This is a genomic window from Sphingomonas phyllosphaerae 5.2, from assembly GCF_000419605.1.
In the GTDB taxonomy this organism is placed as follows: domain Bacteria; phylum Pseudomonadota; class Alphaproteobacteria; order Sphingomonadales; family Sphingomonadaceae; genus Sphingomonas; species Sphingomonas phyllosphaerae_B.
Genome location: NZ_ATTI01000001.1, coordinates 1,113,465 through 1,169,823 on the forward strand (window position 1 = coordinate 1,113,465; position 56,359 = coordinate 1,169,823).

The 56,359-nt window shown below is 67.9% G+C and carries 48 protein-coding genes, 1 pseudogene and 1 riboswitch (1 of these 50 running past the window's edge); of the genes and pseudogenes, 22 read left to right on the forward strand and 27 right to left on the reverse strand.

The window, feature by feature from the left end:
* Positions 1 to 2,413 carry the 3' portion of a type II toxin-antitoxin system ParD family antitoxin gene (locus tag SPHPHY_RS0105135; protein ID WP_022685631.1) on the forward strand. The gene continues 683 nt to the left of window position 1, outside the view, so the window shows 2,413 of its 3,096 coding nt (coding positions 684-3,096); its start codon lies beyond the left edge, outside the window; the stop codon is at positions 2,411 to 2,413.
* A gap of 5 nt (positions 2,414 to 2,418) precedes the next feature.
* On the opposite strand, the gene SPHPHY_RS0105140 is transcribed toward SPHPHY_RS0105135, so the two are convergent.
* From SPHPHY_RS0105140 to SPHPHY_RS0105160, 5 genes are all read right to left on the reverse strand, one after another.
* Complete coding sequence (locus SPHPHY_RS0105140; protein ID WP_022685632.1) at positions 2,419 to 3,570, reverse strand: saccharopine dehydrogenase family protein; 1,152 nt, start codon at positions 3,568 to 3,570, stop codon at positions 2,419 to 2,421.
* Between the two features lie 7 nt (positions 3,571 to 3,577).
* Positions 3,578 to 3,913 carry a hypothetical protein gene (locus SPHPHY_RS0105145; protein WP_022685633.1) on the reverse strand — a complete coding sequence of 112 codons (336 nt, stop codon included), beginning with the start codon at positions 3,911 to 3,913 and terminating at the stop codon, positions 3,578 to 3,580.
* Between the two features lie 65 nt (positions 3,914 to 3,978).
* Positions 3,979 to 4,173 (reverse strand): hypothetical protein, encoded by a 195-nt coding sequence (locus tag SPHPHY_RS21845; RefSeq protein ID WP_156025023.1) that lies wholly within the window; start codon positions 4,171 to 4,173, stop codon positions 3,979 to 3,981.
* A gap of 90 nt (positions 4,174 to 4,263) precedes the next feature.
* Positions 4,264 to 4,995, reverse strand: a complete 732-nt coding sequence (locus SPHPHY_RS0105155; protein WP_022685635.1) for an NTP transferase domain-containing protein — start codon at positions 4,993 to 4,995, stop codon at positions 4,264 to 4,266.
* A 12-nt stretch (positions 4,996 to 5,007) separates the two neighbouring features.
* Positions 5,008 to 6,114, reverse strand: coding sequence for an inositol-3-phosphate synthase (locus SPHPHY_RS0105160; protein WP_022685636.1), 1,107 nt, complete (start codon positions 6,112 to 6,114; stop codon positions 5,008 to 5,010).
* Positions 6,115 to 6,373: 259 nt separating this feature from the next.
* On the opposite strand from SPHPHY_RS0105160, the gene SPHPHY_RS19390 reads away from it, so the two are divergent.
* Complete coding sequence (locus tag SPHPHY_RS19390; protein ID WP_269213771.1) at positions 6,374 to 7,114, forward strand: CDP-alcohol phosphatidyltransferase family protein; 741 nt, start codon at positions 6,374 to 6,376, stop codon at positions 7,112 to 7,114.
* Between the two features lie 67 nt (positions 7,115 to 7,181).
* Positions 7,182 to 7,724, forward strand: a complete 543-nt coding sequence (locus SPHPHY_RS0105170; protein ID WP_156025024.1) for a superoxide dismutase family protein — start codon at positions 7,182 to 7,184, stop codon at positions 7,722 to 7,724.
* Positions 7,725 to 7,739: 15 nt separating this feature from the next.
* On the opposite strand, the gene SPHPHY_RS0105175 is transcribed toward SPHPHY_RS0105170, so the two are convergent.
* Complete coding sequence (locus tag SPHPHY_RS0105175; RefSeq protein WP_022685639.1) at positions 7,740 to 9,290, reverse strand: spinster family MFS transporter; 1,551 nt, start codon at positions 9,288 to 9,290, stop codon at positions 7,740 to 7,742.
* A 412-nt stretch (positions 9,291 to 9,702) separates the two neighbouring features.
* Here SPHPHY_RS0105175 and SPHPHY_RS0105180 point away from each other — a divergent pair, with 412 nt between their 5' ends.
* From SPHPHY_RS0105180 to SPHPHY_RS0105190, 3 genes are all read left to right on the forward strand, one after another.
* On the forward strand, positions 9,703 to 9,939 hold the full coding sequence (locus SPHPHY_RS0105180; protein ID WP_022685640.1) for a hypothetical protein: 237 nt from the start codon (positions 9,703 to 9,705) through the stop codon (positions 9,937 to 9,939).
* Positions 9,940 to 9,950: 11 nt separating this feature from the next.
* Complete coding sequence (locus tag SPHPHY_RS0105185; RefSeq protein ID WP_196802127.1) at positions 9,951 to 11,837, forward strand: M61 family metallopeptidase; 1,887 nt, start codon at positions 9,951 to 9,953, stop codon at positions 11,835 to 11,837.
* 91 nt (positions 11,838 to 11,928) lie between these two features.
* Positions 11,929 to 12,669 carry a Crp/Fnr family transcriptional regulator gene (locus SPHPHY_RS0105190; protein WP_022685642.1) on the forward strand — a complete coding sequence of 247 codons (741 nt, stop codon included), beginning with the start codon at positions 11,929 to 11,931 and terminating at the stop codon, positions 12,667 to 12,669.
* 138 nt (positions 12,670 to 12,807) lie between these two features.
* On the opposite strand, the gene SPHPHY_RS0105195 is transcribed toward SPHPHY_RS0105190, so the two are convergent.
* Positions 12,808 to 14,403, reverse strand: coding sequence for a sodium:solute symporter family transporter (locus tag SPHPHY_RS0105195; RefSeq protein ID WP_022685643.1), 1,596 nt, complete (start codon positions 14,401 to 14,403; stop codon positions 12,808 to 12,810).
* Between the two features lie 137 nt (positions 14,404 to 14,540).
* On the opposite strand from SPHPHY_RS0105195, the gene SPHPHY_RS0105200 reads away from it, so the two are divergent.
* Both SPHPHY_RS0105200 and SPHPHY_RS0105205 read left to right on the forward strand, forming a co-directional pair.
* Positions 14,541 to 15,176: a TspO/MBR family protein gene (locus SPHPHY_RS0105200; RefSeq protein WP_022685644.1), complete on the forward strand. Its 636-nt coding sequence runs from the start codon at positions 14,541 to 14,543 to the stop codon at positions 15,174 to 15,176.
* 65 nt (positions 15,177 to 15,241) lie between these two features.
* A riboswitch (SAM-I-IV-variant riboswitch) is annotated at positions 15,242 to 15,350 on the forward strand.
* Between the two features lie 54 nt (positions 15,351 to 15,404).
* Positions 15,405 to 16,472 carry a threonine aldolase family protein gene (locus SPHPHY_RS0105205; RefSeq protein ID WP_022685645.1) on the forward strand — a complete coding sequence of 356 codons (1,068 nt, stop codon included), beginning with the start codon at positions 15,405 to 15,407 and terminating at the stop codon, positions 16,470 to 16,472.
* 20 nt (positions 16,473 to 16,492) lie between these two features.
* On the opposite strand, the gene lldD is transcribed toward SPHPHY_RS0105205, so the two are convergent.
* The gene (gene lldD / locus SPHPHY_RS0105210; protein WP_022685646.1) at positions 16,493 to 17,629 is read right to left on the reverse strand and encodes an FMN-dependent L-lactate dehydrogenase LldD; all 1,137 of its coding nucleotides are present in this window, start codon (positions 17,627 to 17,629) and stop codon (positions 16,493 to 16,495) included.
* Positions 17,630 to 17,661: 32 nt separating this feature from the next.
* Here lldD and SPHPHY_RS19395 point away from each other — a divergent pair, with 32 nt between their 5' ends.
* Genes SPHPHY_RS19395 through SPHPHY_RS0105225 form a run of 3 tightly spaced genes read left to right on the forward strand, consistent with a single transcriptional unit; the run spans position 17,662 to position 19,738 of the window.
* Positions 17,662 to 18,210 (forward strand): DUF3833 family protein, encoded by a 549-nt coding sequence (locus SPHPHY_RS19395; protein ID WP_156025025.1) that lies wholly within the window; start codon positions 17,662 to 17,664, stop codon positions 18,208 to 18,210.
* 54 nt (positions 18,211 to 18,264) lie between these two features.
* A complete protein-coding gene (locus SPHPHY_RS0105220; protein WP_022685648.1) occupies positions 18,265 to 18,498 on the forward strand; it encodes a hypothetical protein in 234 nt (77 codons plus the stop codon).
* 13 nt (positions 18,499 to 18,511) lie between these two features.
* The gene (locus SPHPHY_RS0105225; protein ID WP_022685649.1) at positions 18,512 to 19,738 is read left to right on the forward strand and encodes an MFS transporter; all 1,227 of its coding nucleotides are present in this window, start codon (positions 18,512 to 18,514) and stop codon (positions 19,736 to 19,738) included.
* A 21-nt stretch (positions 19,739 to 19,759) separates the two neighbouring features.
* On the opposite strand, the gene SPHPHY_RS0105230 is transcribed toward SPHPHY_RS0105225, so the two are convergent.
* The 4 genes from SPHPHY_RS0105230 to cysD all read right to left on the reverse strand — a co-directional run bounded on the left by SPHPHY_RS0105230 (position 19,760) and on the right by cysD (position 26,502).
* Complete coding sequence (locus tag SPHPHY_RS0105230; protein ID WP_022685650.1) at positions 19,760 to 22,657, reverse strand: TonB-dependent receptor domain-containing protein; 2,898 nt, start codon at positions 22,655 to 22,657, stop codon at positions 19,760 to 19,762.
* Positions 22,658 to 22,829: 172 nt separating this feature from the next.
* Positions 22,830 to 23,570: a 3'(2'),5'-bisphosphate nucleotidase CysQ gene (locus SPHPHY_RS0105235; protein WP_022685651.1), complete on the reverse strand. Its 741-nt coding sequence runs from the start codon at positions 23,568 to 23,570 to the stop codon at positions 22,830 to 22,832.
* Entirely contained in the window at positions 23,567 to 25,582 is a 2,016-nt protein-coding gene (gene cysN / locus SPHPHY_RS0105240; protein ID WP_081645251.1) for a sulfate adenylyltransferase subunit CysN, read from the reverse strand. The genes SPHPHY_RS0105235 and cysN overlap by 4 nt, the downstream gene beginning before the upstream one ends.
* Complete coding sequence (gene cysD / locus SPHPHY_RS0105245; protein WP_022685653.1) at positions 25,582 to 26,502, reverse strand: sulfate adenylyltransferase subunit CysD; 921 nt, start codon at positions 26,500 to 26,502, stop codon at positions 25,582 to 25,584. Before cysD ends, cysN begins: the two co-directional genes overlap by 1 nt.
* Before the next feature lie 264 nt (positions 26,503 to 26,766).
* Here cysD and SPHPHY_RS0105250 point away from each other — a divergent pair, with 264 nt between their 5' ends.
* Positions 26,767 to 27,618: an endonuclease/exonuclease/phosphatase family protein gene (locus SPHPHY_RS0105250; protein ID WP_043130609.1), complete on the forward strand. Its 852-nt coding sequence runs from the start codon at positions 26,767 to 26,769 to the stop codon at positions 27,616 to 27,618.
* Between the two features lie 66 nt (positions 27,619 to 27,684).
* Here SPHPHY_RS0105250 and SPHPHY_RS0105255 read toward each other — a convergent pair whose 3' ends face one another.
* A complete protein-coding gene (locus SPHPHY_RS0105255) occupies positions 27,685 to 27,975 on the reverse strand; it encodes an I78 family peptidase inhibitor (protein WP_022685655.1) in 291 nt (96 codons plus the stop codon).
* Positions 27,972 to 29,147 carry a ribonuclease D gene (gene rnd, locus SPHPHY_RS0105260; protein WP_022685656.1) on the reverse strand — a complete coding sequence of 392 codons (1,176 nt, stop codon included), beginning with the start codon at positions 29,145 to 29,147 and terminating at the stop codon, positions 27,972 to 27,974. The genes SPHPHY_RS0105255 and rnd overlap by 4 nt, the downstream gene beginning before the upstream one ends.
* A gap of 120 nt (positions 29,148 to 29,267) precedes the next feature.
* Here rnd and aspS point away from each other — a divergent pair, with 120 nt between their 5' ends.
* Positions 29,268 to 31,088: an aspartate--tRNA ligase gene (aspS, locus tag SPHPHY_RS0105265; RefSeq protein ID WP_022685657.1), complete on the forward strand. Its 1,821-nt coding sequence runs from the start codon at positions 29,268 to 29,270 to the stop codon at positions 31,086 to 31,088.
* Between the two features lie 258 nt (positions 31,089 to 31,346).
* Here the strand turns inward: aspS and SPHPHY_RS0105270 are convergent, their stop codons facing one another.
* A complete protein-coding gene (locus tag SPHPHY_RS0105270) occupies positions 31,347 to 31,976 on the reverse strand; it encodes a carbonic anhydrase (protein ID WP_022685658.1) in 630 nt (209 codons plus the stop codon).
* A gap of 53 nt (positions 31,977 to 32,029) precedes the next feature.
* On the opposite strand from SPHPHY_RS0105270, the gene lipA reads away from it, so the two are divergent.
* Both lipA and SPHPHY_RS0105280 read left to right on the forward strand, forming a co-directional pair.
* Complete coding sequence (gene lipA / locus SPHPHY_RS0105275; protein WP_022685659.1) at positions 32,030 to 32,959, forward strand: lipoyl synthase; 930 nt, start codon at positions 32,030 to 32,032, stop codon at positions 32,957 to 32,959.
* A 4-nt stretch (positions 32,960 to 32,963) separates the two neighbouring features.
* Positions 32,964 to 33,434 carry a type II toxin-antitoxin system RatA family toxin gene (locus SPHPHY_RS0105280; RefSeq protein ID WP_022685660.1) on the forward strand — a complete coding sequence of 157 codons (471 nt, stop codon included), beginning with the start codon at positions 32,964 to 32,966 and terminating at the stop codon, positions 33,432 to 33,434.
* Here the strand turns inward: SPHPHY_RS0105280 and SPHPHY_RS0105285 are convergent.
* From SPHPHY_RS0105285 to SPHPHY_RS0105295, 3 genes are read right to left on the reverse strand one after another with little or no spacing between them, the layout of a single operon-like run.
* Entirely contained in the window at positions 33,386 to 33,898 is a 513-nt protein-coding gene (locus SPHPHY_RS0105285; RefSeq protein ID WP_022685661.1) for a CinA family protein, read from the reverse strand. The two genes, SPHPHY_RS0105280 and SPHPHY_RS0105285, sit on opposite strands and share 49 nt — an antisense overlap.
* Positions 33,895 to 34,425, reverse strand: coding sequence for a hypothetical protein (locus SPHPHY_RS0105290; RefSeq protein WP_028056511.1), 531 nt, complete (start codon positions 34,423 to 34,425; stop codon positions 33,895 to 33,897). Before SPHPHY_RS0105290 ends, SPHPHY_RS0105285 begins: the two co-directional genes overlap by 4 nt.
* Complete coding sequence (locus SPHPHY_RS0105295) at positions 34,422 to 35,549, reverse strand: bifunctional 2-C-methyl-D-erythritol 4-phosphate cytidylyltransferase/2-C-methyl-D-erythritol 2,4-cyclodiphosphate synthase (RefSeq protein WP_022685663.1); 1,128 nt, start codon at positions 35,547 to 35,549, stop codon at positions 34,422 to 34,424. Before SPHPHY_RS0105295 ends, SPHPHY_RS0105290 begins: the two co-directional genes overlap by 4 nt.
* A gap of 148 nt (positions 35,550 to 35,697) precedes the next feature.
* Here SPHPHY_RS0105295 and dusB point away from each other — a divergent pair, with 148 nt between their 5' ends.
* The 7 genes and pseudogenes from dusB to hflX all read left to right on the forward strand — a co-directional run bounded on the left by dusB (position 35,698) and on the right by hflX (position 45,098).
* The gene (gene dusB, locus SPHPHY_RS0105305; protein ID WP_022685665.1) at positions 35,698 to 36,690 is read left to right on the forward strand and encodes a tRNA dihydrouridine synthase DusB; all 993 of its coding nucleotides are present in this window, start codon (positions 35,698 to 35,700) and stop codon (positions 36,688 to 36,690) included.
* A complete protein-coding gene (locus tag SPHPHY_RS0105310; protein WP_022685666.1) occupies positions 36,690 to 37,763 on the forward strand; it encodes a two-component system sensor histidine kinase NtrB in 1,074 nt (357 codons plus the stop codon). The genes dusB and SPHPHY_RS0105310 overlap by 1 nt, the downstream gene beginning before the upstream one ends.
* Positions 37,760 to 39,193 (forward strand): nitrogen regulation protein NR(I), encoded by a 1,434-nt coding sequence (ntrC, locus tag SPHPHY_RS0105315; RefSeq protein ID WP_022685667.1) that lies wholly within the window; start codon positions 37,760 to 37,762, stop codon positions 39,191 to 39,193. Before SPHPHY_RS0105310 ends, ntrC begins: the two co-directional genes overlap by 4 nt.
* Positions 39,194 to 39,295: 102 nt before the next feature.
* Positions 39,296 to 41,533 carry an ATP-binding protein gene (locus SPHPHY_RS0105320; protein WP_028056513.1) on the forward strand — a complete coding sequence of 746 codons (2,238 nt, stop codon included), beginning with the start codon at positions 39,296 to 39,298 and terminating at the stop codon, positions 41,531 to 41,533.
* A gap of 4 nt (positions 41,534 to 41,537) precedes the next feature.
* Positions 41,538 to 42,908, forward strand: coding sequence for a sigma-54-dependent transcriptional regulator (locus SPHPHY_RS0105325; RefSeq protein ID WP_022685669.1), 1,371 nt, complete (start codon positions 41,538 to 41,540; stop codon positions 42,906 to 42,908).
* 365 nt (positions 42,909 to 43,273) lie between these two features.
* A pseudogene (hfq, locus tag SPHPHY_RS0105335) lies at positions 43,274 to 43,795 on the forward strand (RNA chaperone Hfq); the annotation flags it as partial.
* 70 nt (positions 43,796 to 43,865) lie between these two features.
* Positions 43,866 to 45,098, forward strand: a complete 1,233-nt coding sequence (gene hflX, locus SPHPHY_RS0105340) for a GTPase HflX (protein WP_022685672.1) — start codon at positions 43,866 to 43,868, stop codon at positions 45,096 to 45,098.
* Positions 45,099 to 45,216: 118 nt separating this feature from the next.
* On the opposite strand, the gene mazG is transcribed toward hflX, so the two are convergent.
* The 9 genes from mazG to SPHPHY_RS0105385 form a co-directional block, all read right to left on the reverse strand.
* Positions 45,217 to 45,972, reverse strand: coding sequence for a nucleoside triphosphate pyrophosphohydrolase (gene mazG / locus SPHPHY_RS0105345; RefSeq protein ID WP_022685673.1), 756 nt, complete (start codon positions 45,970 to 45,972; stop codon positions 45,217 to 45,219).
* Positions 45,969 to 48,464: a T6SS phospholipase effector Tle1-like catalytic domain-containing protein gene (locus tag SPHPHY_RS20880; RefSeq protein ID WP_196802128.1), complete on the reverse strand. Its 2,496-nt coding sequence runs from the start codon at positions 48,462 to 48,464 to the stop codon at positions 45,969 to 45,971. Before SPHPHY_RS20880 ends, mazG begins: the two co-directional genes overlap by 4 nt.
* Positions 48,465 to 48,533: 69 nt before the next feature.
* Positions 48,534 to 48,830 carry a hypothetical protein gene (locus SPHPHY_RS0105355; RefSeq protein ID WP_022685675.1) on the reverse strand — a complete coding sequence of 99 codons (297 nt, stop codon included), beginning with the start codon at positions 48,828 to 48,830 and terminating at the stop codon, positions 48,534 to 48,536.
* Positions 48,827 to 48,970, reverse strand: coding sequence for a hypothetical protein (locus tag SPHPHY_RS19405; RefSeq protein WP_231370360.1), 144 nt, complete (start codon positions 48,968 to 48,970; stop codon positions 48,827 to 48,829). Before SPHPHY_RS19405 ends, SPHPHY_RS0105355 begins: the two co-directional genes overlap by 4 nt.
* A gap of 156 nt (positions 48,971 to 49,126) precedes the next feature.
* Entirely contained in the window at positions 49,127 to 50,527 is a 1,401-nt protein-coding gene (lpdA, locus tag SPHPHY_RS0105365; RefSeq protein WP_022685676.1) for a dihydrolipoyl dehydrogenase, read from the reverse strand.
* A gap of 128 nt (positions 50,528 to 50,655) precedes the next feature.
* Entirely contained in the window at positions 50,656 to 51,867 is a 1,212-nt protein-coding gene (gene odhB / locus SPHPHY_RS0105370; RefSeq protein ID WP_022685677.1) for a 2-oxoglutarate dehydrogenase complex dihydrolipoyllysine-residue succinyltransferase, read from the reverse strand.
* Positions 51,868 to 51,937: 70 nt separating this feature from the next.
* Positions 51,938 to 54,907 (reverse strand): 2-oxoglutarate dehydrogenase E1 component, encoded by a 2,970-nt coding sequence (locus tag SPHPHY_RS0105375; RefSeq protein ID WP_022685678.1) that lies wholly within the window; start codon positions 54,905 to 54,907, stop codon positions 51,938 to 51,940.
* Positions 54,908 to 55,073: 166 nt separating this feature from the next.
* A complete protein-coding gene (gene sucD, locus SPHPHY_RS0105380) occupies positions 55,074 to 55,964 on the reverse strand; it encodes a succinate--CoA ligase subunit alpha (RefSeq protein ID WP_022685679.1) in 891 nt (296 codons plus the stop codon).
* 54 nt (positions 55,965 to 56,018) lie between these two features.
* Positions 56,019 to 56,315: a GIY-YIG nuclease family protein gene (locus SPHPHY_RS0105385; protein ID WP_022685680.1), complete on the reverse strand. Its 297-nt coding sequence runs from the start codon at positions 56,313 to 56,315 to the stop codon at positions 56,019 to 56,021.
* Positions 56,316 to 56,359 lie beyond the last annotated feature (44 nt).

Sequence of the window (56,359 nt, forward strand, 5' to 3'; positions counted from 1 at the left end):
GGCATTCGTCGACCGCGACTTCGTCTATCGCTATGCCAACCAGCATTATTTCGAGTGGTTCGGCATCGCCGCCAACGACGTCGTCGGGCGCCATGCGCGCGATGTGATCGGGGCGGACAATTTCGCGCGACGTGGTGCGTTGATGGCGCGGGCGCTGGCGGGCGAAACGATCGTCGAGGACACGATCATCCGCCATGGCGACGGATCGTGGCGCCGTGCCGACGTTCGCTACCTGCCGCGCCGCGACGGGGCGGGCGCAGTGACCGGTTTCCAGGTGATCGTCCTCGACGTCGAGGATCGCGTCTTGCGTGAGGAAGCGCTGAACGCGAGCAACGCGCGCTTCCGCGCCGCTATGGAGGCGATGCATGGCGTGCTGTGGACCAACGACGCCAACGGCAGAATGCTCGGCGAGCAACTCGGCTGGGCGATGCTGACCGGGCAGACTCCGGAGCAATATGAAGGCTATGGCTGGGCGGACGCGGTCCATCCCGACGATGCGCAGCCGACGGTGGCGGCGTGGCAGCGCGCCGTCGCGACCCGATCAACCTTCGTGTTCGAACACCGTGTACGGCGACATTGCGGGACATGGCGAACGTTCGCGGTGCGCGCGGTGCCGCGGATTGATGCGCGCGGCGAGATCGCCGAATGGGTCGGGGTCCACACCGACATCACGCATCAGCGCGCGGCCGAGGCGGCGTTACGTGAACATGCCGAGCAGCTGGAGCGGCAGGTGCGGCATCGCGAGCGCGCTGAGGAGCAGTTGCGCCATCTGAACGAGACGCTGGAGACGCGCGTCATCGCCGAGATCGCGTCGCGTCACGACGCCGAGCGCAAGCTGGCGCAGGCGCAGAAGATGGAGACCGTCGGCAAGCTGACCGGCGGAGTCGCACACGATTTCAACAACCTGCTTCAGGTCGTGTCTGGCAACCTCCAGCTGTTGCAAAAGGATATCGCGGGCAACGAGCGTGCGGAGATGCGCGTCGCCAACGCACTGGCAGGCGTGTCGCGCGGGTCGCGGCTGGCATCGCAGCTGCTGGCGTTCGGGCGACGGCAGGCGCTGGAGCCGAAGGTCGTGAACGTCACGCGCTTCGTGCGCGGCATGGACGACATGCTGCGGCGCGCGATCGGCGAGGGGATCGCGGTCGAGACCGTCTTCGGTGGCGGGCTTTGGAACACCTTCATCGATCCGGGGCAGATCGAGAATGCGCTGCTGAACCTGGCGATCAACGCGCGCGACGCGATGGAGGGGCAGGGGCGGCTGACGATCGAACTGGCCAATGCGCATCTCGACGACGATTACGCGCGACGCCACGATGAGGTAATCGCCGGGCAATATGTGATGCTTGCGGTCAGCGACACCGGTTGCGGCATGTCCGAAGACGTCGTCGCCAAGGTGTTCGAGCCGTTCTTCTCGACCAAGGCGGAGGGCAAGGGTTCCGGGCTGGGGCTGTCGATGGTCTACGGCTTCGTCAAGCAATCCGGCGGGCACGTGAACATCTATTCCGAACCGGGGCACGGCACGACGATCCGCCTCTACCTGCCGCGCGCGATGGAAAGCGAGGACGTGGAGGTGGTGCACGACAGCGGACCGATCACCGGCGGGACCGAGACGGTGCTGGTCGTCGAGGACGATGACGAGGTGCGCGCGACGGTGGTCGAGATGCTGGGCGACCTGGGATATCGCGTGCTGAAGGCGGTGGATGCGCAAAGCGCGTTGCACGTGGTGGAGAGCGGTATCGCGATCGACATGATTTTTACCGACGTGGTGATGCCCGGTGCACTGAAAAGCCCGGAATTGGCACGCAAGGCGCGCGAACGACTGCCGAACGTCGCGGTGCTGTTCACCAGCGGCTATACCGAGAATTCGATCGTGCACGGCGGGCGGCTGGATGCCGGGGTGGAGCTGCTGTCCAAGCCGTACACACGCGAGGCGCTGGCGCGGAAGGTGCGGCATGTGCTGGCGAACCAGGGGCAGCGGCAGGCGGCGGCGGCGCCGCGTGCCGTCGAACCGCTGCCGCTGCCGGCGGAGGAGCCGGCAGCGCTGCGTCGCACCGTCCTGCTGGTCGAGGACGACATGCTGATCCGCAGCGCGACCGCGGAGGTCCTGCAGGAAGCCGGGCATGTGGTGGTCGAGGCGGCGAGCGCGGAAGAGGCGATGGCGGCGCTCCAGACCGCGCCGATCGACGTGCTGGTCACCGACGTGCACCTGCCGGGATCGTCCGGGATCGAGCTGGCGACGCGCGCCACCGAATTACGCCCCGGCGTCCGGATCGTGGTCGCCAGCGGGGACATCGCGGCGGTGCAGGGCGCGCTTCCGGGCGCGCACCTGCTATCCAAGCCATATGGCGCACGGGACGTGCTCACGGCGCTCCACGAGGCCCCGGCGCGGGTACGCGAGGGCGAGCGGGGGTGACGGCGCTATGCGGCGGTGAAGGTCATGCCGGCGTGGGCGCGTAGCCGCTCGCGTAGCGCCGCCCCCATCAGCGCGCCGGGCGTCCAGATCCCGCCGGCCCCGGCGACATCGTGGATCAGGCACAGCGCGCTTTCGGCCAGCATCTTCGACGTGCAGCCGTAACCCGGATCGGTGTCGCCGGTGACGACCGCATCGATCCGCGTGCCGTCCGGCATCAACCCGGCGAACAGGATGTCGAAATGTCCGGCATCGCGCTCTTCCTTCGACGGGCCTTCGCCGGGCTTCGGACCCTTGTCGCCGGCGAACGGGTTGAGCTTCGCCAGCGCCTCGGCTGCGGTCTTGCCGAGATCACCGAGGCCGGTGACGACCATCTCGTCATAAACCAGATCGCCCCACGGCTGGCCGAGCAGGAAATTGCTGCGGTGGACGTTCTTGGTGTTGATCGGCGCCATGATGAACGGCGCGACCCACGCTGCGAGAGTGGTATCATATTCGGGGATCAGCCCGGTCGGCTGGTGCGGGCCGGCATGGCCCGGGCAGAGCGCGAAGGGATCGGTGAGCAGCCCGAGCAATGACGGCTGACGCGCGGCCGCGGCAAGCGTCGCCTTCAGGCTGGCGGCGGTGCCGCCCGAAAAGCCGCCGTGCATCCGCCGAACCCGCGCCTTGACGCGCGGCACCGGCGTGCCGAAGCGCGCCTGCGCGGCCTCCTGCACGGTGAGGACGCCGAGGTCGAAGGGGATCGAATCGAACCCGCACGAGAAGACGATCCGCGCACCGCTGCGCCGCGCCTCGTCATGATGGGCATCGATCATCCGGCGCATCCACGCCGGTTCACCGCACAGATCGACATAGCTGGTGCCGGTCGCGGCGCAGGCAGCGATCAAGGCACTGCCATGAAGCTGGTAGGGGCCGACGGTGCTGATGACGACGCGAGTACGCCCGCACATCGCGCGGAGCGCTGCCTCGTCCGTGCCGTCGACGACCAGCGCCGGTACGTCGACGCCGAGCGCTGTGCCAACGGCGGCGAGTTTCGCCGCGGAGCGTCCGGCGATCGCCCAGCGGGCGCCATGGTCGGGCCGGCGCGCGAGATATTCGGCGACCAGCCCGCCAGTAAAGCCGGTGGCGCCGAACAGAACGATGTCGAAGTCGGTCGCCATGTTCGGCTCAGTCGGGCTTGGGCGCGGCGATGCCGGTCAGCTGCGGGCCGTCGCCGCTGGCGCTGTCTTCATCCGGGTCCTCGCCGGTGTGGCCACCGCCGGCGCTTGCGCCACTGCCATGTACCGCGCCGGTGACGGGGTCGAACGAGGCACGGCGGCCGTTGTCCGGCGGCAGCGCGGTGTCGCCGTCATCGACCCGGGACGGGCGCGGCGACACCGATCCGGCCGGCATTTGCTCGGCCAGGCGCCGCTCGTCGTCAAGCGTATAGCCCTGGCCGAAGGTGCCGGTGTCCTTGTCGAAGGCGGGCCGGCGGCGATGCTGGGGGTCGACGGGGTCTGTCATCCATCATCAACGCCGCGACCGGCCGTAGCGATCCCGACCGCCCGCCTGAACCACTCCGTCGGGCGTCAGCGCTGCGCGGGGTGCGGCTCGGCAGCGAGCGCCATCGCACGCGCAGTCCCGGTGGCGGGCTTGACGCGCGCGGCCGGTTCGCGACGCCCCAGCGTGAGGTACAGGACGCCGACGATCAATGCACAGATCGCCAGCAGCGCGGGCCAGCCGGCCATGCTGTGCTGCGTGACGGGACGGGGTTCGTGGCTCATGGGACTTTTCTCCGGCACCAGTGTTCGTGCCGGTCCCAATAACCTGGATTGTGCACGTGTTCCGCGCTGGGCCGTTAGGTTTTGTTGCTGTCAGGCCGCGCGCGAATGTGCGTCCTGCGCGGAGACGGCCGCCTCGGCCTGCGTCAGGGCACGCGGATCGTCGACGTCGAGCCACCAGGCGGTGCCGATATCCACCACGCGCGCAGCGCCTTGCGCCGCCAGCGCTTCCACGCCGGCGGAGATCGACCCGGCGCCACCGGCGGCGATCGAAGCGCGCAATGCGTCGTGGAACCGCGCATCGACCGCAAAGACGCCCGTATCGTAGCAGTCATAATCCGGCAGGTGCTTGCCGATCGCGACGATCCGGTCGCCGTCGGTGCGCACGCGGGTGACGTCGTCGAGGTCGACGAGCGGGTTGTCGAGCCGGCGGTCGATGCCCAGCGTCAGCGCGGCGTCAGGCGCGGCGGCGACGCGCGCCACCAGCGCCGGATCGATCAGATGATCCGCCATCATCAGCAGATGACGGTGCGCGCCGATCGCGTCGGCACCGGTCAGCACCGAATGGCCGTTGGGCAACGACCAGTCGCCGGTGCGGATGCAGCGGATCGGCACGCCGAGCGTCGCGGCCGCGAGCGCCAGGTGCCGTTCGAGCCGATCGGCCTCATGCCCGGTGACCACCGTCACCCCGCTCACGCCGCCCGCGATCGCGGCGCGCAGCACGCGCTCGATCAACGGAATGCCGTTGACGAGCGTCAGCGGCTTCGACGGGGAGACCTCGCGCAGCCGGCTACCATAGCCGGCTGCGACGATCAGCGCGTGCAAGGTCGATAGACCTTATTCGGCAGCGAGGCGCGTGTCGGCGTGGATGAACTCGTTCGTCATCGCGGCTGCCACGTCGTCGGTCACCTGCTGCGGCGGGTGCTTGCAGAAGAACGCCGACGGACCTTCCAGGGCGCCGCCGATGCCGCGCTCCAGGCCGAGCTTCACGCAACGGATCGCGTCGACCACGACCGCGGCCGAGTTCGGCGAATCCTCGACGGACAGGCGCAGTTCCAGGTTCATCGGAACGCCACCGAAGAGGTCGCCCTCAAGGCGGAGAAAGCAGAGCTTGTTGTCGCCGAGCCACGGGATGTAGTCCGACGGGCCGACGTGGATGTTCTCGTCCGCCAGACGCTCGGCGATCACCGCCTGCACCGCCTCGGTCTTCGATTCCTTCTTGCTCGCCAGACGATTGCGGTCGAGCATGTTCATGAAGTCGGTGTTGCCGCCGGTGTTCAGCTGATAGGTGTGATCGATCGTCACGCCGCGCTGGCCGAACAGGTTGCTGAGCACGCGGTGGACGATCGTCGCACCGACCTGTGCCTTCACGTCGTCGCCGATGATCGGCAGGCCGGCGTCGGCGAACCGCTTCTCCCACTCCGGACGCGACGCGATGAACACGGGCATGCAGTTGACGACGCCGAGACCGGCCTCGAGCGCGCATTCCATGTAAAATTCGGTCGCGGCCTGGCTGCCGACCGGCAGGAAGTTCACGAGGACCTGTGCGCCCGAACTCTTCAGCTCGGCGATGATCTCCGCCTTTTCGGCATCACGGGTGTCGTTGATCTCGAACCCGCGATCGTTGGCCGCCGTCAGCATGTGCGGCGCGACGCCGTCCAGCTTGGCGCCCATCTTCACGATCGTGCCGGTCTTCGGCACGTCCGCGTGGAACACCTTCGTGCAGTTCGGCTTGGCGAAGATCGCCTCGCCCAGGTCGAGCCCGACCTTGCGCGAATCGACGTCGAACGCCGCCACGAACTCCATGTCGCCGACCTTGTAGCCGCCGATGTCCTCATGGATGAGACCAGCGGCGGTGTTGCTGCCGGCATAGTGATACTTACCCTGCACGAGACTGCTCGCGCAGTTGCCCACGCCGATAACCGCAACCTTGATCGTCGCCATTCTACCCCACTTGCCGACGCTTAGTCGGACGAAAGCCATATAACGTTGCCGCTTCGTGACAGATACGTGGCATCTGTCAAGCGAGCCGATGCCCTGTATAGGCGCACCGGGGCAATCTCGCGAGGGACGCGTGAACGAATCTGAATCGGCTGTGGCGGGAAAGCCGCGAGAGTTGCAAGGCTTTTTGAATCGCACCGTTTATCATCCGCTCGCGCACGTATTGGCGCGGGCCCTGGTACCCACGCCGGTGACGCCGAACATGGTGTCGATCGCCGGAGCGATAATGGTGATGATCACTGCGGTGCTCTACGCCTGGGTCGCGACTCCGGCGGCGATCGCGCTCGGTTTCTTCCTGCATTGCGGCTGGCACGTCGTGGACGGGGCCGACGGCGCGCTGGCGCGAATGTCCGGACGCGCATCGCCGTCGGGCGAGATCGTCGACGGGCTGTGCGACTATGCCGGGCACGGCGTGCTCTACCTGATGCTGGCGGGCGCGCTGGACGACCGGATCGGCTGGATCGCGTGGCCGATCGCGGTCCTGGCGGGGGTGAGTCGCGCGGTGCAGTCGGTGTTCGCGGAGAGCCAGCGCCGCACCTATCAATGGTGGGCCTATAATACGCCGTGGCTGCAGAACGCGCGTTCGGACGGGCGCGGCATCGGGGTCGCGCTGTCGAACCTTTACCTCAGCGTGTGGCATGCGCTGTCGCGGCCGACGCAGGTCGTCAACGCGCTGGTCGCCAGCGCCGAGGCCGACCCGCCCGAACGGCGGCGGATCGCGGAGATCGCCCGGCAGGTGGGTGCGCGCGCGCTGCCGATGCTGGCCGCGCTGGGTGCGAATCCGCGGACGATCCTGCTGGGGCTGAGCATGATCGCGGGGACGCCGTTGTGGTTCTTCCTCATCGAGATCGTGGTGCTGAACGTGCTGCTGGTGCTGGCGATCATGCAGGCGGCGTATCTGGGGCGGCGGATCGCGCGGCTGATCGCGAGCGGTCACCGCTGACACCGCCGGAACCCGCGCCCGCCGCGGCGGGTTGCGGGACGGATCGATAACGGGAGGAGCAGAGAATATGCGACGGATGACGATGATGGCGGGGATCGGCCTGGCGAGCCTGGCGCTGGCGGCGTGCAACGACGAGGGCAAGATGGCGACCGGGACGCCGGTGGCGGGTGGCGCGAGCGCGACCGCGATGCTGATGACGGCGACCGGCGCGCCGGTGGGCCGCGCCACCGCGACCGAGGTGGGCGGCGGCGTGCGCTTCACGATCGACGCCAGCGGGATGCCGGCCGGAACGCACGGCGCGCATGTGCACATGGTCGGGCGCTGCGATGCGCCGGACTTCGCCAGCGCCGGCGGCCACTGGAACCCGACGCAGATGAAGCATGGAACGATGAACCCGCAGGGGCCGCATCAGGGCGACCTGCCGAACCTCGTGATCGGCACGGACGGGCGCGGCAACATCGGCGCGACCATTCCGGCGGCGACGCTGGCCGGGATGATGGACGCCGACGGTGCGGCGATGGTGATCCACGCGCAAGCGGACGACCTGAAGACCGACCCGAGCGGCAATTCCGGCGGGCGAATCGCGTGCGGGGTGTTCCAGCCCGCCTGAGCCGGCCGGCTGGCGCTAGATCGGCTCCCCCGCCGCACGGGCGCGCTCCTCGCGGGAGCGTTCGGCGGCGGGAAAGCGGCGGTAGGCGACCAGCCCGGCCGCCACCGTGAGCGGGACGCTGAGCAGCAGCGACAGCATCCCGGTCGACAGGCTGCCGGTCAGCGTCGAGATCCGCCCGGCCAGATACGGCCCGAGTGCGAGCCCGATCAGCGTGGTGCCGATGAAGAAGGTCGCGGTCGCCGTGCCGCGCATCCGCGGCAGGACCAGATCCTGGGTCGCCGCCGCGGCTGCGCCGAGCCCCCAGGCCGCAAAGACCTGCGCGCAGAAGACGCAGACGTAGAGGATCGCGGGAGCCGCGGTCGTATAGCCGGCGATCATGAACGGGACCGGCAGCACCGCGCTGGCGATCACCGGGACCAGCCGTCCGGCGGGGTTGGTGCGGCGCATCCGGTCCGCGATCAGCCCGCCGGTGGTGACGCCGATGAACCCCGCCGCCGCGCCCGCGCCGCCGATGAACAGCCCCGCCTGCGCCGGTGCGACGCCCAGCACGCGGATCGCATAGGGCGCCGCCCAGAAGCTCGACGCATAGGCCATGAAGGCGTTTAGCCCGTAGGCCACGACGGTGCAGAGGAACGCCGGCGTGCCGACGATCAGCGCGAAGGTCGGCGGATCGCGGCGGCGCAGCGCGCAACTCCACGAGAAGACGGCGTAGGCCCCGACCCCGACCGCGATCCATTGCGGCAACGGCTCGCCGGCGGCGTGCAGCAGCGCCACGAGCGCGATCGTGACGGCGAGCCCGGCGAGATTGACCAGCAGCGCGCGGCGACCGAGTCGTGCGGCGCCGATCAGCGTCAGCGGTGGGAGGATCGTGACGAGTTCGTCGCGAAAGGCGCGGAACGGCGCCGGATGCGGCGGTGGCGTCGGCAAGCCCTCCACAGCGCCGCGCAGCGGTTCGCGCAGCGTCGCGACCACTGCCGCCAGCGCCAGCCCGGGCAATCCGACCGCGAGGAACGCCGCCTGCCAGCCGGCGAGCCCGAGCGGCCCGCCACCGGGATAGGCGTGGTTCCACTTCTGGACGACCAGCCCGCCGACGAACAGCGAACAGCCGCCACCGACGTAGAGTCCGGCGGAGTAGATCGACAGCGCGGTGGCGCGCAGCTTCTTCGGAAAATAGTCCGAGATCAGCGAGTAAGCCGACGGCGAGGCAGTCGCCTCCCCGACGCCGACCCCGACGCGCGCCGCCGCCAGTTGCGCTCCGGTCGCCGACAGCCCCGACAGCGCCGTCATCGCCGACCATAGCGACAGGCCGGCGGTCATCAGCCGGACGCGGTGCCAATTGTCCGCCAATCGCCCGAGCGGAATGCCGAACAGCGCATAGAACACCCCGAACGCGGTGCCGTAGAGGAAGCCGAGATCCTCGTCGCGCAGGTTCAGGTCGCGCTTGATGTCTTCGGCGAGGATCGAGATCACCTGCCGGTCGACGAAGTTGAGGACGTAGACCAGGAACAGCAGCCCCAGCACGTACCACGCATAGCCGCTTGCGCGGGCGTCGTCTTCTCCGGCCATGCATCCTCCCGATTTCCGCGCGAGCGTAACAGAGCCGGGCGCGAAGGGAAGGGCGCGGGGCCGGTGTGCAGGTGCGGTGTCACGTGCGAGCGATGGAAACGGCGGCGCGCACGGGTGGGGTGCCCTGATGAACTGGCAGCCGCTACATTCAATTGAAATCAGGTAGTACTGAGCCTGAATTGCAAATATTGTTGCATTTATCTTCGTCTGTTGCGGAGAATGGGCTTGGTATTTTGTTGAAAGGAACGGGCAGCACCACAGTCGCCCTGGATTGCAGAGTTGGATGGCCGGCGAATTTATTTTTTTGATGAAGATTGTGAATTTACATCCCCGCCCGCACAGGTGTTATCGAAATCGTCTTAAAGCCGTTTAAGGTGGGGAACGGCCCAGATTACCCCGTGTTGATTGCTGCATGGCGAAGTTCTCCCTCCTGTTCATGGACAAGTCGAGTCAGCTGGTTGCCGATCAGCGACTTCAGGCACGCGATACGCAACACGCATTGGCGCAGGCCAACCGCCGCCTCTATCGAACGTTCGTCGGCGGCAATCAGCCGGCGCTGGACCCGCGGGGGCGGGTCGACGTGCTGGATCCGACCGGTGTCGTCGTCGCGCGCATCTATTGCGCGGAAGCGATTGCGGCGATGTTTTGATGGCGGTGCCGATGCACGAAGCCGCGCGCGACGCCGCGCATGATCCGGACACGTTTGTCATCCCTGCGCCATCGGACTGCCCGTATGTCGCGCCGCTTACCCTTCACGTCGACGCAAGCGACCGCTGGCGCGGTATCCTGCGGGTTCGCGAGACCATCCCGGTCGAGGTCACAGGCACGGGCGCGGTCGGGGGCGGGGGCGAGGTCGTTCTTCTCTATCCCAAGTGGCTGCCCGGCTTCCATGCGCCGGTCGCGCCGATCGAGTTGCTGTCCGGGCTGTCGTTCACCGCGGACGGGCGACAACTCGGATGGCGCCGCCACCCGACCATGGTGCACGCGTTTGCCGTAGCGGCGCCGCCGGGCGTGGAGACGATCGAGGCTGAATTCCAGTTCCTCTCGCCAACCGATGCAGCGCAGGGAAGGGTGATCAGTTCGCCCGAGCTGCTCTGCCTGCCGTGGAACGCAGCGGTCCTCTATCCGGCGGGCCATGGCGCGGACCAAATCCGGCTCGATGCGCACCTGACGCTGCCCGAGGATTGGTCGGCGGCTTGCGCGATCCCGTCGCGTCGGACGGAGCGCAACCGGCTGACGTTCGAACGAAGCTCGCTGGACACGCTGATCGATTCGCCGGTGCTCGCCGCCCGGCACCTGCGCACCTATGCGCTGGACGAGTACGTCAATCTGCGGGTCGCGGCGGCGGAACCGCACCTGCTGGAAGCGAACGCGGCGCAGATCGCGGCGCACGCCGCCGTCACGGCGGAGGCGGCGCTGCTGTTCGGCTCGCGTCCATTCGACCGGTTCGAGATGCTGCTGGCGCTCAGCGACACGTTGAGCACCGCCGGGGTGGAGCACCACCGATCGTTCGAGGCGGTCAGCGTACCCGGTTACTTCGCCGAGTGGGACGATCACGTAACCCGCCGCGACACGATCCCGCACGAGTTCATCCATAGCTGGAACGGCAAGCATCGGCGCGGCGCGGATTCCTGCACGGCCTCCTTCGACCGCCCGATCCAGAACAGCCTGCTGTGGGTGTACGAGGGACAGACGCAATATTGGACCAACGTGCTGTGCGCGCGCGCCGGCCTGTGGACCACCGAGCAAACCCTCGGCGCGCTGGCGATCAACGCCGCCCGTTACGATGCGCGCCCCGGCAGCCGCTGGCGGCCGTTGCTCGACACGACGCGCGATCCGATCATCGCCGCGCGAAGCCCATTGCCGTGGCCGAGCTGGCAGCGCAGCGAGGATTATTATGCGGAGGGCGCGCTGCTGTGGCTCGAGGTCGACACGCGCCTGCGCGAGCTGTCGGGCGACACCTGCTCGCTCGACGATTTCGCGCGCCGCTTCTTCGGTGGCGTCGATGGCGACTGGTCGACCCGCCCTTATGACATCGACGAGGTCATCGACGCGCTGGAAGCGCTCGCCGCCTTCGACTGGCGCGATTTCCTGCTGCACGCGCTCCGGGATACGCGCGACGGAACGCTGCTCGGCGGCGTGGAGCGCGGTGGATACCGGCTGCATTACGGGGATACACCCAATGCGTTCCAGCAATGCCAGGAAGCCGAAACCGGTATCGCCGACTTCACGCACACGATCGGTCTTACCGTTTCGGGCGACGGTCGCGTCGGTGATGTGCTGTGGCATGGCGCCGCGTTCGACGCCGGTCTGACGATCGGCGCGACGATCGTGGCGGTCGAGGGGCGCTCTTTCTCGGTGGAGCGACTCCGCGCGGCGCTGATCGGACCGGAGAACGCGGAGCGGGAATTGCTGGTGCAGCGCGGCTCGACGGTGCGCCCGGTGATGCTGCGCATCCCCGGACACCTTCGCTACCCCTGTCTCGTTCGCCTTCCCGACACGCCGGACCGGCTGGGCGCAATCCTGCGATCGCGGCGCGGATCGTAGCCGGGCGACGGAACGTTTGCCGTTCCGCTACTTTCGCTCTCTCGACGGGTGAATCGGCAGTGTGGCCGTTTCAGCCGGCGGGAGAAACGGCTTGATCGAACGTCATTTTGCAAAGCTCCGCGCACGCGGCCTGCTGTCCGAAGACGAAGAGCATGCGATCCGCAACGCCGTCGCCGAGATCCGCACCGTTCCCGCCGATGCCGTCGTCGTGCCCGCCTATGAGGTTCAGGATCACAGTACCCTGCTGCTCGACGGAATTTTGTGCCGGTACAAGGATCTGCGCAACGGACAGCGCCAGATCACCGAGCTGCACGTCGCGGGCGACTTCGCCGACCTGCACAGCTTCACGCTCAAGTATCTCGATCACGACGTTATGTCGTTGACCCCGGCGCGGCTCGCCATCGTCCCGCATACGGCGCTGCGCAACCTGACCGAGCGTTTCCCGTCGCTGGCGCGCAGTTATTGGTTCAGCACCAATCTCGACGCCGCGATCCATCGCGAGTGGGAGTTGTCGCTGGGACGTCGCAGCGCCTCGGCGCGCGTCGCGATGCTGTTGAGCGAACTGCATCAGCGGCTGTTCCTCGTCGGTCTCGCCGATGCTGCAGGCTATGAGCTGCGGCTGACGCAGACCGACATCGCCGAATGCACCGGGCTCACCAACGTGTCCGTCAACCGCGTGTTGCGGGATTTGCGCGAGCGCGGCGCCGTGCTGTTCGCCGCCGGGCGGGTGAAGATCCTCGACCGCGCGGCATTGTGGCGGGCGGCGGAGTTCGACCCCCGCTATCTCTACCTCGACGGCGCGGCGGGGAAGCGGATCGAGCAGTTTACCTAGACTTCCAGTCTCCTCATCGGGCGGATCGGCTGCGGCTGGAGGGCATGCGATCCGCGCACGCGGCGCAGCCGCCGGGGATCACGTCAGGCTGCGTGGCGACAACACCCCCGCCGCACGCCCCCCCCCCGCACGCCCTTGTCACCACCAGGTGGCGTAGAGCGCGATCAGGATCAGCACGATCCCCAGGCACGCGGCGTTGAAGCCGGTGGTGGTGCGGAACTCGACGCCCTCCAGCGTGACGCGATTGGCATCGGCGCGCGACCGCACCAGCAGCGACAGCGTGACCGCAAGCGCGAGGCTCGCGAAGAACACCAGGCTCATGCGGTTGAGGAACGGCAGGTCGGGAAGCGCCTCGCGCAGCACGTAGGACAGCACCACCGACGCGACGGCCGCGGCGATCGCGCCAGCCTCGTTCGCGCGCTTCCAGAACAAGCCGAGCAGGAAGATGACGGTGATGCCTGGCGTGAAGAAGCCGGAGAACTCCTGGATGAACTGGAACGCCTGATCGGACTGGCCGATCAGGGGGCGCGCCGTCAGCATCGCGATCACGATCGACACGCAGGCGGCGATCCGGCCGACCAGCACCAGCTTGCGCTCGCCGGCCGGATCGGCCGTGCCGTCCTGCGCCGCGGTCTGTCGGTGGAGGCGCTTGGCATAGAGATCGAGCGTAAAGATCGTCGCGATCGCGTTGATCTTGGATGCGGTGGACGCGATGATCGCCGCGATCAGCGCCGCGAAAACGAGCCCCAGCAGGCCCGGCGGCAACAGCCGCAGCATCGCCGGATAGGCCTGGTCTGGCTTGGCGAGATCGGGCGCCAGCACCACGGCGGCGATGCCCGGCAGCACGATCACCAGCGGCATCAACAGCTTCAGGAAAGCGGCGAAGACGATGCCCTTCTGTGCCTCCTGCTGGCTCTTCGCCGCCAGCGCGCGCTGGATGATATATTGGTTGAACCCCCAATAGCTCAGGTTGGCGATCCACATGCCGCCGACGAGCACCGCCAGCCCCGGCAATTCCTTGTAGTGCGGATTGTCGGGCGACAGGATCATGTCGAAATGTCCGGGCACGCGCCGCGTCAGCTCCGCGAAGCCCCCGATGATCCCGGCATCGCCGCCGATCGTCTTCAGCGTGAGCGCGGACACCATCAGCCCGCCGAACACCAGCAATGTCACCTGCACGATGTCGGTCAGCGCCACCGCCTTCAACCCGCCGCGCAGCTGGTAGAGCACCGCGAACGCCCCGAGACCAACGAGCGCGACGTTCTGGTCGACGCCCGCCACCTGGTTCACCGCGATCGAGCCGAGCCAGATGATCGAGGTGAGGTTCACGAAGATGTACAGCGCCAGCCAGAACACCGCCATGATCGTGCGGATCGAGCTGCCATAGCGCTGCTCCAGGAACTGCGGCATCGTGTAGATGCGGTTGTGGAGAAAGATCGGCAGGAAGAACTTGCCGACGATCAGCAACGTCGCGCCCGCCATCCATTCGTAGGAGGCGATCGCGAGCCCGATCGCATAGCCCGACCCGGCCATGCCGACGATCTGTTCGGCAGATATATTGGCGGCGATCAACGACGCGCCGACCGCCCACCACGGCAGCGACTTGGACGCCAGGAAATAGTCGGACGTGTCCTTGGTCTCGCCGGCCTTGTCGCGGCTGACCCATTGCGCCAGCGCGAAAATGCCGATCGCATAGCCGATCACTACGACCAGATCGATCGTCTGCAACGTCATCGCACGTCCTCCCCGGCGACCGTCGCGCGGCTCGCTCCCGCGCCCTGTTTAGAACATGCCCGCGGCGTGTCCACGGCGGATGCGGCGGGCGACCGAATGCGCCGCCGATCGTTGGCGATGCGAAGGAGAGCATTGCCATGACCCGCCGTATCCCGATCACCGGTGCCAGCGTCGCCGGGAATACCGCGGCGCGGGGGTTGGTCGAAGGAGGGACGAAGGAGGTGGATCGTTCCCGTGCCCCGGACCGCTCCCGTACCGAAGAGCAGCGCGCGGCCGGCCTGTCGCCGTTGGCGGCGCTGGGCATCGTCGGCGCGGTGCTGGGCGTCAGCGCCGTGGTCGGGCGGCGCAACGCGCCCGATCCGTCGCATCCCGGCATCCGCCGCTGGTACCGCAAGCTCGACAAGCCGGGCTATACGCCGCCGGACGCGGCGTTCGGCGCGGTGTGGCCGGTGCTGGAAGCCGGGCTGGCGGTCGGCGGCTATCGGTTGTTGCGGCGGCCGCGCTCGGCGGCGCGCAATACGGCGACCGGACTGTGGCTCCTGAACACCGCGATGATCGGGGGCTGGACCGCCTTGTTCTTCCGCGAGAAGAAGCTGGGGGCGAGTGCGGTGGCGTCGGGCGTGATGATCGCCTCGAGCGCCGCCTATGTCGCTGCCGCGGCGAAAGAAGACCGTGTGGCGGCGGCGGTAGGGGTGCCGTTCGTGGCGTGGCTCGGCTTTGCGACGGTCCTGGCGGAGCGGATCTGGCGCGACAATCCGCGGGAGGGAGGATGATCGCCCCCCGGCGGCGTGCCGGTGCTGCCGCATCTTGCGTTTTCGCCTCTGCCTCGTCATAGCGCGCCCAGCATCAAGAGTCGGGCCGGCGTCCGACACCAACCTGCTCCCGAGCAAGGTGGTGCCTCCCAGATCGGGAGGGATGTGGCCGGACCGGCAACAAACGGGACTCCAGCCGCACGAACGTCGACCCGCTTGCCCGGTGCAGGACAAGGAAGGGTATCGGACGTGACGACGACGCAGCCTCAGCAATTCGCGAGCGACAATTACGCGGGCATCTGCCCGGAGGCGTTTGCGGCCATGGCGGAGGCGAATGCCGGTTCGGCGACCGCCTATGGCGCCGATGGCTGGACGCAGCGCGCGACCGACGCGTTCCGTGACCTGTTCGACACCGCCTGCGACGTGTTCTTCGTCTTCAACGGCACCGCCGCGAATTCGCTGGCACTCGCCGCGCTGTGCCAATCCTATCACAGCGTCATCTGCTCGTCGTCCGCACACGTCGAGACCGACGAATGCGGCGCACCGGAATTCTTCTCGAACGGATCGAAGCTGCTCGTCGCGCCATCGTCGGACGGCAAGCTGACCCCCGATGCGGTACGGCGGCTGGCGACCAGCCGCTCCGACATCCACTTCCCGAAATCGCGCGTCGTTACGATCACGCAGCCGACCGAGACCGGGCTGGTCTACACGGTCGCCGAGATCGAGGCGATCGCGGCGACATGCCGGTCGCTGGACCTGAAGCTGCACATGGACGGCGCGCGGTTCGCGCATGCGTGCGCCGCGCTGGGCTGCGCGCCCGCCGACATCACGTGGCGCGCGGGCGTCGACGTCCTGTGCTTCGGCGGTACCAAGAACGGGATGGGGGTCGGCGAGGCGATCGTCTTCTTCGACCCCGCCTTGTCGGTCGACTTCGACTATCGCTGCAAGCAGGCCGGACAGCTTGCGTCCAAGATGCGCTTCCTCGCGGCGCCGTGGGTGGGATTGCTGGAGAGCGGCGCGTGGCTGCGCAACGCCGCGCACGGCAATGCCTGCGCCGCCCGGCTCGCCGCCGCGCTGGCGAATCTGCCCGACGTTCGGCTGATGGTGCCGGTCGAGGCGAACGCCGTCTTCCTCGACGCGCCGGCAGCGGTGCTCGACGGGCTGCGCGCGCGCGGCTGGCAGTTCTACACCTTCATCGGTGGCGGCGCGCGGTTCATGTTCGCGTGGGATGCCGCGATCGAGCGTGTCGATGCGTTGGCCGCCGATCTGCGTGCGGTCTGCCAGCGGGCGGATCGCGAGGTCATGGCCGCCGCCTGACCTCACGCCGCGATCGACCGCTAGTCCATCAGGATCGAGCGGTCGATCTCGGCGATGCGCCGCACGCCGGTGAGCGCCATCGCGACGCGCATCTCCTTCTCGATCAGCGCCAGCAGCGCGGCGATCCCCGCTTCGCCGCCGGCCGCCAGCGCATAGAGCCACGCGCGGCCGAGCAAGACGCCGTCCGCGCCGAGCGCGAGCATCCGCACCACGTCGAGCCCGGAGCGTACGCCCGAGTCGGCCAGCACCGCGACACGCCCCTTCACGGCTTCGGCGATCGCCGGCAATGCGCGCGCGGTGGAGGACGCTCCGTCCAATTGCCGCCCGCCATGGTTCGAAACCACGATCGCATCGGCCCCGGCATCGGCCGCGGCACGCGCATCGTCGGGGTCGAGGATGCCCTTGATGATCAGCGGCCCGTCCCAGGCGGCACGGATCCACGCGATGTCGTCCCACGCGATCGACGGATCGAAGTTCGCGCCGAGCCAGCCCATGTAATCGTTCATTCCGGACGACGCGCCCAGCACCGGCAGCAGGTTGCCCAACGCGTGCGGGCGTCCGTGCACGCCGACGTCCCACGCCCAACCGGGCTTGCCGATCGCCTGCAGCGCACGGCGGAGCGGCCCGCGCGGCCCCGACATCCCCGAATGCGCGTCGCGATACCGCGAGCCGGGCACCGGCATGTCGACGGTGAACACCAGCGCCTCCGCACCCTCGGCCTTGGCGGTCGCGATCAGGTCCGCCATGAAGGCGCGGTCGCGGATGACGTAGAGCTGGAACCACAACGGCCCCGGCGTCGCGCGGCGCACCTCGGCCAGCGAGCAGAGCCCGACCGTCGATAGCGTGAAAGGGATGCCCGCGGCCGTTGCGGCGCGCGCTGCCTGCGTCTCGCCGCGCCGCCGGTACATGCCGCCGATCCCGATCGGCGCCAGCGCCAGCGGCAACCGGCGCCGCGTGCCGAGCAATTCGGTCGACAGGTCGATATCCGACACGTCGCGCAGCACGCGCTGCCGCAGCCCGAGCCGGGCGAGATCGTCGACATTGGCGCGCAACGTCATCTCGCTGCCCGCGCCGCCATCGGCATAGTCGAAGAGGAAGCGTGGCAACCGGCGTTGCGCGGCGTGACGGAAATCGAGCGGCGACGAGATGATCGTCATGCGAAGGGCGCGGAGCGGTGGATGAGCATGCGGTGAGCCTCGATCTGATGGCCCCGGCTATGGCGCGCGGCGCGATCGGGCAAGCGGAAAGCGGGTCGTATCCGTGCGCCGTGCGTTGGTCGCGCATGTTGCTCGCCGTCATGCTCGCCGCTTCCGTACCCGATTTCGATCCACTCCGTTTCTTCGCCGGGCAAACTCACGGCGAGGCGCGACTGAAGGTCATATTGCGGGCGAAAAAGCCGGTTTCGGTGCGCGGTGAGGGGATGCTTCAGCCCGATGGCAGCCTGCTGCTCGACCAGATCGTGACAGAGGGCGACAAACCGCCGCGCGAACGCCACTGGCGCCTTCATCGGATCGCGCCCGGCCGCTATGCCGGCACGCTGACCGACGCGCGCGGCCCGGTGGAGGGCATCGTGACCGGCAACCGCATGCGGCTGCGCTTCGTCAGCAACGACGGCTTTCGCATCCGCCAGTCGATGACGTTGGCACCGGACGGACGCAGCGTCGCGAACCGTCTGGTCGCCAAGCGCTTCGGCATCGCGGTGGCGGTGCTGACCGAACAGATCACGAAGCTCGACTGAAGCCGGAACGTCGCCGCGCGCCCGGCGGTTGGCGCATGCGACCGGAGAAGAACGATGAACGATACCACGCCCGTACAGACCCGCCAGCGCGAGATCGCGACCGAGCACCTGCTGTTCCGGTTGATCGAATATGTCGAGGGCAAGCATCCCGGCCTGCTCGATCATCTCGAGGCGAGCATCGACCATCTCGGCGATCCGGCGACCGATGGCACCAAGGACGACGAGGCGGTGCGACGCATCGCCGCACGCATGGTCGCGGGCGCGCGTCACGAACGGGCGCGCGGCTGAGCCAGCCACGAGGATGACTGTCGCAGACGACGTTCCCGCGCTGTCCGCGGGCACGCCGGCCTACCGCCGACTGACGCTGGCGATGCTGTTCGCGGGATTCGCAACCTTCTCCACGCTTTACGCGGTCCAGCCGCTGCTGCCGTCGCTGGCGGGCCATTACCTGTTGAGCGCGGAGGCGGCGTCGCTGGCGGTGTCGATGGCGACCGGGCCGCTCGCGCTCGGCATCCTCGTCGCCGGTGCCTTGTCGGACCGGGTCGGGCGGCGTCCGCTGATGGTCGCGGCGATGATGGCGGCGGCGCTGCTGACGCTGGCCGCCGCCGTCGCGCCGGGCTGGTACGCGCTGCTTGCGTTGCGGCTGCTCGCGGGGCTCGCGCTGGCGGGGGTGCCGGCGGTCGCGATGGCGTATGTCGCGGAGGAGGTCGACGTCGCGTCGGTCGGATCGGCGATGGGGCTGTATATCGCCGGCAGCGCGCTGGGCGGGATGGGAGGGCGGCTGGTCGCAAGCCTGGTCGCTGCGGTGGCGGACTGGCGGTGGGCATTGGCGGTCGTCGGCGTGATCGGGCTGGCGCTGGCGGAAGCATTTCGCCGGCTGGCGCCGCCCTCGCGGCGGTTCCGGGCGAGTACCGGCGGGTGGCTCGCGATGCTGCGCGGCGCCGGTCCGCTGTTCCGCGATCCGGGGCTGCAACTGCTTTATGCCGAGAGCTTCCTGTTGATGGGCGCGTTCGTCACGATCTACAATTACGCCGGCTTCCACCTGATCGCGCCGCCGTACCGATTGGGACAGGCGGCGGTCGGGGCGGTGTTCCTGCTCTACATCCTCGGTTCGGCCAGCTCGTCGTGGTTCGGCACGCTCGCCGGTCGCATGGGGCGCCGACGGATCTTCTGGGTGCCGGTCGCGATCCTGATCGCCGGGATCGCGCTCACGGCGGCGGCACCCTTATGGGCCGTGATTGCGGGGATCGCGATCGTCACGATCGGCTTCTTCGGCGCGCATTCGATCGCCAGCGCATGGGTCGGCCGGCGCGGCGGGGCGGCCCGCGGGCAAGCCGCGGCCTGGTACCTGTTCTTCTATTACTTGGGCTCGAGCGTGCTCGGCTCGGCGGGTGGCGTCGCGTGGACGCGCGCCGGATGGGGCGGGGTGGTCGCGTTCTGCCTGCTGCTCGGCTCGCTGGCGCTGCTCGGCGGGCTGTCGCTGTTCCGGGTCCGCCCGCTTCCCGATGCGGTCGCCGGGCAGCCATAACGGCCGCCCGGCGAATGTCGATCAGAAGCCGTAGCTGACGCGCGCGTAGCCGAAGCGACCGGGCACGTCGTAGGTGGTCGGATCGTAATTGTTGAGGCTGCACGAGAAGCATGCGGGCGGATCGGTGTCGAACACGTTGTTGATACCGAGCGCGAGCGACACGCGCTCGCTTACCCAGCTCGGGCGGAACGTCAGCTGGACGTCACCGTAGAAACGCCGGTCCAGCGCGTTGCCGCCCTGGTTCTCGATGACATTGTCGATGTAGCGGCCCGTGAACGCCGCCGCGACGGCGCCGAGATCCCAGTCGATCGTCGCCTGCCCCTTGAAGTGCGGATAGGCCTGGTCGGGGCTACCGCGCTCGGTGCCGGTATAGTTGGTGGTCGTGGTGCCATTGGTGGCGGGCACGATCTCCTCGTATCTCAGCAGATAGTTGCCACTTATCGACAACCCGAAGGTGCCGGCTCCGGTCTGGCGCGTGCGCAGCGTGAAGGTCGCATCCAGCCCGCGGGTGCGGATGCCGCCCGTGTTCAGCAGCACGCCATTGATTGCAGAGATGAAGCCGTTCGGCGTGCGATTGACCGCCGCGCACGACAATGCGTCGCCGGACTGCGCGCAACGTGCGAGCAGCACCTCGGCCGGGATCGACGCGATCGCGCCGTTTACCTTGATGTCGTAGTAATTGACCTCAAGACTCATCGCGCTGGCAAAACCGTCGCGCGCCCATTGCGGGCTGTACACGCCGCCGAACAGCAGCGTCCGCGCCGTCTCCGGTCGAAGATTGCGGTTGCCGCCGGTTTGCACGCTGATCTGGCCGCCCTGTGGCTCGATGTAGCTGCCGTTCGCCGGGACGCCGTTGGCGACGCAGTTCGCGCGCACAGTGGCATTGCCCTGGAACTGCCCGCCGGTCGCGCTGGTGCACGGATCGTCGAGCGTCTGGTCGAAGCGTGATTGCGCGCCGAATAGCTCGCCGATCGACGGCGCACGGTAGCTTTCGGCATATTGGCCACGCAGCAGCAGATCACTGACCGGCTTCCACAACGCGCCGCCGCTGAAGGTGGTGTTCCCGCCAAAGGACGAAAAGTCCGAGTGGCGCGCTGCGCCGTTCAGTTCCAGGGACTGCATGAATGGCAGGTCGCGGAGTAGCGGCAGCCGGATCTCGCCATAGAATTCGTCGACGTTGAACTGCCCGCGTGCCGCCTGCGCAGGGATGTCGGCGCCCAACCCGGCCTGGATGATCGGGTCGGGCGTAAAGCTGCCCTGCTGGTCGCGATGCTCGTAGCCCAGCGCGACACCGACCGCGCCGCCCGGCAAGTCGAACAACTCGCCGCTGACGTTGACGGTATAGTCCTTCAGCCGCTGCGAACTGCGCGAGCGCTCGTCAAAACCGACGAACGCCAGCATCTGCGGCGTGATCGAGCCTTGGCCGCCGAAGATGTTGAAGGGCACGCACTCCCCGGTGCAATTACCGACCGGGCCGAGCGCCTGCGCCAACCGCGCTGCGTTCAGGTTGCCGGTGAACAGCTGGTGCGCGTCGTTGGCGCCGAGCACCGCGTTTGCATCGTAGTACCAGTTGCGTCCGAACAGCGAGAAGCGACCGTCGACGGTGCCGGTGACGGTGAAAGTATCGACGGTCTGGTTGTAGGTCCGCCGCCCGGCCTCGATCAGGCGCCGGCCGATCAGCGAATAGGTGGCTGGCTGGCCGTTCGCACCGGAATTGAGCGTAATACCGAAGGGATTGTACGGGTTGGTCGCATCGACCGAGATCGTGTCGAGCAAGTTCCCGTTGCCGGCGTCCGGCCCGATGTTGAGCGGCAGGAACGCGGCCTGGTTCTGCGAGCCGCGGTGCGCCCAGGTCGCCTTCAAGCGAACGTTGAACGCCTCCGAGAATTCGGCGCGCGCGTTCATGAACCCGCCGTAGCGCTCGTTCGGGGTGAGGAAATAGTTGAACGGCGCGAAGTTGAAGCGATCCGCCGTGGTGAAGGCACGGAAGTCGCCGCCTGCCAGCGTGGGATCGTAGACGCCACGGCCATTGAGCGGCGCATTGCGCACCGTGATCGTGCCGCCGGCCGGCAGCAAAGAATTGCCCTTCGCGAAGACGATACGTCCGTTAAGCGCCGCACCCGAACAGCCGCCGATCGCGTCGGTGCAGCTGGTCTGGCCGGGGTTCGGGAATTGCGAGATCGAGCGGTCGGCCGCGCGCACTGGATCCTGCTTGGTATAGAAGCCGCCAAGGTCGAGATGGACGCGGTCGTTCCCGCCGCCCCAGCTCAGCTGGTAATTTTGCGTGCCGCCGTCGTTCTCGCGCAGGAACTGGCCGTATTGCGCCTGCGCGCGAAAGCCTTTCTGGTTCGATTTGGTGATGATGTTCACCACGCCGCCGATCGCGTCCGAGCCGTACAGTGCCGAGGCGGCGGATTGCAGCACCTCTACACGCTGGATCATGACGTCAGGGATCGAGTTGAGGTCGACCGTTCCCGGAATGCCGCTCGCGCTGGAGCCGTTGACGTACCTCAAGCCATCTACCAGCACGAGCGTGCGCTTTGCACCTAGGTAGCGCAGGTCGATCGCTGCCGATCCGGCGCCGACACCGCCGCCATCGGGCGGATTGCCGAAGTTGCCGGAATTGTTGAACTTGCTGTTCAGACCACCCGAGGATGCCGGGATCCGTTGCAGGACGTCGGCAATGGAAGACAGTCCGGTCTTTGCGATCGCGGCGTCGTCGATCGTGACCACCGGCGAGGGATTGTCGAGCGGGTCACGCCGGATGCGCGAGCCGGTGACGACGATGTCGCCGCTCTCGGTGGCGGCAGTCTCGGCAGGCGTTTGCTCAGGCGCGGCTTGCGCCAAGGCGGTGGCCGGCAGGGTGGCCGCAGCGACGAACGCGATGACGCTCGCACGGTGAGCAAGGAAATGCCGCATATAGTCCCCTTCTTCGAAGCGCTTATCATTGCGCCGGAGCGGAGACTGTGGGCGAGCGGCAGTGGCTGCCGCAACATCGTTAGGCGGTGGCAAGCGGGATTATGGTTAAATTCCAGCAGTCGTGTTATATATGACACATCTGTTGCAGCCCCTATCCCGGGATATTGCCGCGTCAGACGCTAGCGAGTGCGTCCATCACCATCGGAAAATGCTCGTGCCGGCAGATCAGCAGGTCGGGCATGTAGGTGTCGTGCCGGTTGTACACCAACGGGCTGCCGTCGATCTGGCTGACGTGCAGCCCGTGCGCCAGCGCCACGGCGGCGGGGGCGCAACTGTCCCACTCATATTGTCCGCCGGAGTGCAGATAGATGTCGGATTGACCCAGGATGACGCTCATCGCCTTTGCGCCGGCGCTGCCCATCGGCACCAGCTCGGCGTCCAGCGCGTCGGCGACCGCCACCGCCTCGCGCGCGGGGCGCGAGCGGCTGACCACCATGCGCAGCCGAGGCGGGGCGGGGGGGACAGGCACGATCCGGTCGCTGCGCAGCACGACGCCCAACGCCGGCAGCGCCACCGCGCCGGTCGTCGGCACGCCGTCGATCGCCAGGCCGACGTGCACCGCCCAGTCGCCGCGCTGCTCGGCATATTCGCGCGTGCCGTCGACCGGATCGACGATCCACACCCGCGACCGGTCGAGCCGGATCGGGCAATCCTTTTCCTCTTCCGACAGCAGGCCGTCGGCTGGCCGCTGTTCGCGCAACGCCTCGACCAGGAAACGGTTGGCGATCATGTCACCGGTGTAGCCGAGCGGCTTGCCCGCCAGCGTCCCGCTGTCGCGCACGGCCATCAGCAGCGCACCCGCGACATGCGCGAGATGCGCGGCGAGCGCGGCGTCGGTCGCTGCCGCCGTCATGCGCGGCGCAGGAGCAGGTCGACGATCTGCTCGGCGGCCTGTTCGGGGGTGGTAGCGGTGGTGTCGATCCGCACCTCGGGCGCCTCCGGGCGCTCGTACGGGCTGTCGATGCCAGTGAAGTTCTTCAACTGCCCGGCGCGGGCCTTCTTGTAGAGTCCCTTCACGTCGCGGCGCTCCGCCTCCTCGAACGGCGTGTCGACGAACACCTCGACGAACTCGCCGTCGGGCAGCATCGCGCGGACCATCTCGCGTTCGGCGCGGAACGGGCTGATGAACGCAGTGAGCACGATCAGCCCGGCATCGGTCATCAACTTGGCGACCTCGCCGACGCGGCGGATGTTCTCGATCCGGTCGGCCTCGGTGAAGCCCAGGTCCTTGTTCAGGCCGTGGCGGACGTTGTCGCCGTCGAGCAAAAAGGTGTGCCGTCCGAGTGCATGCAGCCGTTTCTCGACCAGATTGGCAATCGTCGACTTGCCCGAACCCGACAGGCCGGTGAACCACAGTACCGCCGGCTTCTGATCCTTGAGCGCCGCGTGCGCGGCGCGCCCGACATCGACCGCCTGCCAGTGGACGTTCTGCGCGCGACGCAGGCTGAAGTGCAGCATTCCGGCCGCGACGGTGGCGTTGGTCAGCTTGTCGATCAGGATGAACCCGCCGAGCGTGCGGCTGTCGGCATAGGGTTCGAACACGACCGCGCGGTCGGTCGTCAGTTCCGCGACGCCGATCGCGTTGAGATCGAGCGTCTTGGCGGCGAGTTGTTCCAGCGTGTTGACGTTCACGACGAACTTGGGCTGCTGAATGGTTGCCGATACGGTCTGCGTGCCGAGCTTCAGCCAGTAACCGCGCCCGACGCGCAACGCCTCGTCCGCGAGCCACACCAACGTTGCCTCGAACTGGTCGGCGGCCTGCGGCGGCTGGTCGGCGGCGGCGATAACGTCGCCGCGCGAGCAGTCAATTTCGTCGGCGAAGCATAGGGTTACCGACTGACCTGCTACCGCTTCGGGCAGGTCGCCGCCCAGCGTGACGATGCGGGTCACGGTCGAGGTCTTGCCCGACGGCAGCACGCGCACCGCGTCGCCGACCCGTACCACGCCGGTCGCGATCAGCCCGGAGAAGCCGCGAAAGTCGAGGTGCGGGCGGTTAACCCACTGCACCGGCATCCGAAACGGCTTGTCCGCGTCGATCGAGGAGAGAACCTCCACCGTTTCGAGATGCTCGACCAGCGGCGGTCCTTCGTACCACGGGGTGTTCGCCGAGCGGGTGGTGATGTTGTCGCCCTTGAACCCCGAGATCGGCAGTGCCGTGAAGGCCGCGATCCCGATCGAGCGCGCAAAGGCGGCGTAATCGGCGACGATGGCGTCGAATTTCCCCTGATCATAGTCGACCAGGTCCATCTTGTTGACCGCCAGCACGATGTTGCTGATCCCGATCAGATGGCAGAGGTAGCTGTGCCGCCGGGTCTGCGTCAGCACGCCCTTGCGCGCGTCGACCAGGATCACCGCGAGATCCGCAGTGGACGCGCCGGTGACCATATTGCGCGTATATTGTTCGTGTCCGGGGCAATCGGCGACAATGAATTTGCGTTTTTCGGTGTTGAAGAACCGATAGGCGACGTCGATCGTGATCCCCTGTTCGCGCTCGGCGGCAAGCCCGTCGACCAGCAGCGCGAAATCGATCTCCTGCCCCTGCGTCCCGACCTTGCGCGAGTCGCTTTCCAGCGCGGCGAGCTGGTCCTCGAAGATCATCTTCGAATCGTAGAGCAGCCGCCCGATCAGCGTCGACTTGCCATCGTCCACCGATCCGCAGGTGATGAAGCGCAGCATCGTCTTGTGCTGGTGGCTGTCCAGATACGCGTCGATATCGCGCGCGACGAGATCGTCGACCACGTAGGCCGAAGTGGGGGCCGAAGTGGGGGCCGAAGTGGGGGCCGAAGTGGGGGCCGAAGTGGCGGCCGAAGTGGCGGCCGACGCGGGAGCCGAAGCGGGGACGGGGGCGGCGGGAGCGGTGCTCATCAGAAATACCCCTGCTGCTTCTTCACTTCCATGCCCGCGCCACCGGCATCCCTGTCGATCGCGCGCCCCTGCCGCTCGCTGGTGGTGGTCAGGAGCGTTTCCTGGATCACTTCCGGCAACGTCGTCGCGCGGCTCTCGACGGCGCCGGTGAGCGGGTAGCAGCCCAGCGTACGGAACCGGATCGAGCGCAGCACCGGCTCCTCGCCAGAGCGCAGCGGGAAGCGGGCATCATCGACCATCAGCAGCATCCCGTCGCGTTCGACTGTCGGACGCTCCGCGGCGAAATAAAGCGGGACGATCGGCACGTCGTTCAGGTGGATATACTGCCAGATATCCAGCTCGGTCCAATTGGAGATCGGGAAGACGCGGATGCTCTCGCCCTTGTTCTTGCGCGCGTTGTAGAGGTTCCAGAGTTCCGGGCGCTGGTTCTTCGGGTCCCAGCCGTGCGTGGCGGTGCGGAAACTGAAGATCCGCTCCTTGGCGCGGCTCTTCTCCTCGTCGCGGCGCGCGCCGCCGAACGCGGCGTCGAAGCCGTGCTGGTCGAGTGCCTGCTTCAGCCCCTCGGTCTTCCACATATCCGTATGAAGCGCGCCGTGATCGAAGGGGTTGATCCCGCGCTCGACCGCCTCGGGGTTCTGGTGGACCAGCAGCGTCATGCCGCTTTCCGCCGCCATGCGGTCGCGCAGCGCGTACATCTCCTGGAATTTCCACGTCGTATCGACATGCAGCAGCGGGAAGGGCGGGGGACTGGGGAAGAACGCCTTGCGGGCCAGGTGCAGCATCACCGCGCTGTCCTTGCCGACCGAATAGAGCATCACCGGATTGTCCGCCTCGGCCACCACCTCGCGCATGATGTGGATCGCCTCGGCTTCGAGCCGTTGCAGGTGGGTCAGTCGGGTCCTGTCGAGCAACGGTGACATTCGTTTCCCTTGGCGCTTCCCTTCGCGCCCGGGCAGCGTGCCCGGCCGTCATGCGCCTGTCATCCCTTGCGCGGAAATGCGCGACAGCGGGGCGTGGAATTGGTTGCGGCGGGGCAATTGCAGCTTGTGCCGTCCGCGCGCCGTTGGTGCGGGGAACGGCGTCGCGCGGCACGCCGGAACGTCGCCATATCCTTCGCTCCGCTCGCAATGCCGCTCGGTTTGGTCGATAGGGCGGTGCGTCGCTCGATGATAAAAGGATGGAAGATGAAGCGCTTGATGATGGTAGCGGCTGCCGCGGCGGCGGCGTTGCTGGGCGCGGGCGGCGCGCTGGCGCAGGAACTGCGCGTGATGACGTTCAACGTGCGCTTCGCCAATCCGAGCGACGGTCCGAACGTGTGGCCGGCGCGCCGCGACGTGTTCATGCGCACCGTCCGTGACGCGAACCCGGACGTGATCGGTACGCAGGAACTGCTCAAGACGCAGGGCGACGACATCGTCCGCGCGCTGCCCGGCTATCGCTGGTTCGGACGCGACCGGCTGGGCGGGCACGACGGCGAGCATATGGGCGTCTTCTACCGTACCGACCGGCTCAAGCTGCTGCGGCAGGGCGATTTCTGGCTTTCCGAAACGCCGGAGACGCCGGGCCGGATCAGTTGGGGCGCGAACCTGCCGCGGATGGTGACCTGGGGCGTGTTCGAGACGGTCGGCGGCGGAAAGCCGCTGCGTTTCCTGATGGCCGACACGCATTTCGCGCATCGCGGTGCAGAGGACGAGCTGGCGCGCGACCGCTCCGCGGCGTTGATCGCCGAGCGGTTGCCGACGATCGCCAAGGGGCTCCCGATCGTGCTGACCGGCGACCTGAACACCACGCCCGACAGCGCGGCGGTGAAGCGCCTGACCGCCTTCCTGACCGAGGCGTCGAAGCTGGCACGCACCCGCGCGGCGCCGACCGGCACCTTCCACGATTTCACCGGCACGCCGGAGCCGGGCAAGTGGATCGACTATGTGATGGTCAAGGGCTTCCGTCCGGTGTCGGCCGAGGTGCTGACCGTGCACGACGGTGCGCGATACCCGTCGGACCATTTCCCGATCGTCGCGGTGTTGAAGGCGGATTAAGGTCCGGCAGACCGAAGCGCGGGCGATATCGGCGGTCGCCGCGCCTCGTTCTGCGTGCGTCTCAACTCACCCGCAGCTGAACTTCGCGACGTTCCCCGCGGCATCGCTCTCGATGTTCAGCCGATCGGGGCGGAAGTCCATCGTCACCGCGTCGCCGGTCGCGTAGCGCCGTACCGAGCGTGCGCCGCTCAGCCGTTGCGCTTCCGCGGCGACGGTCGCGGCCGCACGCCCGACCAGTGCCTGCGCGGCGTTGGCGTCGCATTGCACGCCCGGCGCGGGCTCCGCTGCGACCGGCAGCGGCGGCTTCGCGCACGCACCCAGCGCCAGCAGCGCCATCGCCACGCCCGCGCGGGTCATGCCACCGCTCCGGTCCGCGTCATCTTCAGCCGCCCGTCCTGCACCGCGAACGCCATCCGGCCCTCGACGAGATCGAGCGCGTCCTGCCCGAACTGGTCGAAGCGCCACCCCTGCAGGATCTGCAACCCGTGCCGCTGCCCGGCGGCGAGCAATTCCAGCTCGTCGCCGCGCGCCAGCAGCCGCGGTGCGACGTCGATGTCGCGCGCGCGAATCTTGAGCAGCAGTTTCAGCAGGTCGGCGACCAGCGCGCCCTCGCGCCCCAGCCCCGGCTTGCGATCCTCGCGCGGCGGCATCTCCTCGTCGGGCAGCGGGCGCGCCGCCTCGATCGCCGCCATCAATCGCGCGCCGATGTCGTTGCCCGCCCAGGTCTGCGACAGCCCGCGGACCTTGGCCAGGTCGACCTGCTTGCGCGGCGGGTGGCCGGCAAGATCGGCGATCGTCTCGTCCTTCACGATCCGGCCGCGCGGCAGGTCCTTGGCCTGCGCCTCCAGCTCCCGCCACCGGGCGATCGCCTTCAACCGGCCGAGCACGTCGGCCTTGCGGCTCGACACGCGCACGCGCTTCCACGCCACGTCGGGGTCGTTGGCGTAATTGGAGGGATCGGCCAGCCGCTCCATCTCCTGGTCCAGCCATGCGCCGCGCCCGGTGGTGCGCAACCGCTCCAGCATCTTCGGGAAGATGTCGGACAGGTGCGTCACGTCGCCGATCGCATATTCGATCTGCCGCGCGTCCAGCGGACGGCGTGCCCAGTCGGTGAAGCGCGCGCCCTTGTCGATCTGCACCCCAAGCCAGCTGTCGACGAGGTTCGAATAGCCGATCTGCTCGCCTTGCCCCAGCGCCATCGCCGCCACCTGCGTGTCGAACAACGGGTGCGGGGTGCGCCCGGTCAGGTTGTAGATGATCTCGATATCCTGCCCGCCGGCATGGACCACCTTCAGCACGTCCTCATTGTCGACCAGCAAATTCAGCAGCGGGGTCAAGTCGATGCCGGGCGCCATCGGGTCGATCGCCGCGGCCTCCTCGGTATCGGCGATCTGGATCAGGCAGAGCTCCGGGTAATAGGTGCTCTCGCGCATGAACTCGGTATCGACGGTGATGAAGGGCGCGTCGGAAAGTCGCGCGCACAGGTTGGCGAGCGTAGCGCTGTCGGTGATGAGCGGATGAACATGCATAAGTGGTCGTCCATAGCCGCGTGCGTCCGGGTTGACAAAGAGGGTTCCGAAAGGGGAGGGCGCAATCATCGCACCTTTCGTCCCGCGCCTGCGTGGGACGCCTAGTCAGAGACCATCGTCATGCACGCCTATCGCACCCACAATTGCGCCGCGCTGTCCGCCGAACAGGCCGGCGACACCGTCCGCCTGTCCGGCTGGGTGCATCGCAAGCGCGACCACGGCGGCGTGCTGTTCGTCGACCTGCGCGACCATTACGGCATCACGCAGATCGTCGCCGACAGCGATTCGCCCGCGCTGGCGATCCTCGACGCGGTGCGCGTCGAATCGGTCGTGACGATCGACGGCAGCGTGAAGCGCCGCTCCGAGGGCACCGTGAACGGCAATCTCGCGACCGGCGAGATCGAGGTCTATGCGCGCGGCGCGACCGTGCTGTCGGCGGCCGAGGAACTGCCGATGCCGGTGGCGGGCGAGCAGGATTATCCCGAGGACATCCGCCTGCGCTATCGCTTCCTCGACCTGCGCCGCGAAACGCTGCACGCCAATATCGTGCGCCGTACCAAGGTGATCTCCGACATGCGCCGCCGCATGGAGAGCGTGGGCTTCACCGAATATTCGACGCCGATCCTCACCGCCTCCTCGCCGGAGGGCGCGCGCGACTTCCTGGTGCCCAGCCGCATTCATCCCGGCAAGTTCTACGCGCTGCCGCAGGCGCCGCAGCAGTACAAGCAGCTGTTGATGGTCGCGGGCTTCGATCGATATTTCCAGATCGCGCCGTGTTTCCGCGACGAGGATCCGCGCGCCGACCGGCTGCCGGGCGAATTCTACCAGCTCGACCTGGAGATGAGCTTCGTCACGCAGGAAGAGGTGTGGGAGACGATGGAGCCGGTGATCGGCGGCATCTTCGAGGCGTTCGCCGACGGGCGTACCGTGACCCCGACCGGCGCGTTCCCGCGCATCCCCTATGACGAGGCGATGCTGAAATACGGCAGCGACAAGCCCGACCTGCGCAACCCGCTGATCATCACCGACGTGTCGTCGCATTTCACGACCTCGGGGTTCGGGCTGTTCGAGAAGATCGTCGGCGGGGGCGGCGTGGTCCGCGCGATCCCGGCGCCCGGCACCGCGGAGAAGAGCCGCAAGTTCTTCGACGAGATGAACGACTGGGCGCGTGGCGAGGGACATGCCGGTCTTGGCTACGTCACTCGCAAGGGTGGCGAGTTCGGTGGGCCGATCGCCAAGAACCACGGCACCGAGGGGATGGAGGCGCTGTATGCCGCGCTGGGGCTGGGGCCGGACGACGGGCTGTTCTTCGCGGCGGGCAAGCCCGAGCAGGCGGCCAAGCTGGCAGGCCTTGCGCGCACCCGCGTCGCCGACCAGCTCGGCCTGATCGAGCAGGGCGCGTTCCGGCTGTGCTGGATCGTCGACTTCCCGTTCTACGAATATGACGAGGACGAGAAGAAGGTCGAGTTCGCGCATAACCCGTTCTCGATGCCGCAGGGCGGGATGGACGCGCTGACCGGGCAGGATCCGCTGACGATCAAGGCGTATCAATACGATCTGGTCTGCAACGGCTATGAGATCGCGTCGGGATCGATCCGCAATCAGAGCCCTGATTTGATGGTCAAGGCGTTCGAGCTGGTCGGGCTGTCGAAGGCCGATGTCGAGGAGCGGTTCGGCGGCCTGTATCGCGCCTTCCAGTACGGTGCGCCGCCGCACGGCGGCATGGCCGCCGGCGTCGATCGGATCGTCATGCTGCTGTGCGATGCGCAGAATCTGCGCGAGATCTCGCTGTTCCCGATGAATCAGCGCGCCGAGGACCTGCTGATGGGCGCACCGTCGCCTGCTTCGGTCAAGCAGCTGCGCGAGCTGAGCGTGCGCGTGACGGCGGATGCGCCGAGGAAGGACGCCAGCGCGACGGTGAGCCCGCACGGCGCGCAGTAAGCGGAAGCGATGGCACGAAGCAGAGCGTCGTTGCGAGCGTAGCGGGGCAATCGAGGGCGTCCTGATCCGGCGCTGGATTGCTGCGCTGCGCTCGCAATGACGGCGGCGTGCGTTGGCCTGCAAGCCGGCCGCCAGATCCCCGCCGCTGATCGGACGGCGTTATGGAAGTGACGCCTGGGCCAAAGGGCCGCCGACCATTGAAACGGCCGCCCCGCTCCCCGGGGAGCGAAGCGGCCGCCTCACATCACGACGCCGCGCTCAGGCCGCTTCGTAATGCCCGTCGTCCTGCAGAACGTTCAGCTTGCCGTCCTTGATCGCGAAGACCGCACCGTGCAGCGCGAGCGAGCCATCCTCGAGCCGCGACTGGACGAACGGGAAGGTCTTCAGGTTCTCGATCGAGACCTTCACGCCTTCCTGCTCCAGCGCCTTCTGGCCTTCCGGACCGTCGCCATGCTCGGCGATCACCTTCTCGCGCGCGCCGTCGAGCAGCTTGATCCACTCCGCCACGAAGCCGCCTTCACCCGGCTTGGCATCGCGCAGCGCGCCCGACAGCGACGCCTTCACGCCGCCGCACTGGCCGTGGCCCAGCACCAGGATCTCGTCCACCTTCAGTACCGTGACGGCGAATTCCAGCGCCGCCGACACGCCGTGCAAACCGCCCGACGGATCGAACGGCGGCACCAGATTGGCGACGTTGCGCACCACGAACACCTCGCCGGGCACGGTGCCGAAGATCGTGGCCGGATCGACGCGGCTATCCGAACAGGCGATCACCATCACCTTCGGCTGCTGCCCCTCGGCCAGCTTGCTCCAGCTCTCGCGCTCCTCGATCCACTCGTTTCCGCGGAAGCGGTAATAGCCCTCGATGAGGTCGTGGAACTTTCTCATTCTACAAAAGCCCTTCGTTGTTTCGGGTGGAAGTAAACGCTATCTGCGACCTCATGAACGACATGACCCCGCTCCCGGCTCCTCCGCGCCAGCGCAAGCCCGACTGGATCCGGGTGAAGGCCCCGACCAGCGAGGGCTTCGCCGCGACCCGTGCGCTGATGCGCTCGAAAAGCCTGACGACGGTGTGCGAAGAGGCCGCCTGCCCCAATATCGGGGAGTGCTGGACCAAGAAGCACGCCACCGTCATGATCCTGGGCGACACCTGCACGCGCGCCTGCGCGTTCTGCAACGTGAAGACGGGCATGCCGCGCGCGGTGGATCCGATGGAGCCGCAGAACGTCGCCGATGCGGCGGCGCAGATGGGGTTGGCGCATATCGTGGTGACCTCGGTCGATCGCGACGATCTTCCCGATGGCGGTGCGAAGCAGTTCGTGAAGGTCATCGAGGCCATTCGCCGTACCAATCCGCTGACTACAATCGAGATCCTGACCCCCGATTTCCGCAACAAGCATGAGGCGGCGGTCGAGGCAATCGTTGCCGCACGCCCGGACGTATATAATCACAATTTGGAAACCGTGCCGCGACTTTACCCGACGATCCGGCCCGGTGCGCGCTATTATGCGTCGCTGCGATTGCTTGAGAGCGTCAAGAAACTCGATCCCTCGATCTTCACCAAATCGGGCATCATGCTCGGCCTGGGCGAAGAACGGCTGGAAGTTCATCAGGTGATGGACGACATGCGCTCCGCCGACATCGATTTCCTGACGATGGGCCAATACCTCCAGCCGACCCCGCGCCACGCCAAGGTCGCCGATTTCGTCACCCCGGCGGCGTTCGACGCCTATGCCGCGATCGGGCGCGCGAAGGGCTTCCTGCTGGTCGCATCCTCGCCGCTGACCCGCTCCAGCTATCACGCCGGCGACGATTTCGCGAAGATGAAGGCGGCACGCGACGCGAAGCTGGCCGCAAAGATGCCCGCCTGATCCGGTGCCGAAGCACAGCGAGACGCGGCGTCTTCCCTACACGCCGGAACAGATGTTCGAATTGGTCGCGGACGTGCGGCGCTACCCGGAATTCCTGCCGTGGGTCAGCGCGATGCGCGTCCGCAAGGACGGCGAGGACGAGACGCTGGCCGACATGATCGTCGGCTTCAAGGGCTTGCGCGAGACCTTCACCTCGAAGGTGACCAAGCACCGCCCGGAGACGATCCGCGTCGAATATATCGAGGGGCCGCTGAAGTACCTCAACAACGACTGGCGGTTTCGCGCCGATGGCGACGCCGGCTGCCTGGTCGATTTCTCGGTCGATTTCGCGTTCAAGAACCGGATGTTCGAGATGCTGGCCGGGCAGGTGTTCGGCGTCGCGCTGCGTCGGATGATCGGCGCCTTCGAGGAACGCGCCGCCGTGCTCTACGCCGCGTCGGGCAACAGCAGCTCCAGCGCGCACAGCGCCGCCTGAAGCCGCACGCCGCCGCGACCGAGGTCGCCGAAGAAACGCTTGTCGGCGACCACATCCGCCGGATCGCCGCCGCGCTCCGCACGCGCGAAGACGACGGTGCCGACCGGCTTCTTCTCGCTGCCGCCGCCCGGCCCGGCCACGCCGGTGATCGCGACCGCGACATCGGCGTCGGATCTGGCGAGCGCGCCCTGCGCCATGCTCCACGCGACGGCGATCGAGACCGCACCGAACGTGTCGAGCACGTCGCCGCTGACCGCCAGCAATTTCTGTTTCGCGCTGTTCGAATAAGTGACGAACCCGGCCTCCAGCACCTCGGAAGAGCCCGGAATTTCAGTCAGCGCCGCCGCGACCAGCCCGCCGGTGCAGCTTTCCGCCACTGCGATGCGGCGCCCGGCGGCGCGATTCGCCTCAACCACGCGCCGCGCGGCATCGACGAGTTCGGGGGGCAGCGTCACCTCGCTCATGGGTTGCCCGCCGCTGTGCAGACCGGAAGGTCGGGGATGTCGGTGCGCTTGCCCTTGTTCTTCTCGGACTTGAGATATTGCAGCGTCGCCACGACGATCCCGGCGGTGTTGCGCGCCGGCAAAGGCTCCAGCAGGGTGACGAGGCGGTCGAGCGTCGGACAGTCGGCGGGCTGGATGCGTCCGGTGATCTGCGGCGCGAAGATCGAGGTGAGCATCGGACGCGCATAGTCGCTGAGCAGCAGCAGTTCCACCGCCGGATCGCTAAGCTTGGCGATCGCGGTGCGCGCCGCGGGCCAGGCGCGATCGGCCTCGCGATCATATTTGGCAAGGAAATCACCGCTTTGACGACGAAGCAGGCTCGTCGCCGGCAAGGTGGCGCAGACCCGTCCGGCATCGCGGATGATGTCCGGCATCGCGACCAGTGCGATCGACTCGGCGTCGGTCGTGCTCAGGCACGGCGCCTGCGCCGCAGCGGTTTGCGTCGCGAGCAGCGCCGCGATGCCGGCGAGTCCGGCCAGCGCCTTCATGCCGGCCACGCGCGCGGCAGCTCGACGGTCGCGACCGCCTGCGCGGCGATCCCTTCGCCGCGACCGGTAAAGCCAAGTCGCTCGGTGGTTGTTGCTTTCACGCTGACCCGATCGGTCGACAGGCCGAGAAGTTCCGCGATACGCGCCTGCATCGCGGCACGATGCGGCCCGATCTTGGGCGCCTCGCACATCAGCGTCAGGTCCACGAAGGTGATGCGCGCCCCTCGCGCCTCGACCAACGTGCGTGCGTGACTGAGGAACTGACCCGATTCGGCGCCACGCCATTGCGGGTCGCTCGGTGGAAAGTGGGTGCCGATATCGCCCGCCGCGATCGTGCCCAGCACCGCGTCGGTGATCGCATGCAGCGCGACGTCGGCGTCGCTGTGCCCCGACAGGCCCTGGTGGTGCGGGATCAGCACCCCGCCGAGCCACAATTCCTCGCCATCCTCCAGCCGGTGGACGTCGAAGCCGCTCGCCGAGCGCGTCTCGGTCGCGACGCGCGCCTCGGCGGCCGCGAAATCGGCGGGGTAGGTGATTTTATCCAGCATCGCAGCGCCTTCCACCATCGCCACCGTCTTGCCCAGCGCGCGCACCATCTGCGCATCGTCGGTGGCGACCGTTCCGTCCCATTGCGCATGCGCGGCCGCCAGCGCCGCGGCGCGGAACGCCTGCGGGGTCTGGACCCGGCGCAAGCTGTCGCGGGGGACCGTCGCACCGTCGGTGGCGACCAGCGTGTCGGCGACCGGCAACACCGGGATCGCGCCGTCGGCCGCATCGAGTGCGGCCAGCAACCGGTCGACGACCGCGGCGGGCACGAACGGGCGTGCGGCATCATGGACCAGCACGCGCGTCGCGCCGTCCAGCACCGCAAGGCACGCCGCGACGCTGTCGCGCCGCTCGGTGCCGCCGATCACGTACTCGGCCTCGGGAACGGCGGCGCGCAGCAGCGCCTCCTGACCCGGCGCGATCGCGACCAGCACGCGGTCGATCGCAGGATGCGCGGCAAGTGCTTCGTAGCTCCAGGCCAGCATCGCGCGACCGGCGAGCACGGCGAATTGCTTGGGGAGGGCACTGCCGCTGCGGGAGCCGGTGCCGGCGGCGACGATCAGGGCGGCCGTGGTCATCCGCGCGCCCTAGAGCAGGTTGCCGGGGATGGGAATGCCGCCGCTACCTTCCGCCGCCCTGGCCGCGTCGGCAGGGGGGACCGCGGCAACCTTGCCAGAATCACCGCTGTCGTCTATCTGCCCGTTTTTCAGGCAGCTTCCGAAACCCATGCTTCGACCTATCCAGATCGGCGATGTGACGATCGACGAACCCGTCGTACTCGCACCGATGACCGGCGTGACCGACCAGCCGTTCCGCACGCTGGTGCGGCGCTATGGTTCGGGGCTGAACGTCACCGAGATGATCGCCAGCCAGGCCGCGATCCGCGAGACGCGGCAGTCGATCCAGAAAGCGGCGTGGCACCTTTCCGAAGAGCCGGTGTCGATGCAGCTGGTCGGCTGCACCCCCTATGAGATGGGCGAGGCCGCAAAGCTGGCGCGCGACAAGGGCGCGGCGATCATCGACATCAACATGGGCTGCCCGGTGCGGAAGGTGACGAACGGCGATGCCGGGTCGGCGCTGATGCGCGACCTGGGGCTCGCCACGCAGTTGATCGAGGCGATCGTGAAGGCGGTCGACGCGCCGGTGACGCTGAAGATGCGGATGGGTTGGTGCCACGACAGCCTGAACGCGCCGGAACTGGCACGGATCGCGGAGGATCTCGGCATCCGCATGGTCACCGTCCATGGTCGCACGCGCAACCAGATGTACAAGGGTACGGCCGACTGGCGCTTCATCCGCACCGTCAAGGACGCGGTGTCGATCCCGGTCATCGCCAATGGCGACATCTGCTCGGTCGAGGATGCGGAGGTCGCGCTGGAGCAATCCGGCGCCGACGGGATCATGATCGGGCGCGGCGCCTATGGCCGCCCGTGGTTGCTGGCACAGGTGATGCACTGGCTGCGCACCGGTGAGCGGATGCCCGACCCCTCGCTGGACGAGCAATATCGCGTCATCGCCGAACATTATGACGCGATGCTGGAGCATTACGGCACGTTCACCGGCGTCAACATGGCGCGCAAGCATATCGGCTGGTATACCAAGGGGCTGAACGGGTCGGCGGAGTTCCGCAACCGCGTCAATCAGGAACCGGACGCGGCGCGCGTGAAGGCGATGCTTTCCGAATTCTACGCGCCCTACCGGCTGAACGAAGCGGCGTGATGCTGTCGCCGCGTGGCACCGTCGCAGGCCCGGATGCGGCGGAGTTGCTGGCGGCGCTGCCGGTGGCGGTGCTGGTCGTCGATGCCGAGGACCGGATCGCGCGGGTCAATGCCGAGTGCGAGACGCTGCTGAACCTGTCGGAGCGGGCGCTGGTCGGCCAGCCGCTGGCGGCGGTGCTCGACTTCCCCGACGCCGCGGGGCGGCGCGACGCACATGCCTTCGCGATCTTCGACGCCGCGGTGGAGACGTCGCGCGGGGTACGGCTGCGCGTCGACCTGGTCGAGGCGGCGGTGGTCGATCATCCCGGCTGGCGCGCGATCACGCTCCACAATGCCGGCGCGTCGCGGCGGCTGGGCGTGTCGACCGAGCGCGCGGCGGCGGCGCGTGCCGCGGTGGGCGCGGCAGCGATGCTGGCGCACGAGATCAAGAACCCGCTGTCCAGCATTCGCGGTGCCGCGCAGCTGATCGCCGACGGCGTCGACGTCGCCGGGCTGACGCAGCTGATGATCGCCGAGGTCGACCGGGTCGCGGCGCTGATCGATCATATGGAGGATTTCACGGACACCCGTCCGCGCGAGGTGACGGCGATGAACATCTACCCGTTGCTGGCGCATGCCCGCGGCGTCGCGCTGGCCGGGTTTGCGCGCGGGATCGCGATCGAGGAGCGCTACGACCCGTCGCTGCCGCAGGCGCTGGGGAATAGCGATTCGCTGCTGCAAGTGATCGTGAACCTGCTCAAGAATGCCGCTGCGGCGCTGGGCGAGCGCGGCGAGCGGACGATCACGCTGGCCACCGCGTATCGGCATGGCGTGACCGTGGCGGCGGGCAAGGGGCGCGGGCGAACCCCGCTGCCGATCGAGATCTGCGTCATCGACAGCGGCCCCGGCGCGCCGGCCGATATCGCGGATCACCTCTTCGATCCGTTCGTGTCCGGGCGGCCCGAGGGCAAGGGGCTGGGGCTGGCACTGGTCGACAAGCTGGTGCGCGACATGGGCGGGATCGTGCAATATTCGCGCGAGGGCACGCCCCACCAGACCGTTTTTCGCATCCTGCTGCCGCGGGCGCGCACATGACGCGCGTGCTGCTGGTCGACGACGACGACGCGATCCGCACCGTCGTCGCGCATGCGCTGCGCCGCGCAGGGCACGAGGTGCGTACCGCCGCCAGCCTTGCCGAGCTGCGCCGCGAGCTGGCGGGCGATACGCCCGACGTGCTGCTGACCGATGTCGTGTTGCCGGACGGGGACGGGATCGAGAACGTGGCGCAGGTGCTCGCCGCGCATCCGGAGCTGCCGGTGATCGTGCTGTCGGCGCGCAATACGCTGACCACCGCCGTGCGCGCGACCGAGGCGGGTGCGTATGACTATCTGCCCAAGCCGTTCGACCTGGACACACTGACGCGCACCGTCGCCGCCGCGCTGGCACGGCGTAGCGGAGTGAGCGAGGCGCAGGCGACCGACGAGGACCCGTCGCTGCCGCTGATCGGGCGCTCGCCTGCGATGCAGGACGTGTACCGGGTGATCGCGCGCGTCGTCTCCAACGACCTGACCGTGCTGGTGTCGGGCGAGTCGGGGACGGGCAAGGAACTGGTCGCGCGCGCGATCCACGACCTCGGTCAGCGCCGCGCTGCGCCGTTCGTGCCGATCAACATGGCCGCCATCCCGCGCGAACTGATCGAGGCCGAGCTGTTCGGGCACGAACGCGGCGCGTTCACCGGCGCGGCGCAGCGCAACGCCGGACGGTTCGAGCAGGCGGCGGGCGGCACGTTGTTCCTCGACGAGATCGGCGACATGCCGATCGAGGCGCAGACGCGGCTGCTGCGCGTGCTGCAATCGGGCGAGTTCACGACCGTCGGCGGTGCGCGGACGATCCGCGCCGACGTCCGCATCGTCGCCGCCACGAACCGCGACCTGCAACAGGCGGTCGCCGGCGGGCAGTTCCGCGAGGATCTCTATTATCGACTGAACGTCGTCCCGATCGCACTGCCGGCGCTGCGCGAGCGGCGTGGCGACGTGGCCGAACTGGCGCGGCACTTCCTCGATCGCGCCGGCGCCGAGGGGCTGCCGCGCAAGACGCTCGACGCTGCGGCGGTCGCAGTGCTGGAGGCGCACGACTGGCCCGGCAACGTCCGCGAGCTGGAGAACCTGATGCGCCGGCTCGCGGCACTGTCGCGTGACGATCGTATCGGCGCGGCGGAGGTGCAGGCGACGATCGGTGGCGCCGGGACGGCCGAGGCGGCGCCCGATCCGGGGATCGAGGCGGCGGTGCGCGCGATGATCGAGCGGCTGGCGCGGCAGGAACCGCGCGCGCTCGACGACGGCTCGCTCTATGCGCGGATCATCGGCGAGGTCGAGCGTCCGCTGATCGAGGCGATGTTGGCGCGGCATGGCGGCAATCAGCTGCGGGCGGCGCGCGCGATCGGGCTGAACCGTAATACGCTGCGCAAGCGACTGGATATGCTCGGGATCGACATCGGAGCGCGCCAGGAGGGGCTTGACGGCTGAGCGGCAGGCGGAGCGTCGTACGCGATATGACGAGCCCGCCGGGGATGGCCTCCCGTCAAATATGTGTTTTCCATGCAACACTGATGCTGTAGCGAAGAGGGGATGTTCGCAGGAGTGACTTCCTCCTCCTCTTTGCCGCCGGGGGCGGGCCGCCGGTTCGGCGTGACCCCGGCGCTCGAGTCGATGGTGCTGGCCACCGCCGTCGCGGTGGCGCTCGGCAGCTATTTCGCGTTGCGTGGCGAAGGCGATCCGGGGCGGCTGATCGAACCGCCGCTGGTCGCATCGCTGCTCGTCGCCAATCTCGTCGCCGGGATCGCGCTGATGATGCTGCTCGGGCGGCGGATCGCGCTCAGCCGCGCGGCGCGTTCGCCGGTCGGGGCGGGCGGGCGGTTGCACGTCCGGCTGGTGCTGCTGTTCTCGCTGGTCGCCGCGGTCCCGGCGCTGCTGGTGACGATCTTCGCCTCGCTGCTGTTCCAATATGGCGTGCAATTCTGGTATTCGGACCGCGCACGCGGCATGTTCGAGAATGCGGCGTCGATCGCGCAGGAAAGCTATCGCCAGGAAGTCGATCGCGTGTCGCGGGCCGCAATCGTGATGGCCGGCGATCTGGCCGATTACCTGCGCGACACGCCGATCGACAGCGAGAAGTTCCAGGTCGGGCTGGTCAAGCAGGTCTATTACCGCAACCTGTCCGAGGTGCTGATCGTGCAGCGCGGCGAGGACGGCGAGTTGCGGACGCTGGCGTTCGTCAATCCGTACGAGGTCGACCTGAAGGGCTTCATCAAGCCCGACATGCTGCAGCGGCTGGATGCCGGAGCCAGCGCGGTGGTGGTGCGCGTCGCCAACCGCACCGGAACGGTGACGAAGCTGGACTACGGGCCGCGCACCTACCTCTACACGGCGCGCGTCATCGACGAATCGGTCGAGACGCAGATGAACCGCGGCAATGCGGTGCTCGGCGATTACCGACAGTTGATCGCGCGCGCGCGCTCGCTGCAACTCCGCTTCAACGCCGCGCTGCTGATCGTGTCGCTGCTGATCGTCGGGGTGGCGGTGTGGATCGCGCTGACCGTCGCCGATCGCCTCGTCCGCCCGGTCGGCGAGTTGGTCGATGCCGCCCGCCGGGTCGAGGGCGGCGACCTGTCGGCGCGCGTGCCCGAGACGCTGGAGCGCGACGAGATCGGCACGCTTTCTACCGCGTTCAACAGCATGACCGCGCGACTGGTGGCGCAGAACACCGCACTCGTCACCGCGAACGCGCAGCTCGACAGCCGCCGCGCGCTGATCGAGGCGGTGATGTCGGGCGTGTCGGCGGGCGTGATCTCGATCGACGCCAAGGATCGCACGATCCGCCTCATCAACAGTTCGGCGCAAACGCTGATGGGACTGGCGGAGCCGCCGGTCGGCCTGAAGCTGCACGACGTCGCGCCGGAACTGGACGCACTGCTCGACCAGCCGGGGCGCGAGGCGGCGGTGCAGCTGAACGTGCAGGGCGAGATGCGCACCTTTGCGGCGCGGATCGCACGGGACGGCAGCGGCCCGATCATCACCTTCGACGATATCACGCAGCAGCTGACCGACCAGCGCCGCGCCGCGTGGGCGGATGTCGCGCGCCGCATCGCGCACGAGATCAAGAATCCGCTCACCCCGATCCAGCTCGCTGCCGAGCGGTTGCAGCGTCGCTATGGCAGCAAGATCGATGCGGGCGACACGACTTTCGCGCGGCTGACCGACACGATCGTCCGGCAAGTCGGCGACCTGCGTCGCATGGTCGACGAATTCTCCTCCTTCGCGCGGATGCCCAAGCCGGTGTTCCGCGAGGAGTCGCTGGTCGATATCGCCCGCCAGACGATGTTCCTCCATGAGGTAGCGCACCCCGGCATCCGCTTCGTGCTCGACCACGACGATCCCGCGCCGTCGCTGGTGTGCGATCGTCGCCAGCTTGGCCAGGCGCTGACCAACATCGTCAAGAACGCGGTCGAGGCCGTCGAGGAAGCCGATGCCAGCGAGGGCAGCATCACCATGACGCTGTCGCAGGCCGTGGACCGCGTCACGATCGCGGTCGCCGACACCGGCGTCGGCCTGCCGCTGGAGCGCGACCGGATCGTCGAACCCTATATGACGACGCGCGCGCGCGGCACCGGCCTGGGCCTCGCGATCGTCAAGAAGATCGTCGAGGAGCATTTCGGCGCGATGACCTTCGCCGATCGCCCCGGCGGGGGCACGATCGTCACGCTTTCGTTCGACACCGTACCGCTGGCGGCGCTCGCCAGCGACGACCATCTCCCTTCCCACGACGACGATCGCACGATCGCGGCGTTGACCAGAAATCGGATCTGATCCCATGGCGATCGACATCCTCGTCGTCGACGACGAACTCGACATCCGCGAACTCGTGGCCGGCGTGCTGGAAGACGAGGGCTATGACACACGCATGGCCGGCGACAGCGACTCCGCGCTGGAGGCGATCGCGACGCGCCGCCCCAGCCTCGTGCTGCTGGACGTCTGGCTGCAAGGGTCGCGGCTCGACGGGCTGGACCTGCTGGGCGAGATCAAGCGCCGCGATCCGTCGATCCCGGTGCTGGTGATCTCCGGCCACGGCACGCTCGACACCGCCGTGGCCGCGATCCGGAAAGGCGCGGCGGACTTCATCGAGAAGCCGTTCCAGGCCGAGCGCCTGCTGCTGATGGTCGAGCGCGCGACCGAGACCGAGCGGTTGCGCGCCGAGGTGAAGTCGCTGCGCGCCGCCAGCGGACGCGGCACCGACCTGACCGGCAGTTCGACGTCGGTCAATGCGGTGCGCGCGACGCTGAAGCGTGTCGCCGCAACCGGCAGCCGCGTGCTCATCATGGGCCCGGCCGGGGTCGGCAAGGAAGTGGCGGCCCGCCTGCTCCACGGCTGGAGCCAGCGCGCGCACGCCAACTTCGTGATCGCCAGCACCGCCGGGATGAATCCGGAGCGGATCGAGGAGGAGTTGTTCGGCGTAGAGGAGAGCGGCGACCTCGTACGCACCGGCCTGCTCGAACAGGCGCACGGCGGCACGTTGTTCCTCGACGAAATCGCGGACATGCCTTCCGCGACGCAGGCGCGTATCCTGCGCGTGCTGACCGACCAGAGCTTCACACGGGTCGGCGGCACGCGCGTCGTCAAGGTCGACGTCCGCGTCGTCTCCGCTACCGCTCGCGACCTGAGCACCGAGATCGCCGAAGGACGTTTCCGCGAGGATCTCTACTACCGGCTCAACGTGGTGCCGGTGACGATCCCGCCACTCGCCGAGCGCCGCGAGGACATCCCGGCGCTGGTCGAGCATTTCGTCGCGCATTATGCTGCCGAACGTCGCGTGCCGCCGCCCGAGATCGCCACCGACGCGCTGGTCGCGCTGCAATCCTACGAATGGCCGGGCAACGTTCGCGAACTGCGCAACGTGGTGGAGCGCACGATCATCCTGACGCCCGGCGACCGGATCGGACGGATCGACCTGGACCTGCTCCCCGCCGAAGTGCTGGGCACGCAGGATGCCGGCACGGGAGCGAGCGCGATCATGGGCGCGCCCTTGCGCGAGGCGCGCGAAACGTTCGAGCGCGAGTATCTGCGCGTGCAGATCCGGCGTTTTTCCGGGAATATTTCGCGCACGGCGAGCTTCATCGGAATGGAGCGCTCGGCGCTGCACCGGAAACTGAAGCTGCTGGGCATTACCGAGACACGCGAGGAGTGACCGGCGGCGGGGCGAGCCCGTTCCGGCCGCTCGCCGCGCGGCCGCCGTCATTGCGAGCGTAGCAAGGCAGCCCGGTCCCGGACCATGGCGCGCTGGATTGCATCGCTATGCTCGCAGTGACCGAGCGGGCTGCATCGCCGCAACCGCCACCGCATCGATGGACCTGGCCGCGGTCGAGACGATGACGCTTCACCTTCCGCGAACTTTGTCGATTTCGCGCCGGTCCGCGCGCCGGAACGCGCCCGCGCATCTGGACGCCGGCCACCCGGAACCCTAACTTGGTGGCGTCGCTTTTCATGTGACGCTCTACCGACGCCGGCAACGGCGCACCTCGCGGGGAACCTCCCGCCAAAAACAAGGACACGCTTTCCATGGCCGACAAGCAGACGTCGCTGCAGGACCTGTTCCTCAATGCGCTCCGCAAGTCCAAGACGCCCGTCACCATGTTCCTCGTCAAGGGGGTCAAGCTCCAGGGTATCGTTACCTGGTTCGACAATTTTTCGGTGCTGCTCCGTCGCGACGGCCAGTCGCAGCTGATCTACAAGCACGCCATTTCGACGATCATGCCGGCAGGCCAGGTCGACGTTGCCGGGATCGTCGGGCAGATGGCCGAGAATACCCGCAAGCAACCGCTGTTGCAGGATATCTTCCTGACCGCCGTCCGCAAGTCGGAAGATCCGGTGACGATGTTCCTCGTGAACGGCGTGATGTTGCAGGGTGCGATCGCCGGATTCGATCTGTTCTGCATGTTGCTCCAGCGCGACGGCATGGCGCAGCTGGTCTACAAGCATGCGGTGTCGACGATCCAGCCGTCGCGTCCGCTGAACCTGTCCGGTGACGACGGCGACGACGAGTCCGAGGACGAAGACGACGACGGGGAGGATTGATATCACGTCTGTAACCACGGGTTTCGAGCGCGATCGCGACGAATTCACGCGCGGCGCGCGTGCGGTCGTCGTGTATCCCGACCTTGGCGGATCGAGCCGCGACGCCGACGCACGGCTGGAAGAAACCGCCGGGCTTGCCGAGGCGATCGGCGTGGTCGTGGTCGACCGCGTCGCCTTGCGCATCCGCACGCCGCGCGCTGCGACGCTGATCGGTTCCGGGCAGATCGAGGAGCTGGCCGCACGTGCGCGGATGGAGGACGCCGGGTTGATCGTCATCGACGGCAACCTCACCCCGATCCAGCAGCGTAACCTGGAGACCGCGCTCGAAGCGAAGGTCATCGACCGCACCGGGCTGATCCTCGAGATCTTCGGCGAGCGCGCCGCAACCGCCGAGGGGCGGTTGCAGGTCGAACTCGCGCATCTCGATTATCAGTCGGGGCGGCTGGTGCGTAGCTGGACCCACCTCGAACGGCAGCGCGGCGGCTTCGGCTTCCTCGGCGGGCCGGGTGAGACGCAGATCGAGGCTGATCGCCGGCTGATCCGCGATCGCATGGCGCGGCTGCGGCGCGAGCTGGAGCAGGTGACGCGCACCCGCGGGCTGCACCGCGAGCGACGACAGCGCGCGCCGTGGCCGGTGATCGCGCTGGTTGGCTACACGAACGCAGGGAAGTCGACACTTTTCAACCGCTTGACCGGCGCGCAGGTGATGGCGGAGGACCTGCTGTTCGCGACGCTCGACCCGACGTTGCGTCAGATCAGCTTGCCGGGGATCGACAAGGCGATCCTGTCCGACACGGTCGGCTTCGTTTCCGAACTGCCGACACAGCTGGTCGCGGCGTTCAAGGCCACGCTGGAAGAGGTCGTGTCCGCCGACCTGCTGATCCACGTTCGCGATGTCGCACATCCCGACAGCGCCGCACAGAAGGCGGATGTCGAGGCAGTGCTGGCCGAGGTCGGCGTCACTGAGGAGACGCCGGTGATCGAGGCATGGAACAAGCTTGACCTGATCGACGGCGAGGAACGCGAGGACCTGACGGTCGAGGCGGAGCGCCGCGACGACGTTGTGGCGATCTCTGCGCTGACCGGCGAAGGCGTCGACGCGCTGGTCCGGCATATCGGGGACCTGCTGACGCAGGGGCACCAGCGTTATGCGCTGACGCTCGACGCCGGCGACGGCGCGGCGGCGGCGTGGCTGCACGCGCATGGCGAGGTGCTGGGGCAGGAGGTCGATGACGACCGCGTCGTCTACGAAGTGCGAATGTCGCCTGCCGACCACGAGCGCTTCCTGCTGCGTGGGGAGTGACGTAGGCGGGGTCGGGGTCGCCGCTTCGTCGCCCCGGGCTTGATCCGGAACCCGCCCGTCGACTGGCGACGGGCGGGGCGTCGGCGCGAGGCCGGACCCGGCGATCCGTCGGGAGAGGTTACGCGGGTGACGGGGACGTTTCGGACGCCTTCACGCCCGCCCAAAGCGCCTCTTTCTCGTCCAGCGTCATTTCCGCAAAGGCCACCCCGGCGGCGTCTTCCATCGCCCGGAAACGCCGTTCGAATTTGGCGGTCGCGGTCCGTAGCGCGGCTTCCGGATCGACGTCGTGGTGACGCGCCCAGTTGACGGTCGCGAACAGCAGGTCGCCGATCTCGTCGGCCACTTCGGCGGGCGTGGTCGCCGCCTCGACCTCGGCGAGTTCCTCGTCGATCTTGGCGCGCGGCCCGGCGGCGTCGGGCCAGTCGAAGCCGACGCGCGCCGCCCGCTTCTGAAGCTTCTCGGCGCGCAACAACGCGGGCAGCGCGACCGCGACGCCGTCCAGCATGCTGTCGGCACCCCTGGCGGCACGCTCCTGAGCTTTCACCTCTTCCCAGCGGTGGTGTCCGCCTTCCTTCTCATCGCCGAAGATGTGCGGGTGGCGGCGCTCCATCTTGTCGCTGATCGCCGCGACGACGTCGGTGAAGGCGAACGCGCCCTGTTCCTCGGCGATGCGGGCGTGGAACACGACCTGGAGCAGCAGGTCGCCGAGTTCGTCCTTCAGCTCGGCAAGGTCATCGCGAGCGATCGCGTCGGCGACTTCATAGGCTTCCTCGATCGTGTAGGGTGCGATCGTGGCGAAGGTTTGCTCCCGGTCCCACTCGCACCCGTCCGGCCCGCGCAAGCGCGCCATGATGGAGATCAGCCGCTCGATCATTCCCGTTCCTTCTTCGTCACGGGCGCTATGGCAGCGCCGCACGCCTGTGCTGGTGGCGGCGACGAGGCGATCGCGCAACCGCCTCCATCGCAATCACCGCCACTTCCGGCCGCGACCGATACCCGCGCCGCACCGTGGTTGTTGCGATAGAACAGGTCCGGCAACAGCGGCGCGGCGACGTCGTTGAGCGCGAGGTAAAGACGACCCCCGTGACCCGGCGCGACGAAGCTGCCGCGATAGGTATTGCCGCCCGACCAGCGCAGGTCGAGCGGATCGACGCGCACCTTCGCGCCGTCGCCAGTGGTGTCCTGCGCGTCGGGGCGGCGGAGGATCACGAGCGGCTTGAGCCAGTTCGCCCCGGTCACGCGTCGATGGAAACGGAACGGCAGCAGCCGCCACCCACCGGTGGTGACACCCATCGCAGGATCGGCTGGCAGTGCAGCGTCGCACCATTGCCGCGTCATCTGCACCGTCACGACGTAGCGCGTGCCGGGTACAGCATCCTGCCGCAGATCGGTGCAGGGCCGATCCGGCGCAAAGGCGATCCACGCGCCGGGGATCGCCGGGGTATCGCCGGGATCGCGGCAGAGCGTACCGTCGCGCTCGGCCGTTGCCAGCCACACCTGCGTCGGCAGCGCGCCGGGCACGGCGAACAGCGTAAGGAGCAGCACAAGCGCCGCCGCGGTCGGCAATGCCTGCCATTTCACGAAACGCAGCACGGCCAGATAGATCGGCGAGCGGCGGATCACGCGCGCCACGCCGCCGCGATCGGGAAGCGGCGCCGCGCCGTGCAGCACGCTCGCCCATGCCGCGGCGGAACGCGCCCGGATCGCTCGCTCCAGTCGCCCACCGAACACCATCAGCGCCACCAGCAACGCAAGCAGCACACTGGCGGTCACGGGTTGTGCGGCATAGCGATCGACCCACGGCGCGACCGCACCGGGCAGGATCGCCTTCAACGGACTGAACAGCCCCGGCAAGATGCAGCGCGCGTCGTCGCAAAGCCGCTCCATGCCGAGCGGCGCGTTCCACAGCGGCATCGAGGCAAGCATCGCCGTGGCGAGGATTGTGGCGAAATAGACGACGCGCCGCCACCAGACGCGATCCCAGATCCGTGGCATCGTCGTCGCGCGCGCTGCCGCTCCTGCAGGGTCGAGCAGCACTCGTCGCTCGACGTTCGACAGCAAGGGCACCACCGCCCCGGGCGCGACCTGCACGGCCTGCGCCGCATCCGCGCCGCTGGCCGGTTGCGGCGCGTTCTCGCCGGCGCGTTGCGGCGGGTGGATCTCGAACGTCGGCGGGATCGCAACCGGCGCGTAGCGATCGGTGCCGCGGACGATCCGCGCCAGCACGCTTTCGTGGATACGTGCCGCGGTCAGCAGCCCGCGCTCACGCGGCCAGGCGGCACGCGTCTCCGCAGCCGGCGGGTCGAGCAAGGCGTCGATGCGGCGCGGCTGGTAGCGATAATAGCGGCCAAACCCTGCGCGGCTGTCGTGGATCGGCCCGGCGCTGTTGGCCAGTGCGCGGTGGCGATCGGTGATGACGTCGAGCGTGCGCAGCCCCGCCGCGCGTGCTTCCTCCAGCATCCACAGCAGCGAAACGTAGCTGAGGCTTTCGTCGGGATAACCGCCGCCGACATCGGCGTGCATGCCGGTGAACCAGAACTGGCGCAGGCGATCGGGCGGCGCCTTGCCGCGGGCGACCAGCGCTTCCTCCGCGACTTCGTCCCACACGAGTGGCTGGAACGCGTCGCGCTCGTCGTCGAGCGCCAGCGCGTGGCGGGCGCGGCCGACGCGCTTGTTGAGCGCGTAATTGGGCATAGACAGCGCGTAGAACCAGTCGTCGATCGCGCGCGTGATCTCGGCGATCGGGCCGCCATACGCCGCGACAGTGTCCCATACTCCGACGAAGCGGATGTCGGGTCGTCGGTTGCGCCGCAACGAATAACGGTCCTCGGGCTGTCGCAAGGTCCGGATCACGGCATTGCGCGCCGACCGCCACGCCTTCGTCGGCCATTGCAATCGCCGCGGCAGATAGCGGCGACGATAGGCGCGCCACGCATCGGCGGTGCCGCGCTCCAGCATCGCCTCGGTGGCGGCCGGCACCAGCCCCTGCGATGCGATCAGCGCGATCACCAGCCGGATCGTGAACGCGCCGCGGCTGAACCCGAAGGCGTAGATCGTGTCACCCGGTGCGTGGTTGCGGCACACGAAGCGATAGAGATCCAGCACGTTGCGCTTCAGCCCGAAGCCGAACACCCCGCCCAGCAACGCCAGCGGCCGGAATGAGGACGTTCCGACGCCATCGTCATAGACGGCGATCTGCGGGCGCAGGCCGGGCGGTGGCGGACCAAGATCGGCGGCCTCGTACATCCGCCAGACGTTGGTCTTGAACAGCTTGCCGCTGCTGTTGCCGGTGCCGTCGGAGAATAGCAGGATCGATTTGCCCGACCGCGGTCCCGGTGGCGTGGCGGTGCTGCTTGGCCCCGGCATCTTCATCCTCTCCCCGGCTATGCGCGCGATGCTGCGCCGATCGATGGGGTCAGGCAAGCCGCAGGTGCGCTACCGCTTGCCGCGCCAGCGCAGCGATCGGGCGTTCAAGGTGGTGAGGTCGGCCGTACCGGCCGCGACCTGCTCGCCGAGCGCGCTCGCGGCGTCGAGGATTGCATCGGCGGCGTGCGCATAGGCGGGGCGCCCGGCGATATGATCGTACCAGCGCCCGCCGCAGGCATGGTCGAGCAGGATGCGCTGGAAGCAATGGTCGGCGCGGACCGGCCAGTCGCGTGCGGCGGCGAGCGCGGGCAGCGTCTCGCGGGTGAGCGCGAGCCAGTGCCGTTCGCGCTCACCGCGCGAGGTCATTTGCCGATCAGGACGTCGCTGGCCTTCACGATCACCGTCACGGCGTCACAGGTCGCGAGCCCGGGGCCGGCGATCACTGCCTCGGTAATCAAGGCAGCGATCGGCCCGTTGCCGTTGTCGACCTTCCCGGTGCCGTTCACCGCGCTGGGGTGATCGCGGTCACGGTGCCGGCGATCTGGTTGCGGGCGCTGATCTTCATGGCAGACTTTCTCGTCAGGGAGGGCGGGTCCGCGGGCAGCGCTTCTTACCGCGCGGCCCGCGAACCTGCCCGCCGGGCATTTACAACCAGGTTGCGCCTAGATGTGGATCGGCTTGCCCTGCACCGCCATCGCCGCTTCCTTGATCGCTTCCGAATGCGTCGGATGCGCATGGCAGGTGTAGGCGATGTCCTCGCTGGTCGCGCCGAATTCCATCGCCTGCGCGGCCTGCGCGATCATCGTGCCCGCCACGCTGGCGATGCACCATACGCCCAACACCCGATCGGTTTTCGCATCGGAAATGACCTTCACCAGCCCGTCGGGCTCGTGGTTGGTCTTCGCGCGGCTGTTGGCCATCATCGGGAACTTGCCGACCTTGATCTCGCCCCGCTCGCGCGCGGCTTCCTCGGTCAGCCCGACGCCCGCCACTTCCGGCCAGGTATAGACGACCAACGGGATGATATCGTGGTTGATGATGCCATGCTGGCCGGCGATGTTCTCGGCCACCGCAATGCCTTCGTCCTCCGCCTTGTGCGCCAGCATCGGGCCGGGAACGACGTCGCCGATCGCCCACACGCCATCCGCCCCGGTGCGGAAATCGTGGTCGATCTCGATCTGCCCGCGCTGGTTTGTCGACAGCCCGGCAGCCTCGAGGTTCAGCCCGTCGGTGTTCGGCCGACGCCCGATCGACACCAGCACATGGCTGGCCTCGATCGTCGTCGCTTCGCCGCCCTGCGCCGGCTCGACCGTCAGCACCGCCTTATCGCCCTCGACCGCGACCTTCGTCACCTTGGTCGACAGCTGGAATTCGATGCCTTGCTTCTTGAAGATCTTGTTCGATTCCTTGCGGATGTCGCCATCGAACCCGGGCAGGATCTGGTCGAGATACTCGACGCAGGTCACCTTCGCGCCCAACCGGCGCCATACCGAACCCAGCTCCAGCCCGATCACGCCGCCGCCGATCACCACCAGATGGTCCGGCACGGTCGGCAGGTCCAGCGCGCCGGTCGAGTCGACGATCACCTTCTGGTCGATCTCGACACCGGGCAGCGGCGTGACGCTTGAACCGGTCGCGATCACGATGTTCTTCGCGGTGACGGTCTGGCCTGCGACGTCGACGCTGTGCGCGTCCTTGAACGCGGCGCGGCCCTTCAGCCACGTCACCTTGTTCTTCTTGAAGAGATATTCGATGCCGCCGGTCAGTTGCTTCACCGCATCGCGGCGTTGGCCGTGCATGGTGTCGAGGTCGAGCTCGACCGTCGTCTTGATCCCCAGCTTCGCCATCGTGCCGTTGGCGGCGTGGTCGTACAGCTCGGATGCGTGGAGCAACGCCTTCGACGGAATGCAGCCGACGTTGAGGCAGGTTCCGCCCAGCGTCTCGCGGCTCTCCGCGCAGGCGGTACGCAGCCCGAGCTGCGCGGCGCGGATCGCGGCCACGTACCCGCCAGGGCCGGCGCCAATCACGAGGACGTCATAGTCGTATTGCTGTTCGTCAGCCATTTCCATGCCTCCACCGCGGCGTGCGCCACGGTCCAGTTACGGGCCGGATATGGTAAGCGCCGCGCCCGGTTACATCTGCCGTCACGCTCCGGCGCGGGCACCAGCCCGAACCGGAGCGTCAAGGCGCCTTACAGGTCGATCAGGATGCGCGTCGGATCCTCGATCGCATTCTTCAGCGCGACCAGGAAGGTCACCGCTTCGCGACCATCGATCAGGCGGTGGTCGTAGCTCAGCGCCAGGTACATCATCGGGCGTACCACGACCTGTTCGTCCCGCACGACCGGACGCTCCTCGATACGGTGCAGGCCCAGCACCGCCGACTGCGGCGGGTTGATGATCGGCGTCGACATCAGCGAGCCGAACACGCCGCCGTTCGAGATCGTGAAAGTGCCGCCCTTCATCTCGTCCATCTTCAGCGTGCCATCCTTCGCGCGCTTGCCGAAGTCGCCGATCGTCTTCTCGATCCCGGCGACCGACAGGTCCTGGGCATCGCGGATCACCGGCACGACCAGCCCGTTCGGCGCGCTGACCGCGACCGAGATGTCGGCGTAATCGTGATAGACGATCTCGTCGCCCTCGATGCTGGCGTTGACGGACGGAATGTCCTTCAGCGCCATCGTCGCTGCCTTCACGAAGAAGCCCATGAAGCCCAGCCGAACGCCGTGCTTCTTCTCGAACAGGTCCTTGTACTTGGCGCGCGCCTCGATCACTGCGGTCATGTCGACGTCGTTGAACGTCGTCAGCATCGCGGCGCTGTTCTGCGCTTCCTTCAATCGCTTGGCGATCGTCTGGCGCAGGCGCGTCATCTTAACGCGCTCTTCCTTGCGCCCACCCGACGAAGCCGGGACGGGGGCAGGGGCGGCCGGGGGCGCCGCAGCGACCGGCTTGCTGGAAGCGGCGGCGGCGACGTCTTCCTTGGTCAGGCGGCCGTCCTTGCCGGTGCCCTTGACCGTCGAGGGATCGACCCCGTGCTCAAGGACCGCGCGACGGACCGATGGGGACAGTGCAGCGGCGGCGTCGCCCTGCGCCGTGGGGGCCGGCGCGGCGGCAGGCGCTTCGGTAACCGCAGGCTGCGGTGCCGCGCTCTTGGCGGGCGCGCCGTCACCGCTCTCGATCGTGGCGATCAGCGCGCCGACCTCGACGGTGTCGCCGACCTTCACCGCATGCTGCCCCATGACGCCGGCGACCGGCGAGGGCACCTCGACCGAGACCTTGTCGGTCTCGAGGCTGGCGATCGGCTCGTCGGCGGCGACCGGGTCGCCGGGCTGCTTCAGCCATTCGCCGACCGTCGCTTCGGTGATCGATTCGCCCAGCGTGGGGACCAGAACTTCGGTTGCCATCTCTAACCTCGTCGTCGCGGCCGTGGCCGATAAGTGTCGTTAGCAGATCCCGGCCGGGGCCGGGACCGGTTCATGCGGTCGGGGCCGCGGCCTTCTTGGTCGTCTCGGCTTCACGCGTGCGGCGGATCTCGTCGCGTACGTTGTGCCCCAGCGCGTCTGCGATCAGCGCGCCCTGTTCGGCCTGGTGGCGCTTCATCAGCCCGGTGGCGGGCGAGGCCGCCGCCGTCCGTCCGGCATAGCGCGGACGCGACACGCGTGCCCTGGCCATGCCGAGCGCTTCCTCGACGAACGGCTCGACGAAGGACCAATAGCCGTTGTTCTTCGGCTCTTCCTGCGCCCAGATGACCTCTTCCAGGTTGGTCATCCGCGCGATGCGCTCGGCCAGCGCGTCGGTGGGGAATGGGTAAAGCTGTTCGACCCGGACGATCTGCGTGTTGCGGTCGCCCGCGGCGTCGCGCGCCTCGATCAGGTCGTAGGCGACCTTGCCGGTGCACAGCACCAGCCGCCTGGTCTCGGCATCCGCCGGCGCCGACGGATCGGACAGGAGGCGGCGGAAGTGCGAGTCGCCCAGGAAATCCGCGGTGCTGCTGACCGCCATCTTGTGGCGGAGCAGCGACTTGGGCGTGAACACGACCAGCGGCTTGCGGAAGTTGCGGTGCATCTGCCGGCGTAGCAGGTGGTAATAATTGGCCGGCGTGGTGCAGTTCGCGACCTGCATGTTGTCGCCCGCGCACAATTGCAGGAAGCGCTCGGGGCGCGCCGAGCTGTGCTCCGGCCCCTGGCCCTCGTATCCGTGCGGCAGCAACATCACCAAGCCGTTGGCGCGCAGCCACTTGGCCTCGCCCGACGCGATGAACTGATCGATCATGATCTGCGCGCCGTTGACGAAATCGCCGAACTGCGCCTCCCACATCACCAGCGTCTTCGGGTCGGCGAGCGCATAGCCATATTCGAAGCCAAGCACGCCATATTCGCTGAGCGGGCTATCGAGCACCTCGAAGCTGCCATGCGGGACGGTCCACAATGGCACGTACTTGTGCTCGTCATTCTGGTCGACCCACACCGCATGACGTTGCGAGAAGGTGCCGCGGCCCGAATCCTGGCCGGACAGGCGCACGCCGTAACCCTCGTGAAGCAGCGAGCCGAACGCCAGCGCCTCGCCGGTCGACCAGTCGAAGTTGCTGCCGCTCTCGAACATCTGGCGCTTCGCGTCGAGCACGCGCGCCAGCGTCTTGTGGATCGCGATGCTGTCGGGAACGGTGGTCAGCGTCCGACCGATCGAGTCGAACAGCTTCTGCTCGATCCCGGTCTCGACGCTGCGGCGCGCGCTTTCCGCGTCGGCGGGGGCGTGAAGCCCCGACCAGCGGCCGGCGAACCAATCCGCCTTGTTCGGCTTGTAGCTCGCGCCCGCCTCGAACTCGCCTTCCAGCCGCGTCGTGAACTGCTTCACGTTGTCGTCGACCCACGCCTGGTCGACGACGCCCTCGGCGATCAGCCGCTGGCTGTAGATCTGGCTGACCGGCGGATGCTCGCGAATCGCCTTGTACATCAGCGGCTGGGTGAAGCCGGGCTCGTCGCCCTCGTTGTGGCCGAAGCGGCGATAGCACCACATGTCGATCACGACGTCGCGGTGGAACTTCTGGCGGTATTCGATCGCGATCTTGGTCGCGAAGGTCACGGCTTCCGGATCGTCGCCGTTGACGTGGAAGATCGGCGCCTGGACGCCCTTGGCGACGTCCGACGGATAAGGCGACGAGCGCGCGAACTGCGGACTGGTCGTGAAGCCGATCTGGTTGTTGATGACGAAGTGGACGCAGCCGCCGGTGTTGTAGCCGCGGATGCCCGAGAAGCCGAAGCATTCCCAGACGATGCCCTGGCCGGCGAACGCCGCGTCACCGTGGATCAGCACCGGCAGCGAGCGGTCGTGCGTCTCGAGATCGCCCGCGATCGTCTGGATCGCGCGGATCTTGCCGAGCACGACGGGATCGGCCGCCTCGAGATGCGAAGGGTTGGCGACCAGCGACATATGGACGTGGTGGCCGTCGAACTCACGGTCGGTAGAGGTGCCGAGGTGGTACTTCACGTCACCCGAACCGCCGATGTCGTCCGGGTTGGCCGAGCCGCCGGCGAATTCGTGGAAGATGACGCGCAGCGGCTTGTTCATGACGTTGGCGAGCACGTTCAGGCGGCCGCGGTGCGCCATGCCGAACACGATCTCGCTGACGCCGGCCGCGCCGCCGTACTTGATGACGCTTTCCAGCGCAGGGATCATGCTCTCCCCGCCGTCGAGCCCGAAGCGCTTCGTGCCGACATATTTGCGGCCGAGGAACTTCTCCCACTGCTCGGCCTCGATCACCTTGTTCAGGATCGCCTTCTTGCCCTGCGTGGTGAACTCGACGCCCTTGTCCTTGCCTTCCATGCGCTCCTGGAGGAACTTGCGCTCCTCGACATCGGCGATGTGCATGTATTCGAGGCCGACGTTGCCGCAATAATTGGCACGCAGCGTGTCGACCAGCTCGCGGATCGTCGCCCATTGCAGGCCAAGCGTACCGCCGAGATAGACCGGGCGATCGATGTCCCCGTCGGAGAAGCCGTGATAATCGGTCTTCAGATCGGCCGGCAGCTCACGCGCCGACGACAGGCCGAGCGGATCGAGCTTGGCGGCGAGATGCCCGCGCACCCGGTAGGTGCGGATCAGCAGCTGCGCGCGGATCGAATCGGCCGCGGCCTTGACGATCTCGTCCTGCGAGGGGGCGGCGGCCGGCGTCGCGGGCGCAGGCTTGCCGCCCTTCGCCGGCTTCGGCGCCGGCTCCATCTGCGTCGGGTCGAGCCCGGCAGTCAGGTCGTCCGTGGTGGTCAGCGGCCAGCGCTTGTTGGTCCAGGACGGGGCTGCCATCGATCCCTCGAGCCCCTCGAAGAACGCGCGCCAGCCGGTGTCGACCGAATCGGGCGATTCCTTGAAGCGCGCATAGAGCGCGTCGATGAACGCGGGGCTGACGCCGCCGGCGATGTCGCTGAAATCCTGGCCTTCGTAGCCCATGTCACGCTTCCTCGACCGCCCGGCTTCGTTTCCTGTACGTCCCCCGGCAACGGCCGGGATCCAGAGCCACGAGCGGTCTGCCTGCCGCTCTGGATCCCGGCCGGTGGACCCCTGAAAAGTTTCGCTTCTCAGGTAAGTCCTGCGCCGGGATGACGTGGTATAGCAGTTACTTGTTCAGCACGCTCAGCAGAGTCGAGCCGAGCTCCGAGGGGCTTGCCGCCACCTTGATGCCCGCCGCTTCCATGGCCGCGATCTTGTCCTCGGCGCCGCCCTGACCGCCGGAGACGATCGCACCGGCATGGCCCATGCGACGCCCCGGAGGCGCGGTGCGGCCCGCGATGAAGCCGGCCATCGGCTTCTTGCGGCCGCGCTTGGCCTCGTCCTGCAGGAACTGCGCGGCCTCTTCTTCTGCCGAGCCGCCGATTTCGCCGATCATGATGATCGACTGCGTCGCCTCGTCGGCCAGGAACAGTTCCAGCACGTCGATGAAGTTGGTGCCGTTGACCGGATCGCCGCCGATGCCGACCGCGGTGGTCTGGCCGAGTCCGGCGTTCGAGGTCTGGAACACCGCCTCATAGGTCAGCGTGCCCGAGCGCGATACGACGCCGACCGAACCCTTCTTGAAGATGGTGCCCGGCATGATGCCGATCTTGCACTCGCCCGGCGTCAGCACGCCGGGGCAGTTCGGGCCGATCAGCCGCGACTTGCTGCCCGACAGCGCACGCTTCACGCGCACCATGTCGAGCACCGGGATGCCTTCGGTGATTGCGACGATCAGCGGCACCTCGGCGTCGATCGCCTCCAGGATCGAATCGGCGGCGAAGGGCGGCGGCACGTAGATGACGCTTGCGTTCGCACCGGTCGCGGCGACTGCCTCGTGCACGGTGTTGAAGTTGGGCAGGCCCAGCTCCTCGTGCATGGTGCCGCCCTTGCCGGGCGTCACGCCGCCGACCATCTGCGTGCCGTAGTCCAGCGCCGCCCTGGTGTGGAAGGTGCCGGTCTTGCCGGTCATCCCTTGCGTGATGACCTTGGTGTTCTTGTCGACGAGGATGCTCATTCGCGTTCCGTCCTTACCGCCCCGGCGTACGCCGGGTTCCAGTTGGGAAGGCGGTCATGGTTGCGCGATCCGATCGTAAAGGTCGTCCCATTCGGGATTGAGCCCCTCGATCTCCTGCAGCTTCCAGCTCCGCCTCCACTCCTTCATCTGCAGCTCGCGCTGCCGTGCGCCTTCGCAGCTATCATGCGCCTCGTACCAGACGAAAAGATGACAGCCGTGTGTCTTCGTAAACCCTTCGACGATGCCGGTGCGATGTTCCCATGCGCGTCTCGGCAGATTGACCGTCGAACCCAGATAAAGCGTCCCGTTGCGGCGGCTGACCGTGATGTAGACATAGGCCGCGCCAATCATCGCAGGGGGCGTTCCAACTGGACCCCGGTGTCCGCCGGGGTGGT

Excerpts from the sequence above, each read along its gene's own strand:
- sucD (WP_022685679.1), bottom strand. The coding sequence starts at position 55,964 with ATGAGCATCCTCGTCGACAAGAACACCAAGGTCATCACGCAAGGGATG.
- SPHPHY_RS0105160 (WP_022685636.1), bottom strand. The coding sequence starts at position 6,114 with ATGGCGACGATCAAGGTTGCGGTTATCGGCGTGGGCAACTGCGCGAGC.
- SPHPHY_RS0105310 (WP_022685666.1), top strand. The coding sequence starts at position 36,690 with ATGCTGTCGCCGCGTGGCACCGTCGCAGGCCCGGATGCGGCGGAGTTG.
- ntrC (WP_022685667.1), top strand. The coding sequence starts at position 37,760 with ATGACGCGCGTGCTGCTGGTCGACGACGACGACGCGATCCGCACCGTC.
- SPHPHY_RS0105285 (WP_022685661.1), bottom strand. The coding sequence starts at position 33,898 with ATGAGCGAGGTGACGCTGCCCCCCGAACTCGTCGATGCCGCGCGGCGC.
- SPHPHY_RS0105145 (WP_022685633.1), bottom strand. The coding sequence starts at position 3,913 with ATGACAGACCCCGTCGACCCCCAGCATCGCCGCCGGCCCGCCTTCGAC.
- SPHPHY_RS0105200 (WP_022685644.1), top strand. The coding sequence starts at position 14,541 with ATGACCCGCCGTATCCCGATCACCGGTGCCAGCGTCGCCGGGAATACC.
- lldD (WP_022685646.1), bottom strand. The coding sequence starts at position 17,629 with ATGACGATCATCTCGTCGCCGCTCGATTTCCGTCACGCCGCGCAACGC.
- SPHPHY_RS0105185 (WP_196802127.1), top strand. The coding sequence starts at position 9,951 with ATGCACGAAGCCGCGCGCGACGCCGCGCATGATCCGGACACGTTTGTC.
- cysN (WP_081645251.1), bottom strand. The coding sequence starts at position 25,582 with ATGAGCACCGCTCCCGCCGCCCCCGTCCCCGCTTCGGCTCCCGCGTCG.
- SPHPHY_RS0105170 (WP_156025024.1), top strand. The coding sequence starts at position 7,182 with ATGCGACGGATGACGATGATGGCGGGGATCGGCCTGGCGAGCCTGGCG.
- SPHPHY_RS0105325 (WP_022685669.1), top strand. The coding sequence starts at position 41,538 with ATGGCGATCGACATCCTCGTCGTCGACGACGAACTCGACATCCGCGAA.
- SPHPHY_RS0105235 (WP_022685651.1), bottom strand. The coding sequence starts at position 23,570 with ATGACGGCGGCAGCGACCGACGCCGCGCTCGCCGCGCATCTCGCGCAT.
- cysD (WP_022685653.1), bottom strand. The coding sequence starts at position 26,502 with ATGTCACCGTTGCTCGACAGGACCCGACTGACCCACCTGCAACGGCTC.
- SPHPHY_RS0105140 (WP_022685632.1), bottom strand. The coding sequence starts at position 3,570 with ATGGCGACCGACTTCGACATCGTTCTGTTCGGCGCCACCGGCTTTACT.
- lpdA (WP_022685676.1), bottom strand. The coding sequence starts at position 50,527 with ATGGCTGACGAACAGCAATACGACTATGACGTCCTCGTGATTGGCGCC.
- SPHPHY_RS0105255 (WP_022685655.1), bottom strand. The coding sequence starts at position 27,975 with ATGACCCGCGCGGGCGTGGCGATGGCGCTGCTGGCGCTGGGTGCGTGC.
- SPHPHY_RS0105385 (WP_022685680.1), bottom strand. The coding sequence starts at position 56,315 with ATGATTGGCGCGGCCTATGTCTACATCACGGTCAGCCGCCGCAACGGG.
- SPHPHY_RS0105270 (WP_022685658.1), bottom strand. The coding sequence starts at position 31,976 with ATGAGAAAGTTCCACGACCTCATCGAGGGCTATTACCGCTTCCGCGGA.
- SPHPHY_RS0105175 (WP_022685639.1), bottom strand. The coding sequence starts at position 9,290 with ATGGCCGGAGAAGACGACGCCCGCGCAAGCGGCTATGCGTGGTACGTG.
- lipA (WP_022685659.1), top strand. The coding sequence starts at position 32,030 with ATGAACGACATGACCCCGCTCCCGGCTCCTCCGCGCCAGCGCAAGCCC.
- mazG (WP_022685673.1), bottom strand. The coding sequence starts at position 45,972 with ATGATCGAGCGGCTGATCTCCATCATGGCGCGCTTGCGCGGGCCGGAC.
- SPHPHY_RS21845 (WP_156025023.1), bottom strand. The coding sequence starts at position 4,173 with ATGAGCCACGAACCCCGTCCCGTCACGCAGCACAGCATGGCCGGCTGG.
- SPHPHY_RS0105375 (WP_022685678.1), bottom strand. The coding sequence starts at position 54,907 with ATGGGCTACGAAGGCCAGGATTTCAGCGACATCGCCGGCGGCGTCAGC.
- SPHPHY_RS20880 (WP_196802128.1), bottom strand. The coding sequence starts at position 48,464 with ATGCCGGGGCCAAGCAGCACCGCCACGCCACCGGGACCGCGGTCGGGC.
- SPHPHY_RS0105250 (WP_043130609.1), top strand. The coding sequence starts at position 26,767 with ATGAAGCGCTTGATGATGGTAGCGGCTGCCGCGGCGGCGGCGTTGCTG.
- SPHPHY_RS0105355 (WP_022685675.1), bottom strand. The coding sequence starts at position 48,830 with ATGACCTCGCGCGGTGAGCGCGAACGGCACTGGCTCGCGCTCACCCGC.
- odhB (WP_022685677.1), bottom strand. The coding sequence starts at position 51,867 with ATGGCAACCGAAGTTCTGGTCCCCACGCTGGGCGAATCGATCACCGAA.
- SPHPHY_RS0105230 (WP_022685650.1), bottom strand. The coding sequence starts at position 22,657 with ATGCGGCATTTCCTTGCTCACCGTGCGAGCGTCATCGCGTTCGTCGCT.
- SPHPHY_RS0105220 (WP_022685648.1), top strand. The coding sequence starts at position 18,265 with ATGAACGATACCACGCCCGTACAGACCCGCCAGCGCGAGATCGCGACC.
- SPHPHY_RS0105180 (WP_022685640.1), top strand. The coding sequence starts at position 9,703 with ATGGCGAAGTTCTCCCTCCTGTTCATGGACAAGTCGAGTCAGCTGGTT.
- SPHPHY_RS19390 (WP_269213771.1), top strand. The coding sequence starts at position 6,374 with ATGGTGTCGATCGCCGGAGCGATAATGGTGATGATCACTGCGGTGCTC.
- SPHPHY_RS0105195 (WP_022685643.1), bottom strand. The coding sequence starts at position 14,403 with ATGACGTTGCAGACGATCGATCTGGTCGTAGTGATCGGCTATGCGATC.
- SPHPHY_RS0105320 (WP_028056513.1), top strand. The coding sequence starts at position 39,296 with ATGTTCGCAGGAGTGACTTCCTCCTCCTCTTTGCCGCCGGGGGCGGGC.
- aspS (WP_022685657.1), top strand. The coding sequence starts at position 29,268 with ATGCACGCCTATCGCACCCACAATTGCGCCGCGCTGTCCGCCGAACAG.
- SPHPHY_RS0105295 (WP_022685663.1), bottom strand. The coding sequence starts at position 35,549 with ATGACCACGGCCGCCCTGATCGTCGCCGCCGGCACCGGCTCCCGCAGC.
- SPHPHY_RS0105290 (WP_028056511.1), bottom strand. The coding sequence starts at position 34,425 with ATGAAGGCGCTGGCCGGACTCGCCGGCATCGCGGCGCTGCTCGCGACG.
- rnd (WP_022685656.1), bottom strand. The coding sequence starts at position 29,147 with ATGCATGTTCATCCGCTCATCACCGACAGCGCTACGCTCGCCAACCTG.
- SPHPHY_RS0105225 (WP_022685649.1), top strand. The coding sequence starts at position 18,512 with ATGACTGTCGCAGACGACGTTCCCGCGCTGTCCGCGGGCACGCCGGCC.
- dusB (WP_022685665.1), top strand. The coding sequence starts at position 35,698 with ATGCTTCGACCTATCCAGATCGGCGATGTGACGATCGACGAACCCGTC.